This window comes from Streptomyces sp. NPDC030021 (genome assembly GCF_055574035.1).
Genome location: NZ_JBVIAH010000012.1, coordinates 110519 through 166424, shown reverse-complemented (window position 1 = coordinate 166424; position 55906 = coordinate 110519). Strand labels below are relative to the sequence as shown.

Here is a 55906-nt window from a genome sequence, read left to right as displayed (position 1 = left end):
GCCGCTGCGCAGTTCGACCTCGGTGAGGCTGCGCAGGACCTCGAAGACGTCCTCGGCGGAGCCGGTGCGCTGGACGGCGGGCAGCAGGACCATCAGCTGGCGGCGGGCGTCGTCGAGGCCGTCGTCGAAGAGGGCGTGCCGGACGGCGAGGTACTGGGGTGCGTTGCGCATGCCGAGGGGCACCTCGGGGGCGGGCAGGGCGAGGGCCTCGGCCAGGATCGCCTCGGCGCCCGGGTCGCCGAGGATGCGGCCCATGCGGGCCCGTACGGTCAGGGCCATGGCCTCGGCGACCTGGTCGCCGCCGAGTGCGGCGAGCGCGCCGGCGCGGGCCGCGGCGTCGCGGGAGCGGACCGGGTCGCCGTCGCTGAGGTTGTGCTTCCAGGCGATCCGCAGCTGGACGGCGGCCTGGAGCGAGGGGTCCCCGGCGGCCTCGTCCATGGCGTACGCGATGGTCTCGTCGAGGGCGCCCAGGGCCTGCCCGGCGGCGTCGATCACGGCGAGCCGGGCCCGTACCCGGTCGGCGGGCGAGGCGTCGCGGGCCAGGACGGCCCCGGTGGCGCGGCGGGCGAGGTCGGCGCGGCCGGACCAGCCGGCGTCCTCGGCGGCCGCGACCAGGCGGGCCAGTTCCTCGCCGGCCAGCCAGGACGGCGTCCGCTCGGCGGCGAGCAGGCCCAGTTCGGCGGCGAGGGCGCGCTGGCCCCGGCGGCGGCAGGCCGCGGCGGCCTCGGTGATCTCCTCGGCGAGCCACTGGTCGGGGGTGTCCACGGCCAGCGCGCGGTGGCGTACGGCCTGGACAGGATCGTCGACGGCGGCGGCCAGGGCCGCGTGTCCGGCGGCGCGTTCGGGCCAGCCGGCGTCGGCGGCGAGGGCGGTGGGCAGGGCACCGGCGGTGAACTCCACGGAGCCGTCCTCACCCACCCTGACCAGCGCGGCCCGTTCCGCCTCGGCCAGCTCGGCCTCGGCGTCGGGGCGGCCGGCGCGGCGCAGCAGGGAGATGGTGGGGCGGGTGGCGAGGGCAGCGAGCAGCAGGGTGCGGCGGGCCTGGGCGGGGGCGGCGGCGAGGAGGCGGCGGGCCACCTCGCGGGCCTGTCCGGAGACGGGCAGGGTGTCGGCGTGGTGGGCGCTGCTGTCGCGGGCTTCGGCGGCTTCGGCGAGGGAGTGGCCGAGGGCGAGGGCGAGGCGCGGGTTGCCGCCGCTGGCCTGGTGGATCCGGCCGGCGAGGCGGGCCGGGAGGCCGTGGCGGACGAGGAGTTCGGCGACCTCGTCGGCGCCCAGCGGGGGTACCCGGATGGCGGGGACGCCGGGGCCGCAGAGGGGTTCGCCCACCGGGACCCCGCCCTGGACGCATTCGGCGACCAGGACCCGTACGCGGGGCGGGGTGAGGCGCAGGGCGAAGCGGAGCAGGTCGGTGCTCTCGGCGTCGAGCCACTGGGCGTTGTCGAGGACGAGGAGGACGGGGTCGCGGCCGGCGAGCGTCCGCAGCACCTCGACCACGGCGAGGCGCAGGGCGATGTGGTCGCGGCCGGCCCGGGGGGCGTCGGCCTCGCGGCGCAGGAGGGCGATGGCGGTGCGCTGGGGGCCGGAGAGCTGTTCCAGGGCGCCGCCGGGTACGGAGGCGAGGAGGGCGGCGGCGGACGCCTCGGGTATCCATTGGTCGGCGGCCTCGGGGGCGAGGCGCAGCACGGTCTCGCGGCGCGCTTCGGCCGCGGCCGCGACGGCGCGCACCACCTCGGTCTTGCCCGCGCCGGCCGGTCCGGTCAGGAGCGCCCGGCCGTGCGTGGTCAGCGCGCGGTCGACCGCCTTGATCAGTTCTCCGTGTCCGACACTTGTGTCAGCGTGCCCCGTCGCCGCCACCACGCACAGCCACCAGCCTCTCGGTCCCAGCTCCGGTGCCCTTCCTGTGAGAGGCGACAATACGAGGTCGAGTGGCGGGCGGACACGGATTGTGACGCAGAAATCAGTCTCGTACCGGGAAAACCCGTCGGACCTGCCGATACGAGGTGTATCAGCAGGTCCGCGGGCGCGCTTTGGTCCGTACTATCTGACCGTCAGGCCGACTTGGCCCCTGATCAGAAGGTCAGGTTCCAGGAGTCGATCTTGCCGGTGTCGCCGCCGGCGTTGTCGTTGACCCGCAGCTTCCAGGTGCCGTTCGCGACCTCGGAGGAGGCGTTCACGGTGTAGACCTGGTTGATGTTGTCGGTGCTGCTGCCGGAACGGTTGTGCAGGGTGTAGACGCTGCCGTCGGGGGCGACGAGGTCGACCTTGAGGTCACCGATGTAGCTGTGCACGATGTTCACGCCCACCTTGAGGGTGGCCGGGGCGTTGCCGGTGACACCGCTGACGGTGATCGGGCTCTCCACCGTGGTGTTGTCGCCGATGGCGAAGTCCGTGGTGTTCTCGAAGCCCGAGGTGGGCGGGGTCGAGGTCACCGCGGCGACGGCCGCGGCCGCGTCGGCGAGGCCGGCGCCGCAGCCACCGGTGCAGGTACCGGCCAGCGGGCGGGCGTTGGTCTTGATCGCCGACTCGATCTGGGCCGGGGTCAGCGAGGTGTTCGCCGACTTCAGCAGGGCGGCCAGGCCCGCGATGTGCGGGGCGGCCATGCTGGTGCCCTGGTAGGGCTTGTAGGTCTCGGCACCGGGGGTGGTGGTGCCGGCGTTCAGGGTGGAGAGGATCGCGTTCTCGGGGGTGGTGACGGTGCCGGGCGTGTCGGTGGCGCGGCGGGTCTCACCGCCCGGGGCGGAGATGTCGATGATCGAGCCGAAGTTCGAGTAGTACGAGCGGTCGCCGGCGCGGTTGGTCGACGCCACGTTGATCACGTTGTTGCAGCTGGCGGGCGAGAAACCGGACGCGTTGGCGTTGCTGTTGCCGGCGGCGACGACGACGGTCGTACCACGGGCGACGGCGGCGTTGATGGCGTTCTGGTAGCTGGTGCCGCAGGTGCCCGAGCCGCCGAGGCTCATGTTGATGACCTTGGCCGGGGTGGCGTTGGCCGGGACGCCCGCGACGGAGCCGCCGGACGCCCAGGTGATGGCGTCGACGATGTCCGAGGTGGCGCCGCCGCACTTGCCGAGCACGCGGACGGGCTGGATCTTCGCGCCGTAGGCGATGCCGGCGACGCCCTTGGAGTTGTTGGTGGCCGCGGCGATGGTGCCCGCGACGTGGGTGCCGTGCCAGGAGGAGGTGCTGGCCTTGGAGCCGGTGCCGCACTCGCCGTCGGTGGCGTTCCAGTCGCCCTCGTCGGCCGGGTTGCTGTCACGGCCGTTGCCGTCGCGGGCCTCGGAGGCGGTGGAGATGAAGTCGTAGCCGGAGACGATGTTCGGGGCGACGTCCGAGTGGGCGACGTAGCCGGTGTCGATCACGGCGACGGTGACGCCGGAGCCCGTGGTCTTGTCCCAGGCACCGGGGACGTTCATGCCGGCGGTGGGCTCGAAGAGGTCCCACTGCTTGGCGTACTCGGTGTCGTTCGGGGTGACGGCCATGGCGTAGGCGCGGGTGTCCGGCTCCACGTAGGCGACGTCCGGGTCGGCACGGAACTGGGCGATCACGTCGGCCGCGGCGGCCGGGGCGACGGTTCCGCCGAGGTTGACGAGGGCGGCTCCGGTGCCGAGGCGGCGGTCGAACTTCGCCTTCTTGCCGGCCTTCTTGCCCTTGGCGGCGGCGTCGTCGGCCGCTGCGGTGTTCGAGCTGGCCTCGGTGGCCGAGGACTTGTATCCGACGATGAGGTTCTCGACCGGCGCGGTGGGGGCGACCGTGGCCGCCGGTGCCGCGCCGGGGTTCTCGACGGCTGCGGCCACCGAGGCGGTGGCGGTGGCGGAGCCGGCGAGCAGGGTGACGGACATGGCCACCACGGATATGAGCCGACGTCTGGAAGCGTGCACGTGTTCCCCTTCGAGGGCCGTTTCCGGGCATGCCGGAGCGGCCGGTCAGTGCAGTGTGGGAGGTTCCGGCGGCCGCGGGACCGGGAGCGAGTTGGTCGAGCTCGCCCCGGCCTCCGCCGCGCGCCACGTCGCCCGAGCCGCAACGGCGGGGCCGGGCAACGGCGGTCCCGGCTCTCCCCCCGACCGGTGCGGCCTTCACGCCATGTGGGGTTGGCGTGTGTGCCGTAGGGTCAGGGGAAGATCGCCGGTGGGCAGACAGTAGGCAACACGGGGATGAACTCGATACGGGGAAAACCCTTGTCCGCCCCCTGCGGCTCCCCCCGGGGGTCCCTCGGCAGGGGCGCTGACCAGGCATGTTCGACATCCGCTTGATCGCCGCGCGGAACCGGGGGCGGGAGCGGAACCGTCCCTACCGCGGCGGGAAGAGCCTGCGGAAGTACGTCCAGCTGGTCTCGTTCGGCTCGCTCCACTTCTCCGGCGCGTGGGCGAATTCGGGGTGGTGCCCGGCGATGTACGCGCGGGTGCGCTCCGGGACCTGCGCGTACGAGTCCAGCTTGCGGCCGCGGCAGTGGAAGGTGAGGCCGCCGGGGCGCTGCCCCTGTTCCATCCAGGGCAGCCACGGAGACATCCGGGTCCAGGACATCGTGGCGGGAACGCTCACCGCGTCCGTGGTCAGGGTGGTCGCGGGCGCGAAGAACTGGAACAGCTCCAGGGCGCGGTAGGTGTCGTCGGCCGAGTGGGCGGGGTACTGCGCGACCGGCAGGGGCGAGGGGTAGGCCAGCGGGATCTCCAGGCTGAAGCAGACCTGGTCGCCCAGTTCCGTCAGGGGGACCGGGAAGGGCCGCCACTTCTGGTTGGCCGGATCGTTCCATACGTGGACCACGGGCTTGTCCTGCCAGGTCTCCAGGATCTCCCGGGTCCCGGGGTCGAGGTAGAACGCGGCCTCCCTGGACAGGAGCTGGTAGCCGCCGAGCTCCTCGTCCGCCACGAGGCGCGCGACGTTGAGCCCTTCGAAGCCGAAGAGACGCCGGTAGGGCTCGCCGGGGGCCCAGGAGTGGACGTCCCCGGTCCACCAGTAGGTGACCTCGGCGCCGTCGAGCGAGGCGCGGGTCCGGGCGAATGCGTGCAGGAGCTCGGCGGGTGTCAGCTCTGATGTCATACGCCCCACTGTGCGCGGTCGCCGCACGGCCGGACAAGCAGCCCCACGGACAACCTCGGCCCCGTCAGTGACGTGTCAGGCAGCCGCGCGACGCACGTGCAGATGGCCGTCGAGGGGGTAGGCGGGGGGCGCGGACGCCAGCGTCCTGTCGTACGCGTAACCGCACTTGGCCGCGACGCGGCAGGATGCGGGGTTGTCCACCTGGTGGAGCAGTTCGAGGCGCTCCAGGCCGTCGGCCCGGAAGGCGTCCAGGGACCAGGCGGTGAGGGCCTCCAGGGCCCGCGGGGCCACACCCCGGCCCCGTGCCTCCGCCGCCGTCCAGTAGCCGACCTCGGCGGAGGCCTTGCCGGACGCGACCTCCTTGAGGACGACATTGCCCACCAACCGCGCCGGCGCCGCGCCCCGGGCCGCCTCCAGGACGGCGAAGCCGAACCGGACCCCCGCCGCCCAGCCCCGCTCCTGGGCCCGCACCCACCCCAGTCCGTCGTCCTCGCACTCCAGCCCGGGGTCCGGGGAGGCCTCGACCAGTGCGGCGACGTCCTCCACGCGCCAGGGGCGGAGAACGAGAGCGGAAGCGGTCGGTGTCGCGGCGGCCCCGAGCGTGACGGAAGTGATCATCGGCCGATCGTAGCCAGAGTGGCCGGACATGTGACCACATCCCCGTCAGGCATACCTCTCGAAGAGGGCGTGGATGTAGCCCTCCAGTCTCCGGGTCAGGACACGGGCCGTCAGGTCGGCGCGGCCCAGTTCACGCCAGGGCACGCCGACCTTCTCCGCGTCCGGAGCGAAGCCCAGCGCGTCCAGGAGACGCCAGTACAGGTGGGCGGTGCGGTCCTCGGTCAGGGTTCCTCCCGCGGCGGCATAGCGGTCCGCGAAGCTCATCCCCGCGGGAACCCCGTGCAGCAGGGCGAGCGCCGTCGAGCAGTGCGCCACGTCCAGGTCGGCGGGCCCCCAGGAGGTCTCCACCCAGTCGACGACGCCACTGATCCGAAGATCCCCGTCCGCACCGGTGAAGAGGACGTTCCCGGGATGGAAGTCCCGGTGCAGGAAGCGGCCTCGGTACTCCGGCGGATCCTGGCGGATGACGTCGACGGCGCGCTGCCAGAGCTCGGGCCGCTCGGTGGCCGCGGGCGGCGTCACGCGCTCGGGAGAGGCCCAGGCCTGATAGGTGCGGGGCCGCTGGTGCGCGGCTGTCGGCAGCCGATGGATACGCACCAGTTGGCGGGCCAGCAGTTCGGCGCGGTCGCCGGCGTTCCGGTCGTCCAGACGCACGGTTCCCGGCAGCAGGGACATCAGCAGGGAGGGGTGGTCGCAGTACTGCGCCGTCGCGTCCACCGCCACCAGCGTGGCCGCGGGTACGTCCGTGTCACCGAGCAGGCGCAGGATCTCCGCTTCACGGGTCAGCAGGCCCTCCGCGTGCCGGACGAAGAAGGGCTTGACGAAGGACCGCAGGACGAGCGAGCGCCGGCCGTCCGGGCCACCCAGGTCCAGGCGCCGCATCTCCGAGGTCCAGCCACCGCGCAGCCGCTCGACCTGCTCGATGCGTTCCGCCCCGGGCAGGCCCTTCTCCACCCAGGAGCGCGTGGCCCCCCAGGCCTCACCGTCGAGATCCGCACCCATGCCCTCAGCCCCCTCGCCCGAACTCATGGAGGCAGACTATCCGTCACGGTGACCTCTGGCCTCGCCTCCCCGGGCGAGCGGCCGGCCCACACCGGAACGTACGAATCACGGCGCCGTGCCCGTCATACGGATGACCAGTTGACGGCGGGGGCGCCACCGGCAACCGTGACCGGCATGGGGAACGAACACCGGCTGCTCACTCTCGCCGTCTGCCTGATCCTGGGCGGCGGGCTGATCGCAGCGGTACTGGGGGCGTCGCGGGCGGCCGGTCCGCACGCCGGGGCGGCGGACGGACGGCCGGTCGCGTCCGACTACGTGGACATCCGCGATGTCCCGCGCCTGCCGGCGGCCGCTCCCGCCTCCGGGTCCGAGGGATCCGCCGGGTCGATGGTGGTGGATTGCGGCCGCAACGAGCAGGGCCACTACAACGAGGACAACCTCGTGGTCTCGCCCGGGCTGCTGGGCGGCGCCCATCACACGCACGCCTACGTGGGGAACCTCTCCACCGACGCGCTGTCGACGGAGGCTTCGCTGGACGCGGCCGACACGAGCTGTGCGGGCGGCGACCGGTCCACGTACTACTGGCCCGTCCTGCGTCGCCCCGACCGCCCGGGCACGCGCCCGCACGAGGACTCTGCGGGGCACGGCAACGTCGGCGAGATCGTGCCGGAGACCTCGGTCCTGGTGGAGTTCCGCGGCAACCCCGTGAGCAAGGTGGTGCCGATGCCGCGGTTCCTGCGCGCGATGACCGGCGACGCCGTCGCGTACACCGCGGACAGCGAGGCCGACGTCCGGGCCCGCTGGGGGTGTTCGGGCTCCCCGGACCGGGCCACCACCCGTTACCCGCGCTGCCCCGCGGGCGAGCGCGTCACCCGCACCCTGGTCTTCCCGAGCTGCTGGAACGGCCTCGACACCGTCGGCGTCACGCACCGTTCGCATCTGCTCTTCACCGCCGCGAACGGTGTCTGCCCGAAGGACACCTTCCCGGTGCCGGAACTGCGCGTCTCCCTCGCCTACGAGATCCCCCCGGGGCTGAACGTGGCCCTCGACTCCTTCCCCGAGCAGCGGCACAGCCCGAAGACCGATCACGCGATGTTCGTGAACGCGATGACCGACCGGCAGATGGCGGCGGTCGTCGACTGCATCAACGAGGGCCGCGGCTGCCGGACCTGAGTGACGCAGGTCACGTGAACCGAATCCGCCCCGGTGGCGTGTTCCGACCGCACCACATATGCGAGGAAGACGGAGAGGGTGAGATGGCCGGACCACTGTGGCCCCGCACTCGGCGGGGCTCGACCGATGAGGCACTGATCAAGTCGGTGTACGAGGAGCACGGTCACGCCCTGCTCGCGTACGCCACCCGGCTGACCGGAGACCGGGCCGCCGCCGAGGATGTCGTACAGGAGACGCTGATCCGGGCCTGGCGCCACTCCGAGGTGCTGGTCAACGGAAAGGGCTCGGTGCGCGGCTGGCTGCTCACGGTGGCCCGCAACATCATCACCGACCGCTACCGGGCCAAGGCCGCCCGGCCGCCCGAGGTCTCGGGAGCCTCGTCCGCTCCCCCGGTGGAGGCGGACCACGCCGATTCCGTGGTGGACAGCATGACGGTCCTGGGGGCCCTCGATCAGCTGTCGCCGGAACACCGCGACGTCCTGAAGGAGTTGTACTACCGACAGCTCAGCGTCGCGGAGGCGGCCGACAGTCTCGGCATCCCGGCGGGTACGGTCAAATCTCGCTCGCACTACGCCCTCAAGGCGCTGCGCGACGTCTTCAAGAGCGACGGATTCAGGGACATCGGTTCCAGAGAAGGAAAGCGATCGGGCAGGCCGCCCCAGCAGCCCGCCGGACTGCGTGAGGTGGTGGCATGAACCGGCTGAGGCACGAGGAGGAACTGCTCGGCCCCTACGTACTCGGTGTCCTGGACGCCGAGGAGATCCGCCGGGTCGAGGAACACACGAGCGGATGCGTGCAGTGCCGGGAGGAGGTGGCCGCGTTGCGCGAGATGGAGGCGGCTCTGGGCGAGGTGCCCGACGAGGCGTTCCTCGACGGACCGCCGCATGGCGGTGACCTGCTGCTCCAGCGCACCCTGCGGCAGATGCGCGGTGAGCGGGCCGGTGATGCGCGCCGGCGGGCGGGGTTCGCGGGACTGGCGGTGGCGGCCTCGCTGGCCGCCGTGTTCTGGGCCGGTACCCAGCTGGGTACGGGCGATCCGGACGCCGTCGCGCTGCCTGTGCCGCCGTCCCCGACGGCCACGGCGAGCCCTTCCCCGCCGCCCGCCGGGACCAAGGTGCTCTCCGCGACCGACAAGGCCACGGGTGCGCGGATGACCGTACAGATGACGCCCGCCACCAAGTGGGTGCGGGTGCACGCGGCGGTCACGGGCGTGCCGCCGGGCGAGCGGTGCCGGCTGGTCGTGGTCTCCAAGAACGGGACGCGCACCACCGCCGCGGGCTGGGTCACGGGCAGCCAGGAGAACGGCGAGGCCAAGGGCGCGGCGCTGGACGGTTCGGCGGCCGTGGACCCGGCGGACGTCAAGGCGATCCTGGTCGAGAACGAGTCGGGCCGGACGTTCGTGTCCGTACCGGTCTGACCGGTACGGTCCGGTCCGACCGTACCGGTCGGACCGGACCGGGGGCGGACGGGACGGGAACGTGACGGAGCCCGGGAGCATATCCAGCTCCCGGGCTCCTGTGTGCCACCCAATTGCGCACACCGGCACGTTTAAGAGTCGCGGATCATTCTTAGATCGACGTGTTCTACCTTTGAACTACCGCGCCATGAGGAGAGGCACAGAGGGGACTTGAACCCCCATCCATCGATGATCGTCCACGCTCGGTCGATCCGGTGTTCGGCGGCGAATACTGAGACTGGAGCGATAATCTGAGATTGAAGGGCCGCCTCTACCAGCTTGGGCCACCCCGGCTCGTAATGCCGGGGGAGGGATTCGAACCCCCAACTGACACCCTCGTTCAGCTTCAACATCAGTTTCAGCTTGCGCTCTCGCGCACCCCCTGCAGACATACAGAGGGAGTCTTAGGGGCTACTTGAACAAGTAGCCGAACACCGCGTCGCCGACCCGCTGGTCGGTGACCTCGGCGCTGTTGGCCTCCTCGCGGGCGAACTTGACGGCCTGCTGGAGCTTCTCCACGCGGTCGAGCAGCTCGTTGACCCGGCGGGCGGGCAGCGCACCGGAGAACTTCACGGTCGTCCAGTACCCGACCGGAACGTCCTCGTAGTACACCTCGACCTGCGCCGGGTGCTTCTCGGTGGCTTCGGCCTTCACGTGGTTGCGCGGCACCTTCTTGGTACGGATGGTGCGCACCGCGTCCGTCTTCCAGGAGTCCGTGGACGGGTCCAGGTTCCAGGATTCGGAGGCGTCCAGCACCGGCAGCTTCCGCACGAAGGTGTGCATGTCGGTGAGCTGCTTCTCCAGGAAGAGCAGGTACGGCACGGGCACCTGCGCCAGCAGGACCGTCCCGTCCACGACGACATCGGCGGCCGCGGTGCGGTTGGCCCAGTCCTTGGTGGCCGTCACGTCGAACAGCCGCGTCAGGGTCCCCGCCGTCGCCCGCAGCACGTCCTCGGCCTTGACCTGCACCCGGGTGGACTCGGGCGGCAGCTGCTCGCCCTCCTCGTCCTTGGGCTGGTAGGTCCGGGAGATTCCGGCCAGCAGGGCGGGCTTCTGGACGTCGTGGTGAGCCTGGGTGAGCTCCTGGAGGGATTTGGACTTGACGCCCTTTTCCACTGCGATGATCTGATTCAGCTTCGGCACGTGATCAACCTAGCAGCCGATTGTCCGATCATTCACCAGGATTTCCGGCACGTGCGCCCGGTCCAGCAGCCGGCGCATGTCCTCCGGCGGAAGCGCGGGGTTGGCGGCCGCGGCGGCCGCGATGTCGGGGTCCGGATCGGCGAGCAGTTCGCGGATCCGGGCCACGGGGAGCCGGGGGTCCCGGGCGGCGGCCGCGCGCGTATCGGGGTCCCGGCTGAAGCGGTCGAGGAGTTCCGGTTCCAGGCCGGGGTCGCGCAGGGCCAGCCGCCGGCGTTGCGGGTCCGGTGAGTCGCCGAAGCGGGCGGCGAGCCCGGCGACGGGGAAGCGCGGCCGGGTGATGAGCATCTGCACGGCGCGGTGGGTGCCGTGCAGGTAGAGGTCGAGGAGCAGCTCGGGCGGCGGTTCCGGGTGGAACTCGGCGAGCAGCAGACGTACGGCGAAGTCCGGGTCCCCTGCCAGCAGTTCGACCGCGTCGGCCGGCAGGCCGGGGCAGACCGCGGCGCTGCGCCGCAGCCAGGTGTGCGCCGACCGGGCGCACCGCCGCAGGCACTCGGCGTCCTCGCGGCGCTCCCACACCCAGTCGAGGACGGGCAGCCGGTCCTCGGCGTCCACGGTGTGGTCGATGGCGGCGCGCTCGGACTCGCTCAGCTCGGGACGGGCGGAGATCCGGAGCCGGACCTGCGGATCGGGGTCGACGGCCAGGCGCGCCACCAGGTCGGGCGGCAGGGTGGGGTTGGCGGCGATCGCCGCGAGCCGTTGGCCCCCGGCGACCACGTGTTCGGCGAGCTCCCGGGTGAGCCGGCCGGTCTGCAGGATGTCGGTCACCTGCCACGAGTCGCCCAGTTCCCCGACCAGCCGGGTGGTCGCTTCCTCGTCCTCGTGGCAGATGCGCACGGCGGCTGCCCGCCGGACGCCGGGATCCTCGTCGTGCAGGAGCCGTTCGCGGGTCTGCCGCGCGAGCCGGTCCCAGGCGCGGCAGGACGCCCGGCGGAACAGAGGGTCCTCGTGGTCCGCGAGGGTCGCCAGGATGTGGTGGGGCGTCGCGCCCGACTCGACCAGTTCGTATCGCACCAGGGGGCCCGGGTAGGCCAGCAGCCGTTCGTACGCGTGGTCGGGCAGGGGTTCCGCCCGTCGTCGGTACGCGAGGGTACCCATGGCGAGCGCGAGGCTGATGCGCGGGTCGGGATCGTCGAGCAGCCGGGCGCGCTGGCCGGGGTCGGCGTCGGCGTTCTCCGCGAAGGCGCACCGCACCCGGCGGTCCGGGTGCGCGAGGATCGCGTCGACCACCTCCGGCGGCAGATCGCTCCGCCGCGGAACCACCCATCGCACCCACTCGTCTTCGAGGCCGAGCAGCCGTACCAGCACGTCCGGCGGTGCGGCTGTGTTCACCAGGAGCCCGTGCAGCAGCCCCGTCCACCGATCATCCATGCCCCGGCCCCTCCCCCGTTGATCCGAAGCGGGCAGCGTAACAAGGAAGCCCACAGCCGGACCGATCATCACATTGCGGTCCATGACATCCTGTGACGTCATGACTCGCCGGACGGTATCGGCGGACGTCCGGGGAATTTGGGGAAGGTCCATGAGGCTCTGCTTCCTGGTGGAGGAGCACTACCGCCACGACGGCATGCCGAACGAGGTGATCCGGCAGCTGACGGCGTGGGGGCACAGCGTGGACGTCGTACGGCCGGGCGGCTCGCTCCTGCGCATGACCGAGGTGGTGGACGCGGGCGCGCACGACGCCTGGGTCCTCAAGACGGTGTCCGGCGGCCCGGGTCTGACGCTGCTCGAAGCCGCCGCCGCGGCCGGGACGACCACTGTCAACGACGCCCGGTCGATCCGTGGCGTACGGGACAAGGCGCTGGCCGCCGCCCTCGGGCGCGGCCGGGGGCTCCCGCTGCCGCCGACGTACGCCGTGGCCCGCCCCGAGTTGCTCAGGGAGATCCCGGCGGCGGAGTACCCGCTCGTCGTCAAGCCCGCCGACGGCAGCTCCGGGCGGGCCGTGCACCTGGTGTCCTCGCCGGAGCGGCTGGAGTCGCTGCTGCCCGTGCTGGCGGGCGAGGGGCTGCTCATCGCCCAGCCGTACGTGCCCAACTCGGGGACGGACATCAAGGTGTACGCGGTCGGCGGGGAGCTGTTCGCGACCGAGCGGTGTTCGCCGCTGCACCCGGACCCCTCCGTACGGGAGCGCCGCGTGCCGCTGTCGGCCGAAGTGGCGGCGATCGCCACACAGGTGGGGGCGGTCTACGGGCTGGACCTGTACGGCGTGGACGTGCTGCTGGGCCCGGACGGGCCGGTGGTCGTCGACGTGAACGACTTCCCGAGCTTCCGTCAGGTGCCGGACGCGGCCGCGCGGGTGGCCCGGGCGGTCCTGGAGCTGGCGCGGGCGGGCGGTTCCGCGCAGCCGCCGGCGCCCGTGGCGCTGCCGTACCCGCTGCCCCTGTCGATCCCGGCGCAGGTCTCGGCCGTGGGGGGCGACGGCGCGTGAAGGTCGGCCTGATCACCCCGGATCCCGGGCATCCGCTGCTGGCGGACACGACGGCCCTGCTGGCCCCGGAACACGCGGTCGAGGCCCTCGATCCGCTCACCCTCGGGGACGTGCCGCTGCCGCTCGCCGAGGTGTACCTGCTGAAGTCGCGGACACCGCACGCGCTGGGTCTCGCGCGCCACCTGGAACGGCGGGGAGCGGCCGTGGTGAACTCCGCCTCGGCCACCGCGCTGTGCCAGGACCGTACGGAGATGGCCGAGCTCGCCCTGCGGGCCGGGCTGCCCTTCGCCGCGACCCGTACGCACGACTCCCTCGGGGCCTGGGCGGCCGGGGCCCGGCTCGACGCCCCCGTGGTGGTCAAGAGCCGGCGCAGCCGCCGGGGCGACCTCGTCGCCCGCGTCGACGACGTGGCACGCCTGCGGGAGTTGGCGCGGGAGTGGCCGCACGAGCCGGTCGTGGTGCAGGAGTACGCGCCCAACAGCGGCTGGGACCACAAGCTGTGGGCCATAGGGGACCAGGTCTTCTCGGCCCTGCGCCGGTCCGAGCTCTCCCCCGGGGGCCGTGGTCCCACCCGTCCCCTGCCCCTGGCGGAACTGCCGTCCGGCTGGGCCGGTCTGGTGCGCGAGGTGGGCGCGGTGTTCGCACTGGACGTCTACGGCGTGGACATCATCGACACCGGCGGCGGGACACCGCTGATCGTGGACATCAACGCCTTCCCCGGAGTCCGGGGCCAGGCCGGCGCCCCGGAGGCCCTCGCGGCACTGGCCCTGCGCCGGGCCGCGGGGCGGGGCTAGCGCCTGCCGGGCAGGTCCGGACGGGGGAATGCGCGGGGCATGACGGCCGTGGCCCGGTGTCGTGGCACGGCGGGGCGAAGGGCGCCCTGAGGATCGGGGCATGGGCGTCGTCCTGCCGGTCCTCTTCGCGCTGTTCGCGGCGTTCAGCAACGCGCTCGCCACCGTGCTCCAGCGGCGCGCCGCGCTCACCGTGCCGCAGAGCGACGGCTTCCGCCTCGGCCTGGTCCTCGATCTGCTGCGGCGCCCGCTGTGGATCGGCGGCATCCTGGCCGTGATCGCGGCGGGGGCCGGGCAGGCCCTCGCGCTGGCCACCGGCGCGCTGGCGCTCGTGCAGCCGCTGTTCGTGCTGGAGTTGCCGCTCGCGCTGCTGATCGCCTCGCTGATGACGCGGCAGCGGCTGCCGCGGGCGCTGTGGCTGGCCGTGGCGGGGGTGGTGGCGGGGCTCGGGGTCGCGCTCGTGGCCGCCTCGCCCATGGGCAACCGGACGGACGTGCCGGCCGAGCGCTGGGTGGTGGCCCTGGCGGCGAGCGCGGTCGTCGTGGCCGCCCTGGCCGTGGCCGGGCTGCGCCTCCCGCCCGGCCGCGCCCGGGCCGGCTGCCTCGGTGCCGCCACCGCCGTCTGTTACGCGCTCACCGCCGCACTGATGAAGTCCGCGGTGCACGTCCTCGACGACGACGGCTTCGTCGCCTTCCTGACCACCTGGGAGACGTACGCCTTCGGGGCGAGCGGCATCTGCGCCCTGCTCCTGCTGGAACACGCCATGCAGGGCGGAACGCTGGTCGCCTCGCAGCCCGCGCTGACCCTCGGCGACGCGAGCATCAGCATCGCGCTGGGGGTGGTGCTGTACGAGGAACACCTGCGGTCGGGCTGGTGGCTGCTCCCCCAGCTGCTGGGCATCGGCTTGATCTGCGCGGGCGTCCTGGCGCTGGCCCGGGCCGGGGAGGGCGCGCCCTGAGGCCGGGTAGCGTGCCGGTCAATCGAGCGGAGGGCGGGATCCATGCGAGCGGTGGTCTTCGAGCGGTACGGCGAGCAGGCCGAGGTACGGGAGGTGGCGGAGCCGGGTCCGCCGGCGGGCGGGGTGGTGGTGCGGGTGGAGGCCACCGGGCTGTGCCGCAGCGACTGGCACGGCTGGATGGGGCACGACCCGGACATCGTGCTGCCGCACGTCCCCGGGCACGAACTCGCGGGTGTGGTCGAGGCCGTGGGGACCGGCGTCGTGAACTGGCGGGCCGGCGACCGGGTCACGGCGCCGTTCGTGTGCGCCTGCGGCAGCTGCGCCGACTGCGCGGCCGGCGACCACCAGGTGTGCGCGCGGCAGACGCAGCCCGGGTTCACGCACTGGGGGTCCTTCGCCGAGTACGTGGCCCTGGACCACGCCGACGTGAATCTGGTGGCGGTGCCCGAGGAGCTCTCGTACGCGACGGCGGCCGGTCTCGGCTGCCGCTTCGCGACGGCGTTCCGGGCGGTGGTGGCGCGGGGCCGGGTGGCGGCGGGCGAATGGGTGTCCGTGTACGGCTGCGGCGGGGTGGGGCTCTCCGCCGTGATGATCGCGGCGGCGGCCGGGGCCCGGGTGATCGCCGTGGACACGGCGCCGGGGGCGCTGGATCTGGCGCGGACGTTCGGCGCCGTGCACTGCGTGGACGCCCGGGACGGCGCCGACACCGCGCAGGCCGTCCGGGAGGCGACCGGCGGCGGCGCACACCTGTCGCTCGACGCGCTGGGATCACCGCAGACGGCGGCGGCCTCGGTGGCCGGGCTGCGCCGCCGCGGGCGGCACGTGCAGGTGGGACTGCTGCCCGCGGCGGCCGGCGCGGCGGCCCTGCCGATGGACCGGGTGATCGGCTGGGAGCTGGAGATCCTCGGGAGCCACGGCATGGCGGCGCACGCCTACCCGCCGATGATGGAGATGGTCCGGGGCGGGGTGCTGCGGCCGGACCTGCTGGTCACCTCGACGATCCCGCTCGACGCGGCCCCGGCGGCGCTGGCCGCCATGGGCACGGCGGCCGGGCGCGGGGTCACGATCATCCTCCCTGGATCCGAGCCGCGGCCCCGGCCGGCGGCCTGACGCCGGCCGGGGCTTCGGCGGTGCGGCCGGTGCGGTCCCGGCGGACCCGGAGAAGTCGGGGCCGACGCCGCGAGCTCGGCTCCGGAAGCCGCCCCACCGTGCCCGACCCCGACCCCCGCTCCCCCCGCCGGGTCAGGCCGACGGCAGCGGGGTTCGCGCGTACTTGCCCGACAGCAGGTGGCCCGCGCCCGGGGCCACCGCGTCCAGGTCCAGGGACCGGAGCATCTGGTGGGCCGTGCAGACCGCCGCGGACACCACCGGCTTGCCCAGGAGCTGCTCGGCCTCCTCGATCGCGCCGAGAGAGGGCATCTGCACGCACGCCGAGAGCACGACCGCGTCGGCGTCGGCGTACTCCAGTGCCCGCGCGAGACCCGGCAGCCGGGCCGGGTCATGGGCGGCGACGTCGAGGTTGTCGGGGATTTCGAGGGCCTGGTGGTCGAGGACCTCGATGCCCTCGTGCGTCAGATAGTCCACGACGGTCCGCGTGAGCGGGCGCATGTAGGGGGCCAGCAGCACGATCTTCCGGGCGCCGATGGTGTGCAGCCCGTGGACGAGGGCTCCGGCGCTGGTGACGACCGGGGCGGGCGCGCCGTTCTCGGCGGTCCGCGTGTGCAGGCGCTGCTCCGAGGTGCGGTGGTAGCCGAGGCCCATGCTCATGATGGCCACCAGGCAGGCGTAGCCCAGTACGTCCACCCGGGCGTCGGAGAGTTCCACCGCGCAGCGGTCGGAGTCGGCGTCCATGGCCTTGAGCTGCTCCGGCGTCACATGGGTCATGCGCATCCGGCTGGAGTGGAAGGTGAACCGCTCGTCGGGCACGACGGCCTGGCGGGCCCGGAGGATGGCCGGGACCTCGGTCTCCATGGTGACGTTGGAGCTCGGCACGATCTGGCCGATGCGGTAGGTGCGGGGTGACACGGGTACTCCTTCTTGCCCGGGCGGGTCAGCGGGCGTCGACGACGGGGTTGGTCAGCGTGCCGATGCCTTCGACCGTGGCCTCGACGGTGTCACCGGGGCGCAGGAACTCGGGCGGGACCATGCCGGCGCCGACGCCGGACGGTGAGCCCGTGGCGATGACGTCGCCGGGCTCCAGGGTCATGCCGGAGCTGATGTCGGCGATGAGGCGGGCGATGGGGAAGAGCATGTGCCGGGTGTTCGACTTCTGCTTGGTGACGCCGTTGACGCGCAGCGAGAGGTCGAGGGCCATCGGGTCGGGGATCGCGTCGCGGGTGACGACCACCGGGCCGAAGGGGGCGTAGGAGTCCTGGCCCTTGGAGAAGAACCACTGGCCGGAGCGGCGCTGGTCGCGGGCGCTGATGTCGTTGACGATGCTGAAGCCGAAGATGTGGTCGTACGCCTCCTCCTCGCTCACCCGGAAGGCGGGGCGGCCGATGACGACGGCGAGTTCGCACTCCCAGTCCAGCTGGGTGGTCAGGTCGGCGTTGTGCAGGATCGGCGCTCCGGGGCCGGTGACGGCGGTGGCCGGCTTGCCGAAGAGGACCGGGCGCGGCGGCAGGTCCTTGTCGGTGTCGAGGCTGCGGCTGGACTCCTCGACGTGCTCGATGTAGTTGAGTCCGACACCGATGATCTTGCCGGGGCGCAGGGGTGCGCGCAGGCTCACGTCTTCGAGGCGGTGGACGGCATCGGCCGGCCGGCCGGCGGGGTCCGCGGCGAGCAGCTTCCGGGCCGCTTCCAGGGCGGCGGGCCCGCCCTCGACGAACGAGAGCAGGTCGTGCGGGAGACGGACGCCGGCGTGGTCGGCGAGGACCGCGAGGTCGAGGACGAGGCCGTCGGACTCGGCGCCCAGGCGTCCGGTGGAGTGGTCGGGGCCGGTGGTGAAGGTCAGCAAGCGCATGTGCGGGGGCTCCTCGTGGGTCAGGCGGCGGTGGTGGGCTGGTGGCCGCCGTTGTCGGCGTACGCCTCTTCCCGGTGGAAGCCGAGCGAGCGCATGACGGGGAAGTCGTTGAAGGAGAAGAGGCAGGCGTCCTCGGACCGGTCGAGGTTGTGGTGCTCGTGCCAGGCCCAGGAGGGGACGCAGAAGATGTCGCCCTGCTTCCACTCGAAGCGCCGGCCGGCGATCACCGAGACGCCGTGGCCCTTGGCCGCCGTGTAGATCACCGAGCCGGTGTGACGGTGGGCGAGGGTGGCCTGGCCGGGGCGCAGCAGCTGCATGTGGGCGCCCATGGTGGGCATGACCGGGCCGCCCGTCACCGGGTTGGTGTACTCGGCGATGACCCCGTCGTACGGGGAGCCCTCGGTCGCCTTCGCAAGGCCCCGCAGGGCCTCGTACGTGGGCTCCCAGGGGTAGGCGAGCAGGGGCGACCAGGGCCGGGTCCACTTCTCCACCCCGTACGGCAGCAGGTTCGCCGCGTAGGTCAGGACCGAGGAGTTGATGACCTTTCCGGGGGTCTGGTACAGCTCGGGGTGGACCTCGTAGAAACCGGCGTCCAGGGCGTTGACCAGGGGGATGTCGAGGCCGTCCTGCCAGATGACGGGGGCGTCGTCGGCGTCGTTGCCGTGCTCGTGCCACGTGCCGTTGGGGGTGATGGCGAAGTCGCGGGGGCCGACCTTCAGCTTCTGGCCGTCGACGATGGTCCAGGCCCCGGTGCCCTCGTGGACGAAACGCAGGGCCGCGGCCTGGTGGCGGTGGGCGGTCATGGCCTCGCCGGGGCCCATGATCTGGAGCCCGGTGTAGAGGAGTCCGGCGGCGGCGCTGACCTCCTTGCGGCCCGGGTTGACGAGCATGACGACCCGGCGGCCGGCATCGTCGCCCTTGACGAGGCCGAGGGCCTTGTGGACCAGGGGACGCAGGTCCGCGTAACGCCACAGCACGGGCACGGACCGGGGCTGCGGGTACCAGGGCTCGATGTCGTTGGCGACGGTCCACAGTGCGCCCGCGTCGAGGGTGCCGAGCTCCTCGTAGTACGCGGTGAGTTCGGGGGTGTCGGACACCCGGGCACGGCCGAGCATGGTGTCGTCCTGCTCGATGGTCATACGTCCTCCTCGGAAGCGGCGGGAGCAGTGAACGCCTCGGTGGGCGCGGCCGGCGCGGTGGGCGCGGTGGGCGCGGTGGGCGCGGTGGGCGCGGTGAAGGTGACCGGCGGCCTGGGGCGGTTGTCCACTTCGAGGCGGAAGACGTCGAAGCGGTTGTAGTGGCCGACGATGTCGTGCATCTGCTTGGGCTGGATGCACCGGGCGAGGTCGATCTCGCCGTAGACGATCCCCTCCTCGTCGACGAGGGGCTCGGTGACCGGGCGGCCGTCGGGGCCGAAGATCCCGGACAGGGCGCTGCGCGGGCGCGTGAACTGCCTCCGCAGCTCCTCGTCGTCCCCGGCGAGGGCGTCCACGATCTCCGGGGAGATGGTGGAACAGGCCACGACGGAGAAGACCTTGCCCTCGAAGCTGTGGGCGGCGGTGCGGACGGCGATCGCGTCGGCCATGTCGTAGTCGGCGGGGGCGACGGGCAGGGCGATGTAGCAGGAGGCGTGGACGAGTTCGCCCTGCGCGAGGAGGGCGAAGCGGGCCAGGGTGTTGGTGTTCTCGCCGCAGGCCAGCGCGCCGAGCGGGCCGACCGGGGTGTCGTGGACGACCAGCGAGCTGCCGTCGCCGCCGGTCCAGGTGAGCTTCTCGGCCCAGGTCGGCACCAGCTTGCGGTGCACACCGAGGAGTTCGCCGTCGGGTCCGATGGTGAGCAGGGTGTTGTAGAGGACGCCGAGGCTGTGCGCGGCCCGCTCGTTGACCCCGATGACGAGGACGATGCCGTGTCGGCGGGCCGCCGCGCGCAGGGTGTCGACGTGCAGGCCGGGGATGTCGACGGAGGCGCGCTGGAGCCGCTCGAACCAGGGCGAGCCCTGGACCGGGTTCATCGTCCAGTTCCAGTAGGGGTAGCCGGGGACGAACACCTCGGGGAAGACGACGAGTTCGGCGCCGCCCGCCGCGGCCTCGGCGATCAGGGCGACGGCCTTGTCGACGGTGGCGGCGGGATCGAGGTAGACGGGCGCGGCCTGGACGGCCGCCGCCGTGAAGCGGGGCAGGTGGTCCCTGTTCATGTGCGTGGGCACCTCCGGCTCATCGGTGGGCGGGTACGGCCGCGCGGGGCAGCCAGCGGCGGTGGACGGACTCGGCGGGCTGCCGCAGGAGTTCGAGGCGCGGCGGGATCCGGTCGGTGCGTGCCGACGGGGGCCGCCCGCTGCCCGCCCGCCAGGCGCGCGCCCAGGGCGCGGCCGGGCCCTGGTAGCCCTGGGCGGCCGCGGCGTGCAGGGTCCACAGCGGATCGTGGAGCTGGGCGCGGCCGACGCCGCACAGGTCCGCCCGGCCTGCCAGGATGATCGAGTTCACGTCGTCGTACGTGGAGATCGCGCCGACGGCGATGGTGGGGACCCCGGTGGCGTTGCGGATGAGGTCGGCGTACGGAGTCTGGTAGCTGCGGCCGTAGCGGGGCCGCTCGTGGGCGACGACCTCGCCGGTGGAGACGTCGATGGCGTCGGCGCCCGCCTCGGCGAGCGCGCCCGCGATCCTGACGGCGTCGGCCTCGGTGGTGCCGCCCTCGGCCCAGTCGGCGGCGGAGATCCGCACGAGGAGCGCCTTGCCGGCCGGCCACACCTCCCGTACGGCGCGCAGCACTTCGAGGGGGAGCCGCAGCCTGCCGTCCAGATCGCCGCCGTACTCGTCGGTGCGCAGGTTGGTCAGCGGGGACAGGAAGCCCGACAGCAGGTGCCCGTGCCCGTACTGGAGTTCCAGCGCGTCGAAGCCCGCCCGGTCGGCCCGCCGGGCCGCGGCCGCGAAGTCCCGTACGAGGGCGTCCATGTCGGCCCGGTCGGCCTCGCGCGGCACCGGGCCGCGCTCGTCCCAGGGCAGCGCCGAGGCGGCGACCGGCTGCCCGCCGCCGTGGGTGGCCGCGCGGCGTCCGGCGTGGGTGAGCTGGATGCCGAGGCAGGTGTCGGTCTGGCCGTGGACGAAGTCGGTGAGGCGCCGCCAGGCCGCCTCCTGTTCGTCGTTCCACAGTCCGGGGCAGCCGGGGGTGGCCCGGCCGTCGGCGCTGACGGCCGTCATTCCGGCGAGGACCAGCCCGGCGCCGCCGATGGCCTGCGTGCTGAGGTGGACGAGGTCGAAGTCGCCGGGGACCCCCTCGCGCGCGGTGTGCAGGGCGGTGGGCGGTACGACGACCCGGTTGCGCAGCAGCAGTCCGCCCAGCTGGTAGGGGCGGAACATCGGCGGCACGGCCGAGGAGCGGTTGACCGCGGTGGTGAAGCCCTCGTCGCGCACGCGCAGGTTGTCGTAGGTGACGCGCCGGCTGCGGGTGAGGAGGTTGAAGGCGAACTGGTGCGGGTCCTGGCCGGTGTACCGGTCGATGTGCTCGAACCACTCCAGGCTGGCCTGGGCCGCGCGCTGGGTGGATTCCACCACCGGCCTGCGCTCGTCCTCGTAGGCGGCGAGGGCGGTCGGCACGTCCGGGTGCTCGTGCAGGCTGGCCGCGAGCACGAGGGCGTCCTCCATGGCGAGCTTGGTGCCGGAGCCGATGGAGAAGTGCGCGGTGTGGGCGGCGTCGCCGAGCAGCACGACGTTCTCGTGCCGCCAGGTCTTGTTGCGGACCGTGGTGAAGCGCAGCCACTTGGAGTTGTTGGGGATCAGGCGGTGGCCGTCGAGGTGGTCCGCGAGGAGTTCCTCGCAGCGCCGGATGCTGTCCTCGTCGCTGGTGCCGGGCGGATGGTCGCGGTCGGCGAACTCCTCGAAGCCGGCGCGCCGCCACGCGTCCTCCGCCATCTCCACGATGAAGGTGGAGCGGGTGGCGTCGTAGGGGTAGGCGTGCACCTGGAGGGTGCCGAAGTCCTGCTCGTCGACGATGAAGGTGAAGGCCTCGAAGACCTTGTCCGTGCCGAGCCACATGTAGCGGCCGGAGCGCTCGTCGAGGTCGGGGGCGAAGGTGTCGGCGTAGGCGGCGCGGGTGGCCGACCGTACGCCGTCGCACGCCACCACCAGGTCGTACTCGGCAGCGAGTTCGGCCGCGGGCGGGGACTGGGTGCGGTAGCGGACGTCCACCGCCAGGTCGGCGCAGCGCTGCTGGAGGATCCGCAGGAGGTGCCGGCGGCCGAGGGCGGCGAAGCCGTGGCCGCCCGAGGTGAGGGTGCTCCCCCGGTGGCGGACGTCGATGTCGGCCCAGCGGGCGAACTCGGCCGACATCGCCTCGTAGATCTCGCGGTCGGCCTGGGCGATGCCGTCGAGCGTCTCGTCGGAGAAGACGACCCCGAAGCCGAAGGTGTCGTCGGGGGCGTTGCGTTCCCAGACGGTGACCTCCCAGTGCGGGGAGAGCTGCTTGGTGAGGGCCGCGAAGTACAGTCCGCCGGGCCCTCCTCCTATGACTGCGACGCGCACGGCGTGCCTCCTGCTGATGGTGCGGTGGTGAGTAGTTCCGGTTGTTGAAGTCCCGCCGTGCCGAGCAGGTCCCGTACCTCGGCGGGCCAGGGGGTCGACCCGGTGGCGTGGGCGGCGGAGTGGGCGATGACCATGCGGCCGGTGGCCGCCTCGCCGCCCTGCGCGCCCCGTACGGTGAAGGCGTAGTGCAGGGAGGCCGTGCCGACCTTGGTGACCTTGAGCTCGGTGCGCACGGCTTCCCCGAACCAGAGGCGGGCCCGGTAGTCGGCCTCGAAGTGGACCCGGGGCGTGCTGCCGAACAGGTGCGAGAGGCCCAGGCGGTCGAGCAGGACGGCCTCGGCCGCCTCGACCCAGCGCACGACGGTGGAGTGGTGGTAGTGGCCGGCGGCGTCGGTGTCGGTCCACTCGACGCGGCGTTCGACGACGACGCCGGCCGGCTCGGCGGGCGCCGGGGCGGGCGCTGCGTCAAGGGTGGGGCCGGGGGCGGCTTCGGTGCGGGCGCGTTCCCGCAGTTCACCGCGCCGGAGCTTGCCGGTGCCGGTGCGCGGGAGCGCCGTGACGAACTCGATGGCGCGCGGGTACTTGTACGGCGCGATGGTCTGCTTGACGTGGGTCTGGAGCTCGCGGACGGTCGCCCCGCCGGCCGGGACACCGGCGCCCAGGACGACGTACGCCTTCACGAGCATGCCGCGCCGGGCGTCGGGGGCCCCGACGACCGCGCACTCCTCGACGTGCGGGTGGGTGAGGAGGGCCTTCTCGACCTCGGGGCCCGCGATGTTGTAACCGGAGGAGACGATCATGTCGTCGCTGCGCGCGACGTACCAGAAGTAGCCCTCCGCGTCGCGGATGTAGGTGTCGCCGGTGATGTTCCAGCCGTTCCTGACGTACGAGGCCTGGCGCGGGTCCTCCAGGTAACGGCATCCGGTGGGACCGGTGACCGCGAGGAGGCCGGGCTGCCCGTCGGGGACGGGGTCGCCGTTCTCGTCGACCACGGCGGCGCGGTAGCCCGGAACGGGGCGGCCCGTGGAACCGGGCCGGATGTCCTCGTCGGCCGCGGAGATGAAGACGTGCAGCATCTCGGTGGCGCCGATGCCGTCGATGATGCGCAGGCCGGTGGCGGCGTGGAACTCGTGCCACACCGCGGCCGGGAGCGGTTCACCGGCGGACACGCAGCGGCGCAGCCCGGCCAGCCGGTCCACCGCCCCCGCCTCCATGATCGCGCGGTAGGCCGTGGGCGCGGTGAACAGCACGGTCACACCGTGCTCCGCGACGAGGTCGGCCAGCTGCAGCGGGGCGGCCTGTTCGATCAGCAGGGTCGCGGCCCCGGCGTGCAGGGGGAAGACCACCAGCCCGCCGAGCCCGAAGGTGAAGGCGAGGGGCGGTGTGCCGGTGAAGACGTCGTCCGGGCGGGGTTTGAGGACGTGCCGGGAGAACGTGTCGGCGTTGGCCAGGACGTCGCGGTGGAAGTGCAGGGTCGCCTTCGGGCGGCCGGTGGTGCCGGAGGTGAAGGCGATCAGCGCCACGTCGTCCGCGGCCGTGACCACGGTGGTGAACCGGCCGTCCTTGGCGGCGCAGCGCGCGGCCAGGTCCTCCGGCGCGGGGCCCCCGTAGGTGAGGACCGGCAGGTCGGGCAGACCGGGGCGGAGGCCCGGGTCGAGCTCGTCGGCGTAGCGGTGGTCGCACAGGGCGAGCGAAGGCCGGCTGATGTCGGTGAGCTCGGCGAGTTCTCCGGCGCGCAGCAGCGGCATGGTGGTGACGGCGACTCCGCCGGCCTTCAGGACGCCGAACCAGGCGGCGACGAGCCAGGGGTTGTTGGGGCCGCGCAGCAGGACGCGGTTGCCGGGCCGGAGGCCGAAGTCCTCGGTGAGGACCTGGGCGACCTGGTTGGCGCGGTGCTGCAGTTCGCCGTACGTCCAGCGCTCGGTCGGGGTGAGCAGACAGGGGCGGTCGGGGCCGTGCCGCTCGACGGCGTCGTCGAGCAGGCGCTGGGCGCAGTTGAGTCGGTCCGGGTACTCCAACTCCGGTAGTTCGAAGTGGAGTTCGGGCCAGAGCGGGAAGGGCGGAAGCCGATCACGACAGAAGGAATCGGCGTACGCGGAAGGGGAGAGCTCCATGGGGCGGCACCTCAATCAGGGAGCAGCGGGGAGATGAGTGCACGGTATGTCGAATATTTGGCGTCCGTCAATATCTCGCTATATCGAGCGGGGCGTGGGAGCCCTTCGGGACGCCTTCCGGGCGCCTTCCGGGCACCGTCCGAGCTCCGTCCGAGCTCCGTCCGAGCTCCGCCCGCGTGACCCTCGGGTGGCCTCCGGACACTCTCCGGGCGCCCCCCGACAGGACTCAGGAGACAGGGACGCGCACCCGGACCGCCTTGCCGAACTCATGCGCTACGACGGAGAGTTCACCGCCCAGTTCGGCCGTCAGCAGCTGCACCATGAGCAGCCCGCGCCCGCCCTCGGACCCGGGGTCGACCTCCGACCGGGGCGCCGGCAGCCGCGGCAGACCGGCACCCCGGTCGGCGACCTCCAGCCGGAGCCAGCCACCCCCCTCCGCGACGGCGACCCGCATCCGCCCGGCACCGCCCGCATGCCGGACGACGTTCCCGACGAGTTCACTGACGGCCAGCAGCAAGGCGTCCACCACGTCGGCGGGGACCCGCCAGGCATCGAGGGTGGCGCGCACCCGGGACCTGACCTGCGGAACGCTCGCGGAGACGGGGTCGCGGACCCAGTGGACGAAGCTGCGGACCGCGGGAACCGCAGAGGTGTCGGCGATGGTGAGCATGAGGTGCTCCCGGAGGGGGAAGGCGGCGCCGCCACTGCAGTAGCTCGTGTAACTGATCCCGAATCTGGATCGTTTCTTGGCTTGTGGTCAGCGGAAATGCGTCGCTAGAGTCCTTGATTACACGTGTAACAAACTACGACGCCCCCGGTGGCTCGCGCAAGCATTCCGGACAAACGACGCGAAGCCTGCGTCCGCCCCCACCGGCCACACAGCAGCCGCTCCACCGGGACACCGCCGACATTGGAAGGGCCGCAATGACGCAATCTCCTCCCGCCGAGATCGACATCGCCGACATGACCTGGCCACCCCCGCCGTACCGGTCCCCCGTACCGCCCGTGACGGGCGCGGACGGCGTCCGCCGCTTCGACGGGATCACCTACGCGACCACGCCCGGCTACCGCCCCCGGCTGCTCGACGTCCAGGTGCCCGCCGGCGAAGGCCCGTTCCCGGCGATCGTCTGGATCCACGGCGGCGGCTGGCTGGACGGCGACCGCCGCTACCCGCCGCCGACCGTCCCCGCCGGCCTGCTGCACGGGACGGTACTGGCGGCCGGGCTCGCACTCGTCTCCATCGACTACCGGCACAGCCTCGAAGCGCCCTTCCCGGCCCAGCTGCACGATGCGAAGGCCGCGATCCGCTACGTCCGCGCGTTCGCCGGCGACCTCGGCATCGACCCGGACCGGATCGGCGTCTGGGGCGAGTCCGCGGGCGGTCACCTGGCCGCCCTCATCGGCCTCGTCGGCCCCGACAGCCCGCAGGGCGCGGCGCTGGAGGGCGCGGAGGGCGTCGGCTCCGGCGAGAGCGGGGTCCGTGCCGTCGTCGACTGGTACGGCGTCTCCGACCTCGTCACCCTGGCCGATCACCCCATGCCGGTGATGCCCGGTACGGAGTTCCCCGATCCCTACGAGGCCCTGCTCGGCGCCAGCGTCGCCGAGCGGCCGGATCTGGCGCGGGCCGCGAGCCCGGTCACGTACGCGGAGGGCTCGAATCCGCCGCCGTTCCTGCTGGTGCACGGGACGCACGACGGCCTGGTCCCGTTCAGCCAGAGCGAGGCTCTCGCCGCGGCCCTGAAGAGCGCCGGGGGCGAGGTCACCTTGCAGCCCGTGGCGGGCGCCGACCACATCTTCCTCGGCTCCTCCGACATACCCGCCATCGTCGAGGGGGGCGTGGCCTTCCTGGCCCGGCACCTCGGCGCGGGAACCTGACGGCTCCGGTCCGCACGCCTGTTCCGCCGCGGGGGCGCGGCCGTGGCCGCGCCCCCGCGTTCCCTTCACAGCACACCCGGCCGCGGGCCCCCGCCGCGGTCACGAGAGGCAGCCATGTCCGGCAACCCGACCACCACCGCCCCGCACGGCAGACCCCGCGGACCCCACCGATCCGGTGGGACCGGCCGGCGCCCCGAGACCGGGGCGCCGCGCGGCCGCGGCGTCCTCGTCACAGGTCTCCTGCTTCTGGGCGCGGCCGTAGCACCCGCGTTCGTCGTCCGCGCCGACGTCGCGCATCCGCCCTTCCAGGGGCTGGACGACCGGTGGCTGATCTGGATGGGCGGACCCCACGAAGGGCTGTACCAGGCCGCCGCCACGGCCCTGGACCTGTTCGGCGGGCCGGTCGGGTCCCTCCTCCCGCTCTCCCTGCTGATCCTGCTGCTCGTCCGCAGGCGCTGGGTCTCGGCCGGCTTCCTGCTCGCGGCCAACCTCGGCGGCAACATGCTGGTCATCCAGGGCCTCAAGCACCTGGTGGACCGGCCGCGCCCGGCCGACCCGCTGGTCCGCGTCGACCACGGTTCCTTCCCGTCCGGCCACGCGGCCACGGCGGCGCTCCTGGTCGTCGTCCTCGGGGCCCTGCTGGTCCCGGCCGCCCGCCGGCGGGCGTGGTGGATCGGGGGTGCGGTCTTCACGCTGGCCATGATGTGGAGCCGTACCTGGCTGCACGCGCACTGGCTCAGCGACACGGTGGCCGGGGCGGCGGCGGGCGCGGGGGCGGGACTGCTGGCGTGGTGGCTGTTCGGTCCGGCGCTCGCCCGGGAACGTGCCCGCGCCCACGACCGCCGGGGGGCGGCCGCGGGCGCGGGTACCGACTGAGCGGGCGGCCGTCCGGCATGCGCGCCGGCCGGACCGCGCACGGGCCGGACCGGCTTCGGCCCCCGTGGCCAGGGCCCCGGCCGGGGGTGCGGAGGAGCCATGGCCGATGCCGTGACGGCCATACCCCGACGAGCAGCCCTGGACGACGATGACCGACCACCTGCAGGCCGTGTGAGACATGCTGGGCCCGGGGCCGGACCGGCCCGCCGATCCTGACGCCTGGCTTCGTCTGGAGCAGGAGACCGGACGGGGACTCCCCGCGTGATCTGCAACCGCCCGCAGATCCTCTTCGGCACCCCCGACGGCCTGATCCCCCACGCCGACTCCGGCCAAGGCGCCCGCATCTGCCTGGCCCCCGAGGTCCACGGATTCCCCGACGGCGTGGTGGTCCAGGGCCCGGACGGCGACGGGGCCGGCCGTCCCCATGACCTTCGCCGAGTGGCTGTACCGCTACCTGATCGGCGAGGAGACGGCCGGCTGGGACTGCGCGGCCCACTACCCCGGCCCCGTCCTCCTGGAGTACCCGGCCTCGGAACCGGGACAACCGGCCCGCGAGGTGTACGGCCCCGAACGCGGCATGTGAGACGTCGCGTTGCCCGACCGCGGCAACGGGTTCGACCGGGCGACCGGGCGACCGGGCGACCGTCACTGATACGGAATGTCGATCCCGGCTGCCCGCAGGTTCGTCTCGACCAGTGCGTTCAGCCGGGCGACGGCCGGCGCCCGGTCCTCGCGGTGGTGGTTGACCAGTCCGTACCGGGAGGCGGTGTCGGACCGGCCCCGGGACCCGGTCGGCATCGTCAGCAGTGCCCGGTCCGCCAGTAGCTTGTCGGTCAGCAGGGACGCCAGCTCCTCGATCCGCGGGTCGTCGGGATCCCAGGACGCCGCGTCCGCGCCACGCTTGGCCAGCTCGACGTACTCGGGATCGTCGAGCGAGTGCCGGAGCCGGGTCAGGAAGCTGTCGAAGACCTCCGGAATCAGTGCCCGGGCCAGCACCAGGGCTTCCCGTTGCGCGGCCACGTAGTCGGGACCGAAGCCGAGATCGGTGAGCCGGTCCAGGACCGCGCAGGCCCGGTCGGGCAGCAGGGCACGGTCGCCGCCGGTGAGTCGGTGCAGCGTGTCCCGGCGTGCGATCAGGCCCTCGATCCGTTCGGTGAGCCGGCGATGGACGTCGTCCAGGGCCTCGGCGAACCTCTCGGGATCGGCGTCGAGCAGGTCACCTGCCTCGGCCAGCGGCACGCCGGCCGAGGCCAGGGTCCGGACCTGGACCAGCCGGAGCAGGTCGGCCGATCGGTAACGCCGGTAGCCGGAGCCGTCGCGTTCCGGCTCGGCGACCAGGCCGAGCCGGTGATAGTGCCGCACGGTCTTGATCGTGACGCCGGCGAACGCGGCCGCCTGACCGATCGTGAGCCCGTCTGTCATCGGCTCAGCACACCTCCTGGTCGTGGGGGTTACGGGCGATCACCGGGGCGATCACCGGGGCGAGGGTAGCCCGCGTCCGTTCCCTCGCGTCATCCGGCCCATGACCGTGACGGGTGTTGACCTTGACCTTGGGTCAGGGTGCAAGGTCATCGCACGGCCGCCCCGACGGGGTGGCCGGAGATCCGGCACCGTGAACAAGGGGGACGCATGAGGGGAACGAGCGACAGCGGCTTGTCCGAAGCAGGGCTGCGCAGACTGCGCGACGTGCTGACACGGCACGTCGAGTCCAAGAGGATTCCCGGGCTCGTCGCCCTGGTCGGCCACGGCGGCCGGACACACGTCGAAGCGATCGGGACGATGCGCCACGACGGTGGCGCGCCGATGCGCCGGGACACGATCTTCCGGATGGCGTCCACGTCCAAGCCGGTCACGATGGCGGCGGCGATGATCCTGCTCGACGAGTGCCGGCTGCGGCTGGACGAACCGGTGGACCCGTGGTTGCCCGAACTCGCCGGCCGGCGGGTGCTGAAGCGGCCCGACGGCCCCTTGGAGGACACCGTTGCGGCACGGCGGCCGATCACCGTACGGGATCTGCTGACCTCCACGTTCGGGCTCGGCATGGATTTCGAGTTGATGGACTCCCCGATCAGGGCTGCGACCTTCGAGCGTCTCGACTACAGCGTGGCATCCGGGCCGGCGCCCGGGCCGGACGAGTGGATGCGCCGCCTCGGCGAGCTGCCGCTGTCGTACCAGCCCGGCGAGCGATGGCAGTACGACCTCAGCAACGAGGTGGTCGGCGTGCTGGTCGCCAGGGTCGCGGGCCGGTCCTTGGAGACGTTCCTGCGCGAACGCGTCCTCGATCCGCTGGGGATGAGGGACACGGCCTTCCACGTGCCCGCCGACAGGATCGACCGGCTGCCGCCCCTCTACGGGCCCGATCCTCAGACGGGAGAGTTCCTCGTGTGGGACGAGGCGGCCGGCGGAAGGTCCAGCAGGCCCCCGGCGTTCCAGGGTGCCGGCGGCGGGCTGGTCTCCACCGTCGACGACTACCACGCCTACTTCCGGATGCTACTGAACCACGGCATGCACGGTGGCGAACGGATCCTGTCCCGGGCCGCCGTCGAGCTGATGACCACCAACCGCCTCACGTCCGGGCAGCAGGCCGCCCGGGACACCATGTACCGGAGCATCGCCCATATGACGGTCGGACAGGGACTGCACGGCGGCTGGGGCTTCGGAATGGCGGTACGCACCCACCGCGGCGGCCACGCGCCCGTCGGCCAGTTCGGCTGGGACGGCGGTACCGGCACCACCGCCCACGCCGACCCGGAGCATGGGCTCACCGGAGTCCTGCTCACCCAGGTCGGGATGTCCACCCCGGATTCGCCACGGCTCCTCCACGACTTCTGGACCACCCTCTACCAGGCCGTCGAGGACTGACGGGGGCCGGCAGGTCAGGACGTCCGGCAGGTCAGGACGTCCGGCGGTGGACCAGGACCGGCCGCACGGCCGGCACCGGCGCCGCCGTGCCGGTCTCGATCAGCCCGTGCACCGCGTCCGCGATCTGCACGGCCGACGGCATGTCCAGCCGGACCGTGGTGAGCGCGGGCTGCTGGAGCGTGGAGAGGACGAGGTCGTCGCAGCCGACCAGGGCGACCTCGTCGGGCACGGTAATGCCCTCGGCCTGCAGCGCGTGCAGCAGCAGGGCGGCGTACTCGTCGTTGTAGGTGAAGGCGGCGTCCAGGTCGAGGCTGCGCCAGCGCCGGGCGAGCGCGCTCGCGGACTCCCGGGTGTAGGACAGTTCCAGCGGGGTGACGGTGGCCATGTGCCGGGCCGCCACCGACTCGGCGCCCGCGAGGCGGGGCTCGGCGAGGGTGCCGAGGCCGCGTTCCTGGGGCATGACCACCCCGATCCGGGTCCGGCCGCGCGCGATGAGGTGCTCGGCCGCGGTGACCCCGATCCGTGCGTGGTCGAAGCCGATGGTGTGCACCCCCTCGACGGGGTGGGACGCGAAGGCCAGCAGGCCGCGCACCCCCGCGCGGAGCAGTACCTCGGCCGCCTGGGCGGTGAAACGGTCGCCGTCCAGGGCGACGACGGCCGCGGGGCGCAGTTCCGCCCAGGCCCGGGCGGCGTCGAGCGGGTCGGCGAAGCGGCCCGCGTGCAGGACGGCCGTGTATCCGAAGCGGTCGAGCTCGCTGTGCAGATCGTCGACCCAGTCGCTGACGAGGCGGCCGACCGCGGAGATCGACGAGGGCATCAGGACGAGGTTGCTGCGGCCGGCGCGCAGGGACCGGGCGGCCGCGTGCGGTACGTAGCCGAGTTGCTTGGCCGCGTCGAGCACGCGGGCACGGGTGCCGGCGCTCACCCGATGCCCCTGGGTGTCGTTCAGGACGAAGGAGACCGTGGCACGCGACACCCCGGCGAGGCGGGCCACGTCGGCGCTGGTGATCGGTGCGGGGACGTGTGTGTCTCTGCTCATGACGTCCCTCGACGCTCCTTCTGCTCGGGCCGGGCATCCGATCGAGCCCCGGTGCGCGCACCGGCTTCGCTCGGGTGACTCCTTCCTTCTCAGGTTACACGAGTCAAATCAAGGGGGCGGGGGTGTGCAGGAGCCTGGAGGCTCCCGCGAGGTCGTCGAGGGCGGTCACGACCGAGTCGAAGCGCATCGTGGTGCGGGTGCGCGTGTCGTACGGCCGCCACTGCGGCAGGTCGGGGTGATTGGGGTCGCCGGTGCGGACGAAGGCGATCCAGGCCCGGTGCATGGCGTACGCGAGGCCGTCGCGGACGGCGGGGGCGAGGCCGGCCAGGAAGGGCGCGTGCGACCACTGGTCGAAGTTGTCGAAGACGAAGGGGAGTTCGAGGCAGTGCGCGGCGCCGAGCCGGCCCTCGTACGCCGGGGTGGGCAGGTCGAACTGGTAGGCCCATACGGGACTGCCCGTCTCGCCGCGCGCCTCGGCCAGCCGCACCGCCGGCACCCGGAAGAGCTCGTCCGTGATGAGGTCCATCAGGACGTCGGCGGGACGGGCTCCGGGCCGGGCCCGCTCGTACGCCGCGTACACACCCTCCGCGGCTTCGCTCCCGAAGGTCTCCGCGATCCGGTCGGTCACCTGCTCCCGGGTGGCGGCGGCGTACCCCTCGTCGAGGGCGAAGCCGAAGTTGGCCTCCTCCCGCGTCCAGCCGATCATGACGTCGACATCGGCCGCGGCCCCGCCCAGCAGGGCCTCGGCGGGGTGGCCGCAGAGGGTCACTCCGTCGATCACGGGCAGGAAGGGCGTCGGCCAGTACCCCCACCGCACGGTCTGCGCGAACAGCCCGGCGCCCGCCCCGATCAGCTCGGGCCACGGCAGCGTACGAAGCTCCGCCAGATCCTTGGCTCCGGCCAGCTCCAGGTAGGCGGCGGTGCGCTCCAGGTACGCCGCGGGGCCGGGGAGGTCCAGACCGAAGGGCGGGCTCTGCAGGATCACCCGCCGGATCAGGCCCTCGGCCTGCGGGTGGCCGGCGAGGGCGGCGGTGGACACCGCGCCGCCGGACTGCCCGGCGACCGTGATGCAGTCCGGATCACCGCCGAAGGAGGCGATGTTCTCCTTCACCCAGCGCAGGGCGGCGAGCTGGTCGGTGAGCCAGAAGTTGCCGCCCTCGCCGGCTTCACCGGCTTCACCGACCTCGTCGACCTCGCCGACCTCGCCACCTTCCCCGCCACCGGGGTAGAGGTAACCGAGTGGCCCGATGCGGTAGTTGATGCTCACGACGACGAGGTCGCCGTCGCGCGCGAAGGTCTCGCCCGAGTAGCCGGGCAGCGAGCCGGAGCCGGACACGAAGCCGCCGCCGTGGATCCAGACCAGGACCGGGCGCCGGGCGTCGTCGACGGCGGGCGTCCAGAGGTTCAGGGTCAGGCAGTCCTCGTCGAAGGGGGGCGACCCGTGCCCGCCGAGCACCGGGTCACCGCCCTCCATGTACATCTGCGGCGCGCTCGGACCGTCGGCGGTGGCGTCCCGTGTGCCGCTCCAGCCTGCGTGCGGCCGCGCGGGCCTCCAGCGCAGGTCACAGACCGGCGGGGCGGCGTAGGGCACGGCCCGGAAGACCGTGAGCCCGCCCTCGTTCGCGCCGCGCAGGCGGCCTGCGGGCAGGTCCACCACCGTCGGGTCCTGGCCTGGGGGGTGAGGCATGAGCCGTTCCTTCCTCGCTGCCGCGCGCGGGGTGCACGCCGCCGATCGAGAATATGGCGGGAATTTGTCGCACGTCAACGTCGCTCAATAATCCGAGCTGCGGGGTGACGCCTCACAGCCACAGGCTGTTCGAGGCCATCCGCTCCGACTCCGACTCCAGCAGCGGAGCGAAGGCCCGCCACAGGAGGAGGCAGGTTCCGACGCCGACGAGGGCGCCGGCGACGGTGTCGCTGAGCCACTGGGCATGGAGCCAGGTCCGGCTGCCCATCATGGCGAGGACGTACGAGGCTCCGAACGCCCACCACCAGCGTCGCGCACGCGGCGGGAACACCACCACCGCGACGGCGACCACCAGCGTCACCGCGCTGAACACCTGCCCGGACGGGTACGAGCCGTCGTTGACCAGCACCAGCGGGTGCGGCGGACGCGGCCGGTCGGCCAGCTGCTTGAGGGGCAGGAGCACGACGAGGTTGGCGACGACGGTGACCGCGAAGACGAACAGCCCCGAGCGCCAGCGTCCGTAGACGCACAGGCAGCCGATCACCAGCAGCGGCAGGACCATGCCGAGCGGGCCGCCGAGCCGGTCGAGGACGGCGATGAAGCCGCCGAGGCCGTCACCGCCGGGGGATCCCGCGGCGGCGGAGTCGTTCACCGAGGCCGCCCACCGGTCGTCGAGGCCCTGAAAGAAGGGCCGCCGGTCCAGCCGGAGCAGCAGCCCGGCCAGCAGCGCGAGGACCAGGAGGGCGATCCCGAGGCCGAGCGCAGGACGCGGCGGGGCCGCCGGAAGGTGATGCCGGGGCGGGCGGACCGGCAGGGGTGGCCGGGACGGCGGCACGAAGGAGGGCGAGGGGAACATGGCGGGCCTTTCACGGTCGTCTCCCCAAGCGGTGGGGGCACGCGGAGAGCAGGCACGGGACGGTGGAACGCAAGGGAGGGCGCTGGGGAACGCCCTTGGGGGATGTCATCGGAGGGACGTCATCGGAGGGACGTCATCGAGGGGACGCAATCGGGGGGACGCCATCGAGGGACGTCTTCGGGATACGGCATCGAGGTGCGGCCGGCAGCCACGGGAACGCGGCGGCCGGCGCACGGCACCCGGCGACGCCCCGGCGGGCGGGATGCCCGCCGGCGAGAGGATCGTCGCGGTGCGGCACGGAGTATTGCCGATGCGTCACGACCGCCACAAGGGCAAGAGGGTTTCTCGGCACATCTGCCGCGCCCGATGGCCGCGACAGGGTGGTTACACGTCATGCCATGCCGATTCCCCCCGACGGTCACGATCTGCACAACGACGCGCCGTAAGACCTGGCGGAGCCCGGAAATGGGTGCTACACAGTGTCCACCGCACCTGGTGACACGTGTAACAACATCACGTTACGAACGACGTCCGCCACCGCACGTCCCGACGGCGACGCCGTCCCGCGCCCGTTCATGGGCCGCCCCTCTCTCCCTCGCACGCCACCTCCCCGCTCCGTCCCCCGAGGAGTCGTCATGGCCACGCCCGAAGTCGTCGAACCGTCCGTACCCCCGACCGGGGAGCCCGCCCCCCGGCGAGGTCTCCTGCCCCTCTTGCTGGTCGCCAACTCGGCGATGATGGCGCTCTACATGGGCGTCGGCTCCGTCCTGCTGCCCACCCAGGTCGCCGCGATCGCCCCCGACGACAAGGTCGCCGTACTGGGCCTGATCGGCGGCGTCAGCGCGGTCTTCGCCACCGCCTTCAACCCCATCGCCGGCGCCCTCTCCGACCGCAGCGGGCGCCGCAACCCCTGGATCGTGGGCGGTGGTCTGGCCTCGCTCGTCCTCCTCGCCCTCCTCGGCAGCGTGAGCACGGCGCTGCTCGTCGGCATCGGCTGGTGCCTGATCCAGGCGACGATGAACGTCTACCAGGCGGCGGTCACCGCGATCGTGCCCGACCGGATCCCCGCGGCCCGCCGGGGCACCGCGTCCGCGCTGGTCGGGCTCGGCCTGCCCATCGGCGGTACGGCCGGCGTGCTCATCGCCTCCCAGACCGCGGACCAGCTGCGCACCGGCTACCTCGTCCTCGGCGCCGTCGTCGCCGGGTCCGCCCTGCTGCTCAGCGTCTTCTGCCGGGACGTCCCGCGCACCGAACCCGCCGCCGAGGCTCCCGCCAGGCCCAAAGGCGCCCAACTGGCCGCCTTCCTCTCGGCCCTGGCCAACCACGACTTCCGGTGGGCCTTCATCGGCCGGGCCCTGATGGTCCTCGGCTACTTCTCCGTCGTCGGCTACCAGCTCTACATCCTCGACGACCACATCACGCTGCCCGAGGGACTGACCCCGCCCGCCGCGATGGCCCTCCTCACCCCGGTGTCGATGGTCGCGATGGCCGTCTCCACCGTGGTGGGCGGCCTGCTGTCCGACCGCTGGAACCGCCGCAAGGTGTTCGTCGGCGTGTCGGCGGCCCTCGCCGGGCTCGTCATGGTGGTCCCCGTGATCAGCCCGACCTGGACCGGCATGCTCGTCTTCAGCGCGCTCAACGGGCTCGCCTTCGGCTGCTTCATGGCCGTCGACACCGCGCTCGTCACCCTGGTCCTCCCGCGGGCCGAGGACGCCGCCCGCGACATGGGCGTCCTCAACATCGCGAACGCCGGGCCGCAGATCATCGCCCCGTTCGTCGCCTCGGCCGTCGTCACCGGCCTGGGCGGCTACACCCCGCTCTTCCTCGTCGGCGGGGCCCTCTCGCTGGTCGGCGCGCTCGCCATCCTCCCGATCCGCAGCGTGCGCTGACCTCCTCCCCCGGGCCCGCCCGTCCGCAGCTCCGGCGGGCGCACGCCGAGGGTCGTGCGCCCGCCGGGCCCCACCCCTGCTCACCCTCGACTCCCTCCCCTCCCAAGGAGCACCCTGTGAGACGCAAGCGAGTTCTGCCGCTGGCCGCGCTGCTGCTGTGCACGCCGGCCCTGGCCGGTACGGCCCCGGCGGTCGCCGCGCCGCAGACCGCGCCCGCCGGCCCGTTGCGGATCCTGCTCACCAACGACGACGGCTACAACGCCCCGGGCATCCGCAAGGCCTTCGAGCGGCTGACCGCCGCCGGGCACGACGTCACGATCGTCGCCCCGCTCACCAACCAGAGCGGTGCCGGCACGAAGATGTCGAACGCCCCGGCGATCGCGGTGAAGCACCCCGAGCCGAAGGTCTGGGCCGTCGACGGCAGCCCGGGCGACTCCGTCTCCTTCGGGCTGGCCGAGGTCTTCGCCGGGGACGCCCCCGACCTGGTCGTCTCGGGCACCAACTTCGGCCCCAACGTGGCCGGTCTCGCCACCCACTCCGGTACGGTCGGCGGCGCCGTCGCGGGGCTGGAGCACGGCGTACCGTCCATCGCGCTGAGCACCGGGGGCGTCACCGCGCCCGACCCGGTCACCACGGTCAACGCCATGGATCCGACGCTCGACTTCGCGGTCAAGCTGATCGACCGGCTGCGGGCGCGGGCCCGGTCCGGGCCGCTGCTGCCCCAGGGCGTCGGCCTGAACGTCAACCACCCGGTGGTCGGCGCGGACGGCAAGGGAACGGCCGCGGGCGTGTCCTCGACCTTCCAGGATCCGCAGACCCTGCTCGAACCGGACTTCACCGACGCGGGCGACGGCACGTGGAAGGTGACCGTCAAGGTCGACCTGCGGGCCGCCGCCAAGGGCGGTGACGTCGAGGCCGTGACCGCCGGCCGGATCGCCGTCAGCCCGATGAATGCCAACTGGAACACCGGGCCGGCCGACCAGGCCGTGACCTCCGCACTGATCGCCGGGCTCCGGCCCTGACGGATCCCGGCCGGGGCGGAGCCCGCACCCCGCTCCGCCCCGGCCGGACAGGGCCGGAGCCACCCCCGCACGACACCGGATCCACCCCGGCACGACATCGGCACGCACCGGCGACATTCCAGGAGGACGGATGAAGAGGCCCGGGACACGGCTTCCCTCGGCAAGGTCCCTGCTCGGTACGGCACTTGCCCTGGTGGCACTGCTCGCCTCCGCGCCACCCGCGGCGACGGCGGCGTCGCCGTCCGGCGGATCACCGCACCCGGTGGTCACCGTCGCGCAGGGCGCCCTGCGCGGCCAGTCCCGCGACGGCGCGCAGGAGTTCCTCGGCGTCCCCTACGCCGCTCCCCCGGTCGGGGACGCGCGGCTGCGGGCCCCCGCTCCCGCGCCCCGGTGGCACGGGGTACGGGAGGCCACCCGGCAGTCCCCCGCCTGCCTGCAGTTCTCGCCCCTCGGCCTGAGCGATCCCGCGGCCGTCAGCGAGGACTGCCTGTACCTGGACGTGTACCGGCCCCGGACCGCCCGCCCCGGAGCCCGGCTCCCGGTGATCGTCTGGATGCACGGGGGTGCGTACAGCCAGGGAACGGGCACCCAGTTCGGCGGGCGGACCACGGCCGACCTCACGCAGAGCGTGGTGGTCAGCATCAACTACCGGCTGGGGCAGCTCGGCTATCTCGCGCTGCCCGAGCTCGGCCGGGAGAACGCCCTGCGCTCCGGGTCCTTCGGGCTGATGGACCAGCTCGCGGCGCTGCGCTGGACCCGGGAGAACATCGGCGCGTTCGGCGGGAATCCGGGCAGCGTCACGATCTCCGGGCAGTCGGCGGGCAGCGGTTCCGTCTGCGCGCTGCTGGCCTCCCCGCCGGCCGCCGGCCTGTTCCACCGGGCCGTGCTGCAGAGCGGTCCGTGCACGCTGCTGGGTACGCCGGACGGCGCGGACGCCGAGGGAGAGGCGCGGTCCTTCGCCGCGCGGGCGGGCTGCACCGCTTCCGCCGAGGTGGCCGCGTGCCTGCGCGCGGCCTCCGGGGCGGCGCTGGTCGAGGCGGCCCGTACGCTGCCCACGCGCGGTCCGGCCTCCGGTGACGGGCTGCTGCCGGCCGCTCCCGCGCAGGCCATCGGGAGCGGTGCGTGGAACAAGGTCCCGGTGCTGATCGGGAGCACCCGCTCCGAGGCCCGCTTCTTCGTGGCCCTGACGCAGCCGTACCTGACCGCCGAGCAGTACACGGCGCAGATCCTGGCCGGTCACGGGGCGGCCGGGCCCGAGGTGCTCGCGCGCTATCCGGTGGCGAAGTACGGCTCGCCGTATCTGGCGCTGTCCGCGGTCATGACGGACTCGACCTTCGCGTGCCACACCGCGTGGACGGCGCAGTTGTTCGCGGCCCAGGTGCCGACGTACGTGTACGAGTTCGACGACCCGCGGTCTCCGACGCTGGCGGGCGCGCAGGTGCCGGGCCTGGACGAGTCGAACGCGCACAGTGCGGAGCTGGCCTATCTGCACGACTTCACGATGGGAGAGCGCCCGCTGACGCCGGTGCAGGTCGCGTTCGGGAACCGGATGAAGCGCTACTGGGCGGCGTTCGCCCGCTTCGGCACCCCTGTGGTGGCGGGCCAGACGCCGTGGCCGCCGACCGGTGCCGGAGCCGCCACGGTGCTCACCCTGGACCCGGCGGCGACGCGGGCGACCACGTCGTTCGAGGCGGACCACAGTTGCGCGTTCTGGCGGACGCAGCCTCCCCGGCCGCTCTGACGCCCCGCTCCGACCCGGCCCGCCCCCGCCCCTTCAGGCGGACGGCGGCCGGGGGCGTCGCTGCGCCCACGGCCGGACCTCCTCCAGTTGCGCCGCGACCCGCAGGAGGGTCACCTCGTCGTCCCGGCGGCCCACCAGTTGCACGGCGAGCGGCAGACCGTCCTCGCCGAGGCCCGCCGGGACGGAGGCGGCCGGGTGTCCTGTGACGTTCCACAGTGCGGTGTAGGCGACCATCGGGCGCGAGCGCGCCAGCGCCGTCAGCAGCCCGGCACCGTCCAGCGCGCCCACCGGGCGCGGGCGCTCGGCGACGACCGGAGTCAGCAGCAGGTCCATGGTGGTGAACATGCGGTCGGCGCGCTCCGCCAGCCGCTCCCCCGCCCGGATCCCGCGCTCCACGGCGGACTCGGGGACCAGCCGGGCGAGCGCGAGGGTCTGCCGGGTGCGCCGTTCCAGCAGGTCGGGACGCTCGACGGCGTCGGCCTCCGCCCGCACCCCTCCGCAGAACTGCGCGGCGAACGGCGCCGTCGCGTCGGGGTAGCGGGGGTCGACCTCCCGTACGTCGTGGCCCAGTTCGCGCAGCGCCCGTACGGACTCCAGGACGGCCCCGACGTGTTCCGGATGCGGGCGCACCGCGGGCACGGCCGGCTTGACCGCATAGCCGATGCGCAGCCGGCCGGGCGGGGTCTCCAGGGCCTGCACCCAGTTGGTGGTCGCGGGGCGGGCGCTCCAGCGGTCGGTGGGGGTGGTGCCGGCGAGCACGTCGTAGAGCAGCGCGGCGTCGCCCACGCTGCGGGTCAGCGGCCCGAGGGTGCCGAGGGCGTACCAGAGGTGCGGGTTGGGGGCGGTGGAGACCCGGCCGCGCTGGGGTTTGAGGCCGAACAGACCGCAGCAGGCGGCCGGGATGCGGATGGATCCGCCGCCGTCGCCGCCGAGGGCGGCCCCGACCAGCCCGGCCGCGACGGCGGCGGCGCTGCCGCCGCTGGAGCCGCCGGGGGTGCGGGTGGTGTCCCAGGGGTTGCGGGTGTGACCGTGGGCGGCGGATTCGGTGAAGGGCCACTGGCCGAACTCGGGCATCGTCGTCTTGCCGATGACGACGGCTCCGGCGGCGCGCAGGCGGCGTACCGCTTCGGAATCGGCGGTGACGGGGGTCCGGTTGGCGGAGCCGCCGAAGGTGGTGACCTGACCCGCGACGTCCAGTTCGTCCTTGACGGCGATGGGCACGCCGTGGAGCGGACCGGTCGGCTCCGCCGCGTCACGGGCATCGGCCTCGGCGAGGGCCTGTTCGGCGAGGACGACGCGGAAGGCTCCGAGGACGGTATCGGTCCGCCCGATGCGGCGCAGCGCGGCCTCGACGAGGGCGCGTGAGGTGGTCTTGCCGGTGCGCACCAGCTCGGCCTGGCGTGCGACCCCCTGGAACATCAACTCCGCGTCGTCCCGGTCCTGTTCGTTCCGTCGTACGCCGTCTGCTGCCACGGACACCACCCTTTTCCCCTTACCTCTCGGTAACTCCGGTGCAAGGCTGGTGTCCCGGCGCTCGCGCGTCAACCCCGGGAGGGGTGGTGGCGGGTGCGCGGATCGGGAGTGTCGGGGCGTGCGCCTACAGGTCGTAGCCGTCGGGGATCTTCCCGCACGGAGTGTGGATGCTGACGGCGAGCGTCCCGGTGGGTGCGTACCAGTTCACATCGACCTGGTCGCCGGTGGTCCGGTCCTCGTACCGGAAGCCCATGTCGGACATGTTCTCGCTGATGAGCTTCCAACCCTGTTGCGACAGCCGGGCACGGACGCGCTCCTGGCCGGTCCGGGCGGTGTCCTTCGGGACGCCGGTGGTCCGCCAATCGAGGATGAAGGTGCGGACGTCCGCGCGGGCCTGGTCGATGTGGGCGACGGACCGCAGTCCCCGGTAGTAGCAGGCGCCCGTCTCCATCCGGTCGGGCGGCGATTCCGCCCCCGCGGGCAGGGCGAGATCGTCCTGGACGCGTTCGGCCTCCGCGCCGAGTCGGGTGGCGACGATCGCGGGATCGACCTCGGGGTACGGTGCGCCGTTCCACAGGCGGTACGCGCCCCAGCAGGTGGCCAGGAGGAGTGCGGCGACGCCGAGTACCAGCGCCGCGTACACGGGGCGAGGACGCGGGCGCGGCTGCGGACGCAGCGGCGCCGCCGGAGCGGGGGGCTGTGCGGAAGGCATGGTCCAGACCGTACGGGGTGGGGTGGTACGGCACATCGGGGCGGGTACTCACCTCGGCGTGAGTACCCGCCCGGTCCGACGGGACCCCGTGCGGGTCAGGCCGCCGCCCCGGCGGGGTGCGGCCTGCGGCCGCGGATGCGGAGCACCGCGACGGACGAAGCGGTCAGTGCCGCCACGACGGCCGCCAGCGTCAGGAGCCAGAGCGGGACGCCGCCCACCGTGAGCAGTTCGTCGTGGTAGATCGCCCTGCGGTACGGGGTGTCCTTGGCCGTGGCGCGCAGTTCGTGGTCGGCGTCGATGCGGCTCGGCACGGGGAACCGCTGGTCGATGGCGGTGAGGAAGACGGGCTCGGCTCCCGCCAGTTCGGCGAGCGGGCCGGTCTCGGGGTGGATGGTCCCCGCGAAGGTCACCTCGGGTGCGGAGCCGCCGATCGGGGAGGCGGGCTCCATGCGGTGGTCGGCGAGGACGTACAGGCCGAGGGACTGTGGTGTCTTCGCCATCCGGGAGAGCCGCATCGGGTAGACCAGCCGGTCGCTGTCGAAGCGGATCCTCAGCGGGTCCAGGTCGCCGCGCAGCGGCTTGTCCCCCGCGCGCGGGGCGAGCCGTACCGCCACGTACTCCCAGTGCTGGTCCACGTACGGCTTGACCTCGGTGGCGAGGCGGTCGGGGAGCTTGAAGCCGTTGCTCTCCAGCCAGTTCTTCAGGGCGTCCGGGTCGGTGGCGGTGAGCCGTGCGACGTCGAAGTCACCGAGCTGTTCACGGCCGACGACACCGACCGGCGGGGCCGCGGCGCCGGGCATCGGGGCTCCGGCGCTGTCCCGCATGCCCGTGGAGAAGGGCCAGTCGCGGTCGCGCGGCCAGAAGTAGCCACGGGTTTTGTGCTCGGGCCGGGTGAGCCGGCCCAGTTCGTCGAACATCTCGCCGTCGCCCAGCTCCACCGTGGCCCGGCTCGGTACCGGCATGATCCAGGCGGCCCGGCGGGCGTCCCCGCCGACGGTGAACCGCATGACGATCTGCTCCGTGCGGCCGTCGAAGCGCACGACGGAGGTCTCCCGGTCGACGCCGATCCGCGACTGGCCGTCGGGAATCATGGCCCCGCACCCGCACGCGTAGGCGGGGTTGACGAGGGTGCCCAGCTGGGTCAGGAGCAGGGCGAACAGCAGGGCCGGAATTCTTCGTTTCATCCACACGGGGTCTCAGACGACGGACCCTGTGATCCGGTTCCGACCCCCCTCGCCGACGACTCCGACCTGGCCTCATACTGTGCCCCATGACGGGGAGCGAGAAGCGGCAGCAGGCTCTGCTGCGCCGGTCCGCGGTGCTGCGCAGCCCGCTGGTTCCGGATGCCGTGGTGGCGGAGATCGCGCGGCACGACTGGGAGTCCATCGAGTGCGGCTGCGGCCGCTCGGCGGGCCATTTGGTGGACGCGGTGCGGGATGCCGCCGAGGGGCATCCCTCCGCGTTCCACGCGCTGGAGGGGCATGTCTTCTTCGCGGAGCACCTGAAGCCGCCCGCCCCGGCGGTGTGCGGTGTCCTGATGGCCGTGTGGGCCGCGTACCCGCCCCGGCGGGCGACCCGCGAGGCCCTGCTGTGGACCCTGCTGGCCCTGTTGTGCACGGTGGACGACGGCGGCACCCACGAGGCCGGACTGCACGGGCAGTGCGCCGCCTTCATCCGTACGGGTGTGGACGGCCTCCGCCGTGAGATCGCCGCCGACCCGGGCTCGGGGACGGCTGCCTACGCGGAGGGCATCCTGGACATCCTCGGCCTGCCGGCCTGAGGCCGGGTGTCAGCCGGCCGCCGTCAGGCAGCGCCGCAGCCGGGCCACGGTGACGTCCTCCAGGGACTCGGCGAAGGTCCGTGGCGGTGACGCCGGGACCGCCAGCAGGGACGGGACCACCAGGACCGCGCAGCCGGCGGCCTCCGCGGAGGCGGCGCCGTCCGGCGAGTCCTCCACCGCGACGCAGGCCCGCGGTGCGAGGCCGAGGCGCCCGGCGGCCTCCCGGTAGGGGTCCGGGTGCGGCTTCGTGCGGGCGGTGTCGTCGGCGGAGAGGGTGAAGGCGAAGGGGACATGGGCCAGGGAGCCTCCGACCACCGAGTCGACGACGACCCGCGGTGACGCGCTGACCAGGGCGAAGGGCACGCCCTCCGCCTCCAGTGCGGTCAGCAGCCGCTGGGCGCCGGGCCGCATCGGCGCCCCGGCCTCCACCCCGCGGAAGAAGCTCTCGGTGAGCGCCGCCGCCACCTCGTACGGGTCTCCCCCTCCCGAGACCCGTACGAGGTGGGCGGCGGTGTCCTCCACCGCGCGGCCGACGACTTCCGGCGCGTCCGCGTCGGTGAGCCGGTGGCCGAGACCGCCCGCTATCTCCTCGGTGGTGCGCCACCACAGCACCTCGGTGTCGACGAGGGTGCCGTCCATGTCGAACAGGACCGCGGCGAGGGCGCTCACGCGGACCCTGCCACGACGAGCACGGGCCGTTCGGCCAGTCCCACGGCGGCGCGCGCTCCCGGCACCAGGGCTCCGGCGTCCCGCGAGGGCAGGTCGGCCTTGACGGCCACCCCGCCCGGAAGTTCCAGGTGGAGCCGGGTCACGGAGCCGAAGAAGGAGGCGGAGACCACGGTGGCCGTGCCCTCGGCGCCGGCGGTGACGGTGACGTTCTCGGGACGTACGAGGACCTGCACCTGCGGCGTCGTGGGCACCGGGCCGTCGACGGGCAGGCGGGCTCCCGCCACCTCCACCAGGCCGGCGTCGGTGAGCCGGCCGGGCAGCCGGTTCATGGTGCCGACGAACTCGGCGACGAAGGGGGTGGCCGGGCGGTCGTACAGCTCGGCCGGGGCGGCGCACTGCTCCAGCCTCCCGGCGTTCAGGACGGCGACCCGGTCGGCCATCGACAGGGCTTCCTCCTGGTCGTGGGTGACGAAGACGGTGGTGATGCCGAGGGAGAGCTGCAGGCGCCGGATCTCCTCGCGCAGGTTCGCCCGTACCTTGGCGTCGAGTGCGGAGAGCGGCTCGTCGAGCAGGAGTACGCGCGGGCGCAGGGCGAGGGCGCGGGCGAGTGCGACGCGCTGCTGCTGGCCGCCGGACATCTGGTGCGGGTAGCGGTCGCCGTGGTCGGGCAGGCCCACCAGGTCGAGGAGTTCGGCGGCGCGTTCGCGGCGCTCGGCCGCGCCGACCTTGCGTACCCGCAGGCCCAAGGCCACGTTGTCGCGGGCGCTCAGGTTCGGGAAGAGGCTGTAGGACTGGAAGACCATGCCGGCGTCTCGGCGGTTGGCCGGGACCCGGGTGATGTCCTGTCCGTCGACGAGGACCTCGCCGGAGTCGGGCTGTTCGAAACCGGCGACGACGCGCAGGGCGGTGGTCTTCCCGCAGCCGGACGGGCCGAGCAGGGCGAGGAGTTCACCGGGTTCGACGGTGAGGTCGAGCCCGTCGAGGGCGACGGTGGACCCGAACGCCCTGCGCAGGCCCCGGAATTCGACGCGCGCGCCCGCGGGCCGGTCGGGATCCGCCGGCTTCCTGGCCGCGGGAAGGGTGGTGGGCGTGGTGGACATGGGCTCAGGACTCCTTGCGGGAGGTGGTGGCGGGTGCGGCCGCGGCCGTGGAGGGGGTGGTCCCGGCCCGGGAGAGGGCGATCAGCAGCAGCCAGGTGATCAGGAGGCTGAGGATGGAGACGGCCACCGACATCCGGGCCTGTGCTCCGGAGATCGAGACGATCCACACGGCGAAGGGCCGGAACCCGAGGAGGGAGGCGATGGTGAACTCGCCGAGCACCAGGGCCAGGGTGAGGAAGGCGGCGCCGGCGAGCGAGGCCCGCAGGTTCGGCAGCAGCACGCGCAGGACGACGTACGGCCAGCTCGCGCCGCAGCTGCGGGCGGCCTCGACCAGGGTCGGAACGTCGACGGCGCGCAGGCCCGCGTCGAGCGAGCGGTAGACGAAGGGGAGCGCGAGGACCGTGTACGCGAGGACCAGGACGACGGGGAACTTCTCGTTCTGGACGGCGATGAAGGTCTGGTACAGCGGGGTCCGTGACAGGTGTTCCGGTCCCCAGCGCAGCACGGTGGTGATGCCGGTGACCAGCGCGATCGGCGGCACCACCAGTGGCAGCATGCACATCACCTCGACGACCGGACGCAGCCGCGGGGAGCCGATGCGTACGGCCACCAGCGCGGGTACGGCGAGCAGCAGCGACAGGGCGATGGTCGCGGCGGCGAGGCCGAGGGAGAGCAGCAGGCTCTCGGTGAAGCCGTCGGCGGAGAGCAGCTCGGTGTACGCCTCGAAGGTGATGCCCTGGCCGGGCACGTGCACGGTGAAGACGAAGGAGGCGACGAGCGGGATCAGGAAGTAGGCGCCGGCGAGGGCGAGGACGGCTCCGCGCCAGATCCTGGGGCGGGGCCGGCGGGCCGGGGTCCGTGCCGGGGCTCCGGCCTCCGGTTCTCCCGTGTCCCGGGCGCTGTCGGAGTACCGGGTGGTCGGGGTCAGCGCAGCCATCGGGCGCTCCGTCGCTGGAGGGGCAGGTAGACCGCCATGACCAGGCCGGCGATCAGGATCATGTCGAGGCCGAGGGCGAGCGCCACGTTCTCCTGGCCGGTGAGCACGTTCCCGGACAGTGCGTCCGCGATTTTGAGCGTGACCAGGGGGACGGAGCCGCCGACGAGGGCCGCGGCCGTGGCGTGGGCGGCGAAGGCGGTCCCGAAGAGCAGCACGAACCCGCCGAGCAGGGAGGGCGCGAGCACGGGCAGGCCGACATGGCGCCAGAACTGCCATCCGGTGGCCCCGCTGCTCTGGGCGGCCTCGCGCCACTGCGGGCGCAGTCCGTCCAGCGCCGGGGCGATCACCAGCACCATCAGGGGGATCAGGAAGTACAGGTAGACCACCGTGAGGCCGGTGAAGGAGTACAGGTTCCAGCCGAGGTCGGTGAGGTCGGCGAGCTGGGTGACGACGCCGGAGATCCCGACGGTGGCGATGAAGGCGAACGCGAGGGGTACGCCGCCGAAGTTGGCGAGCACCCCGGAGGCGGTCAGCGCGGCGCTGCGCAGCCCCGCCGAGCGGGAGGTGACCACGGCCTGCGCGATCACCACGCCCAGGACGCCGCCGACGAGTGCGGTGAGGGCGGAGAGCTGGACGCTGCCGATGAGGGAGCCGAGATAGGGGCCCTGGAGGGAGCGCGCCAGGTGCTCACCGGTCACCTGGGTGGCGCCGCTCGCCGGGTCGGTGCGGGTGACCGCGCCGTAGGCCATGGCGCCGAGCGGGATGCCGAAGCAGAGCGCGGTGAAGGTGAGCAGTGGGAGGGTCGCGAGCCAGGTGCGCGGGCCGCGCCGCCGGCGGCGGGTGCCGCCGGCGACGCGGGGGTCGGTGGTGGAGGACATCAGGAGAGGGCCTTGTCCCACTTCTCGGCGAGGGTGGCCTTGGCCTTGTCGAGCTCCTCCGAGGCGGGGAAGGCGGGGGTGCCCTGGACCTGCGGGAGCTTGGCGACGGCGGCCTTGTCGGCGGTGCCGTCCTGGGTCATGCCGGGGAGCAGGACCGGGCGGGCGTATCCCTTGAGCCAGAGGTTCTGGCCCTCGGCGCTGTAGAGGAACTCCAGCCACAGGCGGGCGGCCGCCGGGTTCGGGGCCTCCTTGTTGATGGCCTGCGAGTAGTACTGGGCGTAGACGCCGTCGGTGGGGACGGCGACCTTCCAGTCGACGCCCTTGCCCTTGAACTGGTCGGCGTAGCCGGCGTTCAGGTAGTCCCAGTCGATGGAGATGGGCGTCTCGCCCTTCTCGACGGTGGCCGGCGTGGACTCGACCGGGATGAAGTTCCCGCTCTTCTTCAGCTCCCCGAAGAAGTCGATGCCGGGCTGGATGTCGGCGAAGGAGCCCTTGTTGGCGAGGGCGGCCGCGTAGACGCCGCCGAAGGCCGAGCCGGACTTGGTGGGGTTGCCGTTGAGGGCGACCTTGCCCTTGTACTCGGGCTTGAGGAGATCGGCGAAGGTCTGCGGGCAGGTGGGGATGCGGGCGGCGTCGCAGCCGATGGAGACGTAGCCGCCGTAGTCGTTGGTCCAGCGGCCGTCCGCGTCCTTCTGGGCGGCGGGGATCTTGTCCCAGGCGGTGACCTTGTACGGGGCGAAGAGGTTCTCGGCCGCGCCGCTGCGGGCGAAGGCGATCCCGAGGTCCAGGACGTCGGGGGCGCGCTTCTGGCCCTTGCGGGACTTGACGGCGGCGATCTCGTCGGAGCTGGAGGCGTCCGGGTTCTCGCTGTTCACCTTGATCTTGTACTTGGCCTCGAAGGCCTTGATGATCTCGCCGTAGTTCGCCCAGTCCGGCGGCAGCGCGATCACGTTGAGCTCGCCCTCCTTCTGCGCGGCGGCGGCGAGGGCCTCCAAGGAGCCGAAGTCGGCGACCGAGGTCGCGGCGCCCGGCTGCACGCCGTTCTTGGCGCCGTCGGCGCCGCCGGACTTCTGGTCGGGGGCGGCACCACACGCGCTGAGCGTGGTGAGTACGGCGGCGCTGAGCAGAACGGCCGCACCGCGACGGGCGGAGGAACTGAGCACGGTCTCTCCCGGAGACGAAGGTGGGTTCACTTGTCTGAACAAGTTGGCTCCAGTTCGCCCGGGCCGGCTGTACGGACGGTGAACGGCGCCTGTCTCCGGGAGCACAGCTCGAAGAAGAGAGAAGAATGACCGGAAGGAGCCGTGACAGAACCTGTTGCAATGATCATGGGAGACCGGTGCACAGCGATTCCGGCACGGCACCGCCGGCACACGGCGATCAGGGGGCGAAGGGCATGAGTACGAGCGCGGGAACGGCCAGGTACCTGGAGATCGCCGAGGCGCTGCGGCGGGAGATCCTCTCGGGCGAGCTCCCGGTGGGGGCGCACCTGCCCTCGGAGAGCGACCTGGCGGCGCGCTGGTCCGCATCGCGCGGGACGGTCCGCCAGGCGGTCGCCACCCTCGCCGCGGAGGGGCTGATCGGCTCCCGCCAGGGCGCGCGGCGCATCGTCCTGCGCCGGGAGCGCCGGCACAGCTTCGGCGAGCTGAACAGCTTCGCCCAGTGGGCCGAGGGGCTCGGGCACCGGGCCGCCAGCCGCTTCCTGTCCCGCACCCGCAGGCCCGCCACGGCCGAGGAGGCGGACCGGCTCGCGCTGGCCCCCGGTACGGAGATCCTGGCCGTACTGCGGCTGCGGCTGCTCGACGGGGAACCCACCATGGTGGAGCGGACCGCCTACGCCGACTGGGTCGCGGCGGCCGTCGAGGCGCTGCCGGTGGACTGCCGCTCCGTCATGGACAGCCTGGACGAGGGCTCGGGGGTCACGGCCCACTACGGCGAGCACCTCATCGACGCACTTCCGGCCGGCAGCGAGGACGCCCGGCTGCTGGAGATCCGGCGCGGCAGCCCGCTGCTGCGCCAGCGGCATGTCTCCGCAACGGCCACCGGCCGCCCGATCGAGTGGTCCGACGACCGTTACCGGGCCGGCAGCGTGACCTTCAGTGTGAGCAACTCGTCGGTAGCAACTCCCTTGGAGCGGCGCGTCGGAGACCAGTGACGGCGTCAGCCGGCGGCGCGCGGGGTCTCGGCGATCGCCCCGGGCAGCCAGTCGGCGACGTGCCCGAAGCCGAAGCCCAGGGCCGAGGCCCGGCCGTTGTCCATGGCGTAGGCGCGGTCGAAGGAGAAGGGCGAGGCGGCGGCGCCCGCCCCGACCATCCGGTACCGAGGCCGTTGCCCGACCTCCGCCGCGACCGCCTCGCAGAGCGCGATCACATCGGGCGCGCCGTGCGAGGCCGCGTTAACGGGTCCGGTGAAGGTCTGTTCCGCCGTCCAGCGCAGGAATTCGGCCATCTCGTGGTGATGGATGAACGAGGTGGCGTACGGGGCTTCGTGGACGTCGACGGGGGTCCCGGCGCCGATCCGCCCGACGTAGTGCGCGAGCCGCCCGGTGAACTCCGCCGGGCCGCCGCCGAGGACGTGCGCGGCGCGCACGCTGACGTACGGGAAGGCCGGGTCCCGCAGGAAGACGGCCTCGGCCTGCCGCTTCCCCTCGGCGTAGACGTACGCGGGCCAGGGCCCGGGCGCACGGCCCGCCGCGCCCGCGAGCGGCAGCCGCACGGGGTCGAGCGACGCCTCGGTGACCAGGCCGGGGGCAGGGACGGGGCCGAAGGGGTCGACGGGGCCGACGGGGCCGGGTCCGACCGGACCGGCGGGGAGCGTGGCCGGGTCGTAGACCTCCATCGTCGAGGTCATGACGTAGCGCCCGGTCCGCCCGGCGAACACCCGCCGGGCGACGGCGGCCTGGAGCGGCGTGTAGCAGACCTGGTCCACGACCACGTCGAAGTCGCGCGGGCCCAGCGCCACCCGCAGCGCTTCCTCGTCGTCGCGGTCGGCGACCAGGCGTTCCACGCCGCGAGGTGGTGCGCCGGAGCCCCGGTTGAGGACGGTCACCTCGTCTCCCGCCTCGCGCGCCCGGGTGACCAGGGTCTTTCCGAAGTACCGGCTGCCGCCGATGACAAGAATCCGCTTCATGCGTTCGACTGTGCCGCTGTATCGTCCCCAGCGGAACCGACCAGCTGCTGAACGCATCGTAAGGAAAACTGGTGATCGATGTGCACCGGCTGCGCGTCCTTCGGGCGGTGGCCGAGCACGGCAGCTTCAACCGGGCCGCCGGCGCCCTGCTGTTGACCCCGTCGGCCGTCTCGCAGCACATCGCGGCGCTGGAGCGCGCGGTCGGCCACCCGGTGGCGGTGCGCAGCACGCGCGGGGTCACCCTCACCGAGCCCGGCCGACTGCTGGTGGAGGCCGCCGAGTCGATCTCCGCCGAGCTGGATCAGGTCCGCCACGCGATCGACCGGCTCACGGCGGAGCGGCCGCGCCTCACCGTCGCCACCTTCACCAGCGGGGGCCGGCACCTGCTGCCCGCGGCGCTGCCGCGGTTCGTGGAGGCGCATCCGGAGGTGGAGCTGACGGTGCTGGAGAGCGAGCCGGAGGGCGCGGCGGCGATGGTGCGCGGCGGAGCGGCCGATCTCGCCCTGGCCTACCACTTCGACGGGCCGCCGCCCGTCCGCCCGGGTGAGCGCCCGGGGCTCGACTGGGTTCCGCTGATGGAGGATCCGCTGTGGCTGGTGCTGCCGCCCGGCCACCGCCTCGCGGACCGGCCGTCGGTGGACCTGGCAGAACTGGGGGCCGACCGCTGGGTGCTGGGCTGCCTCAGGACGGAGGCCTTCCTGCGCCGGTACGCGGAGCTCGCCGGCTTCGACCTCCGGGTGGCGGCCTCCACCACCGACTACTTCTTCGCGCAGACCCTGGTCGCGGCCGGGGTCGGGGTCTCCCTGGTCCCGCACGTCTCGCTCGCCACGACAGGGAAGTTGACCGCAGTCCGCGTCGAACCCCCTCGTCCCGCACGGCACATCGGGCTGGTCCTCCCCCGGCGGCGACGCCCGCACCCCCACACGCAGGCATTGGCCGCCGCCCTGACCGCTGCCGCCGCCTCGCCCCACACGCCGACCGGAGAGCGCCCTTGAACCATCTCCTGTGCGGACTGGCCGCCAATCCGGCGCTGCCGCCCGAGCTCGTCGACCGACCGGGTCATCACCGGGCTGCTCGCCGACGAGGACCGATGGGTGGCGCAGGAGGCGGCGGGCAACCCCTCGCTGCCGCGCGCCGTGATGCTGGAGCTGGTGCCCTGACGACCCGCCGGCCGGGTCACGCCGCAGGACCCGGAGGGCGTCCTTGACGCGGAGCGGTGACCGAGCCCGGGGTCACCAGGCCCGTCTCGTAGGCGAGGACCACGGCCTGGGCCCGGTCGCGCAGCGACAACTTCGCGAAGATGCGGGCCACATGGGTCTTCACCGTGGCCTCGCTCAGCGTGAACTCGCGTGCCAGCTCGGCGTTGGAGAGCCCGTGCCCCATCAGGGTCAGCACCTCGCGTTCGCGCGGGGTCAGCGCGGCCAGCTCCTGGTGGACGGCGGCCGCCGCGGCCGGGTCCGCGGCGGCCGCGCCCGGGCCACAGCGCTCCACCAGGCGGCGGGTGATCGACGGGGCGAGCAGCGCGTCGCCGGTGCCGACCAGGCGGACGGCGGCGGCGAGGTGCTCGGGGGTCACGTCCTTGAGCAGGAAGCCGCTGGCCCCGGCGGCGAGGGCGGCGTACACGTACTGGTCGAGGTCGAAGGTGGTCAGCATGATCACCCGGCAGTACGGGGCTTCGGCGAGGATGCGCCGGGCGGCCTCCAGGCCGTCCATGTTCGGCATCCGGATGTCCAGCAGCACGACGTCGGGGCGTAGTCGGCGCACCGCCGCGACGGCCTCCGCGCCGTCCGCGGCCACGCCGACCACGTCGATCCCGCGGGCCGTCAGGATCAGCCGGAAGCCGGTGCGGACCAGGTCCTGGTCGTCGGCGATCACCACGCGGGGCGCGGCCGCGGCAGCCTCGTCCGGCACGGCGGTCGCGTCCGGCGTGGTCACGGCCGCTCCAGCGGAAGCCGGGCGCGCACCCGGTAGCCGCCGCCGAGACGGCGGCGGGCGTCGAGGTCGCCGCCGTAGACGGCGACGCGCTCGCGCAGGCCGAGCAGTCCGCGCCCGGTGCCCTCGGTCTTCGGCCGGTCCCGGCCTCCGGCGGGCGCCGGTGCGGGTGCGCCCCCCGTCAGCACGCTGGGTCCGCGGCCCAGCACCTCCACCCGCAGCGCGTGCTCCTGGTACCGCACCGTCACCTCGGTCCTGCCTCCGTCCCCGTGTTTGAGCGCATTCGTGAGCGCCTCCTGGATGATCCGGTACGCCGTGACGTCGATCCCGGCCGGGAGCGGGCGCGGTTCCCCGGATATCCGTACGTCCACCTGCAGCCCGGCGAAGGCGAACCGGTCGATCAGCGGGCTCAGCCGGGCGAGCGTCGGCTGCGGCGCCAGCCGGGTGGCTGCCGAGGCCTCGTACGGTGCGTCCGCGCCGTCCTGGGCGGGGGCGAGCAGGCCCAGCAGGTGCCGCAGTTCGGTCATCGTGTTCCGCCCGGCCGTCTCCACTGCGCCCATCGCCGCCGCGGCCTCCTCGGGCAGGGTGGCGAGCACCTCGCGGGCGGCTCCGGCCTGCACCACCATCAGGCTCACGTTGTGGCTGACGATGTCGTGGAGCTCCGCCGCGATCCTGGCCCGTTCGGCGTCGACGGCGCTGCGGGCCGCGCCCTCGCGCTCCCGCTCCAGCAGCCAGCCGCGCTCCTCCAGCGCCACGCGGTGGCCGCGCCGGGCGCGCAGCAGGGCCACGCCGAGCGCGCCGGCCACGGCCGTCGACACACAGGCCGCGACCACGGCGATGACCAACCCCACCCCGAACTCCCCCGCCCCGTAGGCCTGGACGCCATTGTGCCGGACGGTCGGCATACATCCCCAGGATGACCTGCCCCTACGGTTACATCCGGGGGCCGACGCCCCGCCCGCGGGCTCCGCCTTAGGTTCGGGCCATGACAACTGATCACGACACTGCGCGGCAGGTCGTCGTACGGCTGGACCGTGTGCACAAGGAGTACGGCGACGCGAAGGCTCTGGACGGTCTGTCGCTGGAGATCCGGGCCGGGGACGCGGTCGCCGTGATGGGCCCGTCCGGCTGTGGCAAGTCCACGCTGCTCAACATGGTGGCCGGGCTCGACCGGCCGACCTCGGGCACCGTCGAGGTGCAGGGCCAGGACCTGGGCGGGCTGAACGAGACCGGGCTGGCGCTCTTCCGGCGCCGGCACATCGGCATGATCTTCCAGTTCTTCAACCTGATCGACGACCTGCCGGTCCTGGACAACGTGGCGCTGGCCGCCCAGCTGACGGGCGCCCCGCCCCGGCAGGCGCGCCGCCGGGCCCTCGAACTCCTCGACGAACTCGGCGTCGCCGACCGCCGCAACAACTATCCGGCGACGCTCAGTGGCGGAGAACGCCAACGGGTCGCCGTGGCAAGGGCCCTGATGAACCGTCCGGCGCTGCTCCTGGCCGACGAGCCGACCGGCGCCCTCGACAGCCGGGCGGGCGAGCAGGTGATGGACCTGCTGATCGACCTCAACCAGATCGGCCAGACCCTGCTGATCGTCACGCACGACCCGCAGTTGGCCACCCGGTGCGCGAGCCGGCTGGTCGAGGTCGCCGACGGCCGGGTCGCCCGGCAGAGCGCACTGGAGGCGACCGCGTGAGCGCCGTGTGGCGGGCCTCGCGCGCGGCCGTCAAGCGTCGCAGGCTCCAGACCTTCGTCATCGGACTGGTCGTGCTCTGCTCGACCACGACCGTCTTCCTCGCGCTGGGGCTGCTCGACGCCGCCTCCAGCCCCTTCGACACGGCGTACACCGCCCAGCGCGGCCCGCACACCGTCGCGACCTTCGACACGGCGAAGGCATCGCCGGAGCAACTCGCGCGGACCGCCCGACGGCCCGGGGTGGAGGCCGCGGCCGGGCCGTTCGAGCAGAGCGTCCTGGACGTTCCCGCAGGCTGGTTGTGGATGGCGGGCGGCTCCCTCACGGTGGTGGGACGGGCCGACCCGGGCGGCCCGGTGGACCGGATCGAGCTCCTGGAGGGCCACTGGGCGACGGCGCCCGGCGAGATCGTCGTCAGCTGGAACTCGGACGGCTCCCCCGGACCCCGGGTACTGGGAACCCGGCTGGAAGTCCCCGGATCCGCCCCGCTGACCGTCGTCGGGGTCGCGGCCGGCGTGAGCAGGTCGGCGGGCGCCTGGGTCTCGCCCGAGCAGATGACCGCGCTGCGTCCGTCCGCCGCGCAGATGCTCTACCGCTTCACGCACTCCTCGACGGACTCCGAGCTGGCCACCGCGCTGGCCGGTGCGACCGCCGGACTGCCCGAGGGGGCGTTGACCGGCGCACAGACCCATCTCGCCCTGCAGCAGGCCTTCTCGGCCCTGGCCGATGCCTATCTCCCCTTCATGACGCTGTTCGGTGTCCTCGGCCTCCTGGTCTCCGCCCTGATCGTCGGGAACGTCGTCAGCGGGGCGGTGGTGTCCGGGTACCGGCACATCGGCGTGCTCAAGGCCCTGGGCTTCACCCCGAACCAGGTCGTCACCGTGTACCTGACGATGACGGCCGTGCCCGCGGTCGCCGGCGCCGTCCTCGGCACCCTGCTCGGCAACGCACTGGCCGAGCCCGTCCTCAGGGTCGCGTTCTCCGGCGTCGAGACGGGCCGGGCCGCCGTCGGCGACGTCGGTGCGTGGGTGTCCGCCGTCTGCCTGCTGGGGATGCCCGCCCTCGTCCTGGTCACCGCCCTGGTTCCCGCGCTGCGGGCGCACCGGCTCCCGGCCGCCCGGGCGATCAGCGCCGGTGGCGTCCTGCGGACCGGGCGCGGGCTGCGCGTGCAGCGCCTGCTCGGCGGCACCCGGCTTCCGCGCCCGGTCAGCCTGGGCCTGGGCCAGCCGTTCGCCCGGCCCGGCCGCACCCTGCTGACCATGGCGGCCATCGTCCTCGGGGTCACCACGGTGACCCTGGCGACCGGGCTGACCAGCACGATGCTCGCGTTCGGCGAGGCCGGCCGGGGCGGCGACGGTGCCCGGATCCATGTGGAGGCGGGCGGGCCGCTCAACGGCCGGCCCGCTCCCGTGCTCGGTGACGGCCCGACCGAGGAACGGTTGAGGTCCCTGCCCGGTGCGACGGGGGTACGGGCCCGCGGGCTGGCCCAGGTGAGCCTGATCGGGCAGATCCGGCCCGTCTTCGCCAACTTCTACCGCGGGGACGACCCCGCGGCCGCGGGCCGGATCACCCGGGGCCGGGAGGCGCGGGCGGCCGGCGAGATCACGGCCGGGCCCGCCTTCCTGACCCAGAACGGGCTGAAGGTCGGCGACCGAGTCACCCTGGCGATGAACGGCAGGCAGGTGGCCGCGACCGTCGTGGGTGAGCTCGTGGAGGGCAACGCGCGGGCCCTGGACACCACCTGGCAGACCTTCCTCCGACTGTCGCCGGAGGCCGGCGCCGCCGAGTACGAGGTGCGCCTCGCGGCCGGGGCCGACGTACGGGCGTACGTGGCGGCGGCCGAGGCGATCGACCCCGGCCTGCGCGTGTCGGTGCTGGACGGCCGGAACGCCGGCACCATCACCGTCGTCGCCTTCTCGTCGGTGTTCACCGTCCTGCTGAGCATCGTGGCGGCGCTCGGCGTCTTCAACACCGTCCTCCTGAGCGTCCGGGAGCGCCGCCGGGACCTCGGCATGCTCAAGTCGATCGGGATGACTCCGCGGCAGGTCACGGCGATGACCGTGACCTCGGTGGCGGGCCTGGGCGCGGTCGGCGGGGTGCTCGGCGTCCCGCTCGGGCTGGCCGCGCACCGGCTGGTCGTCGACAACGTCGGGGTGGTCAGCTTCCCTGAGTCGATGAAGGACGTCTGGGACGCCCCGCTGCTGGCCGGCCTGCTGCTGGCGGGGGTCGCGATCGCCGTCCTCGGCGCGCTGGTCCCGGCCCGGTCGGCGGCCCGGATGACGATCGCGTCGGCCCTGCACACCGAATAGGGCCGTGCTCCGGGTGGGCTGTCCGTTTGTCCGTTCGCGTCCTCGGTGACCGGGCGGGTGGTTTCCGAAGTCATGCGAACACGTCCGGTCGGCGCGCCGCCCCACACGCTTCCCCCGGTGGTGTCCTGATGCCCCGTCCTCCGGACAAGGCCCGGCGTCTCGTGGTGGACGGGGACACGTACACGTGGTCGGTGCGGCACGCCCACCACCGGCCGGTCACCGGCCCGGCCGAGGACTGCCGCGAGACCGTCACCGTCCACCTGGCCGGAGCCCCGGGGTGCCTGCGCGTCGTCTTCCGGAAGAGGGAGCCCGGACGGTTCTCGCCGGGCGGCTATCTGGGGCAGTCCGGCGAGGTCGCCCGGATGCACGGCGGCAGCCTGAACCTGTACGAACCCGGGACCGCCCTGGCTCTGATGGAAGCGGCCCGGGCCCAGGGGTGGCAGCCCGCCGGCGCCTCGAAGGAGTTCGACGGCTGGACCCTCTGACCGCGCGGTCGCGGCACGGCCGTCCGCCTGGGACGGCGATGGCCGGCGCCGTCCGCCTGAACTCCCTGTGAACTCCCGCTGACGCCCCGTCCCCGGCCCGTCCCGGGCGAATTCGTCACTTCCCCGGGCCGGGGGTCGTTAGGGCCTGGGGGTTGACTCGGGGGCGAAGGGATGACGGAATGCGGCAGTTTCCTCTGGAGATGCACCACATGGCACCCGGCCGGGTGGTCGAGTGGCGGCTCAGGTCCACGGCGGCGGAGGCTGCCGGCACGGGTGACCCGGTGGGCAGGAAGGCGTCCTTCAACCAGGACAAGCACTTCACCGTCGCCGAGGAGAGCAGGGCCGCCGACGACCCGGTCGCGTCCTGGGTCGCGGTGACGTTCGAAGTGACCGGGCCGCTGGACGAGCAGGCGCTGGCGCAGTCCCTGCTCTCCTTCGTGCAGCGGCACGAGGTCCTGCGGTGTGCGTTCCGCCGTCTGGCGGGCGAGGTGGCCTGTGAGCCGTTCGACCCCGCCGGACTGTCCCTCGAACCCCGGCAGGTGGGCACCTTCGAGACCTCCGACCTGCTGCGCGACTTCCTCGTCGAGCGGTTCAAGCGGAGCATCGACACCCTCTCCTGGCCGCTGTTCATCATGGGTGCGGTGGAGCGCGAGGACTCCGCGACGGTCTACCTCGCGTTCGACCACATCGTCTGCGACGGCATGTC

The 55906-nt window shown here is 73.3% G+C and carries 49 protein-coding genes and 2 pseudogenes (2 of these 51 cut by a window edge); 21 read left to right on the top strand and 30 right to left on the bottom strand.

The window, feature by feature from the left end:
- The 5 genes from ACZ4YL_RS23985 to ACZ4YL_RS23965 all read right to left on the bottom strand — a co-directional run.
- A protein-coding gene (locus ACZ4YL_RS23985; protein WP_468119190.1) for a helix-turn-helix transcriptional regulator crosses the window boundary here: on the bottom strand, positions 1-1857 show its 5' portion. Its footprint begins 912 nt before the window's first position; only the first 1857 of its 2769 coding nucleotides appear in the window; its start codon is at positions 1855-1857; the stop codon falls past the left edge of the window.
- 212 nt (positions 1858-2069) lie between these two features.
- The gene (locus ACZ4YL_RS23980) at positions 2070-3839 is read right to left on the bottom strand and encodes a S8 family peptidase (protein WP_468119324.1); all 1770 of its coding nucleotides are present in this window, start codon (positions 3837-3839) and stop codon (positions 2070-2072) included.
- A 448-nt stretch (positions 3840-4287) separates the two neighbouring features.
- Complete coding sequence (locus ACZ4YL_RS23975) at positions 4288-5037, bottom strand: DUF1838 family protein (protein ID WP_468119189.1); 750 nt, start codon at positions 5035-5037, stop codon at positions 4288-4290.
- 75 nt (positions 5038-5112) lie between these two features.
- A complete protein-coding gene (locus ACZ4YL_RS23970) occupies positions 5113-5655 on the bottom strand; it encodes a GNAT family N-acetyltransferase (protein WP_468119187.1) in 543 nt (180 codons plus the stop codon).
- A 45-nt stretch (positions 5656-5700) separates the two neighbouring features.
- The gene (locus ACZ4YL_RS23965; protein WP_468119185.1) at positions 5701-6684 is read right to left on the bottom strand and encodes a phosphotransferase family protein; all 984 of its coding nucleotides are present in this window, start codon (positions 6682-6684) and stop codon (positions 5701-5703) included.
- A 147-nt stretch (positions 6685-6831) separates the two neighbouring features.
- On the opposite strand from ACZ4YL_RS23965, the gene ACZ4YL_RS23960 reads away from it, so the two are divergent.
- The 3 genes from ACZ4YL_RS23960 to ACZ4YL_RS23950 all read left to right on the top strand — a co-directional run bounded on the left by ACZ4YL_RS23960 (position 6832) and on the right by ACZ4YL_RS23950 (position 9247).
- Positions 6832-7830 (top strand): DUF1996 domain-containing protein, encoded by a 999-nt coding sequence (locus ACZ4YL_RS23960; protein ID WP_468119183.1) that lies wholly within the window; start codon positions 6832-6834, stop codon positions 7828-7830.
- An 83-nt stretch (positions 7831-7913) separates the two neighbouring features.
- The gene (locus ACZ4YL_RS23955; RefSeq protein ID WP_030725819.1) at positions 7914-8525 is read left to right on the top strand and encodes a sigma-70 family RNA polymerase sigma factor; all 612 of its coding nucleotides are present in this window, start codon (positions 7914-7916) and stop codon (positions 8523-8525) included.
- Entirely contained in the window at positions 8522-9247 is a 726-nt protein-coding gene (locus tag ACZ4YL_RS23950) for an anti-sigma factor family protein (RefSeq protein ID WP_468119181.1), read from the top strand. Before ACZ4YL_RS23955 ends, ACZ4YL_RS23950 begins: the two co-directional genes overlap by 4 nt.
- Positions 9248-9697: 450 nt before the next feature.
- Here ACZ4YL_RS23950 and ACZ4YL_RS23945 read toward each other — a convergent pair whose 3' ends face one another.
- Complete coding sequence (locus ACZ4YL_RS23945; RefSeq protein ID WP_351153106.1) at positions 9698-10429, bottom strand: DUF7873 family protein; 732 nt, start codon at positions 10427-10429, stop codon at positions 9698-9700.
- A 9-nt stretch (positions 10430-10438) separates the two neighbouring features.
- Positions 10439-11857: a hypothetical protein gene (locus ACZ4YL_RS23940; protein WP_468119179.1), complete on the bottom strand. Its 1419-nt coding sequence runs from the start codon at positions 11855-11857 to the stop codon at positions 10439-10441.
- A gap of 151 nt (positions 11858-12008) precedes the next feature.
- Between ACZ4YL_RS23940 and ACZ4YL_RS23935 the strand changes: the two genes are divergently transcribed.
- The 4 genes from ACZ4YL_RS23935 to ACZ4YL_RS23920 all read left to right on the top strand — a co-directional run bounded on the left by ACZ4YL_RS23935 (position 12009) and on the right by ACZ4YL_RS23920 (position 15773).
- Positions 12009-12914 carry an ATP-grasp domain-containing protein gene (locus ACZ4YL_RS23935; RefSeq protein ID WP_468119177.1) on the top strand — a complete coding sequence of 302 codons (906 nt, stop codon included), beginning with the start codon at positions 12009-12011 and terminating at the stop codon, positions 12912-12914.
- Entirely contained in the window at positions 12911-13708 is a 798-nt protein-coding gene (locus tag ACZ4YL_RS23930) for an ATP-grasp domain-containing protein (RefSeq protein ID WP_468119176.1), read from the top strand. Before ACZ4YL_RS23935 ends, ACZ4YL_RS23930 begins: the two co-directional genes overlap by 4 nt.
- A 100-nt stretch (positions 13709-13808) precedes the next feature.
- Positions 13809-14663 carry a DMT family transporter gene (locus ACZ4YL_RS23925; protein WP_468119174.1) on the top strand — a complete coding sequence of 285 codons (855 nt, stop codon included), beginning with the start codon at positions 13809-13811 and terminating at the stop codon, positions 14661-14663.
- A gap of 42 nt (positions 14664-14705) precedes the next feature.
- Positions 14706-15773, top strand: coding sequence for a zinc-binding dehydrogenase (locus tag ACZ4YL_RS23920; protein WP_468119172.1), 1068 nt, complete (start codon positions 14706-14708; stop codon positions 15771-15773).
- 132 nt (positions 15774-15905) lie between these two features.
- On the opposite strand, the gene ACZ4YL_RS23915 is transcribed toward ACZ4YL_RS23920, so the two are convergent.
- The 8 genes and pseudogenes from ACZ4YL_RS23915 to ACZ4YL_RS23880 all read right to left on the bottom strand — a co-directional run bounded on the left by ACZ4YL_RS23915 (position 15906) and on the right by ACZ4YL_RS23880 (position 24926).
- A complete protein-coding gene (locus ACZ4YL_RS23915) occupies positions 15906-16634 on the bottom strand; it encodes a maleate cis-trans isomerase family protein (RefSeq protein ID WP_468119323.1) in 729 nt (242 codons plus the stop codon).
- Between the two features lie 79 nt (positions 16635-16713).
- Positions 16714-17625, bottom strand: a complete 912-nt coding sequence (locus ACZ4YL_RS23910; RefSeq protein ID WP_468119170.1) for a fumarylacetoacetate hydrolase family protein — start codon at positions 17623-17625, stop codon at positions 16714-16716.
- Between the two features lie 20 nt (positions 17626-17645).
- Complete coding sequence (locus ACZ4YL_RS23905; protein WP_468119168.1) at positions 17646-18764, bottom strand: cupin domain-containing protein; 1119 nt, start codon at positions 18762-18764, stop codon at positions 17646-17648.
- On the bottom strand, positions 18761-19819 hold the full coding sequence (locus ACZ4YL_RS23900; RefSeq protein WP_468119166.1) for a carbon-nitrogen hydrolase family protein: 1059 nt from the start codon (positions 19817-19819) through the stop codon (positions 18761-18763). The genes ACZ4YL_RS23905 and ACZ4YL_RS23900 overlap by 4 nt, the downstream gene beginning before the upstream one ends.
- Before the next feature lie 19 nt (positions 19820-19838).
- Positions 19839-22142: an oxidoreductase gene (locus ACZ4YL_RS23895; RefSeq protein ID WP_468119164.1), complete on the bottom strand. Its 2304-nt coding sequence runs from the start codon at positions 22140-22142 to the stop codon at positions 19839-19841.
- Positions 22124-22513 (bottom strand): annotated as a pseudogene (locus tag ACZ4YL_RS23890) (acyl-CoA thioesterase); the annotation flags it as partial. The gene ACZ4YL_RS23895 and the pseudogene ACZ4YL_RS23890, both read right to left, overlap by 19 nt.
- A 105-nt stretch (positions 22514-22618) precedes the next feature.
- Positions 22619-24256, bottom strand: a pseudogene (locus ACZ4YL_RS23885) (AMP-binding protein); the annotation flags it as partial.
- Between the two features lie 226 nt (positions 24257-24482).
- The gene (locus tag ACZ4YL_RS23880; RefSeq protein WP_468119162.1) at positions 24483-24926 is read right to left on the bottom strand and encodes an ATP-binding protein; all 444 of its coding nucleotides are present in this window, start codon (positions 24924-24926) and stop codon (positions 24483-24485) included.
- 254 nt (positions 24927-25180) lie between these two features.
- Between ACZ4YL_RS23880 and ACZ4YL_RS23875 the strand changes: the two genes are divergently transcribed.
- The 3 genes from ACZ4YL_RS23875 to ACZ4YL_RS23865 all read left to right on the top strand — a co-directional run bounded on the left by ACZ4YL_RS23875 (position 25181) and on the right by ACZ4YL_RS23865 (position 27590).
- The gene (locus ACZ4YL_RS23875; RefSeq protein WP_468119160.1) at positions 25181-26131 is read left to right on the top strand and encodes an alpha/beta hydrolase fold domain-containing protein; all 951 of its coding nucleotides are present in this window, start codon (positions 25181-25183) and stop codon (positions 26129-26131) included.
- A 114-nt stretch (positions 26132-26245) separates the two neighbouring features.
- Entirely contained in the window at positions 26246-27007 is a 762-nt protein-coding gene (locus ACZ4YL_RS23870; protein ID WP_468119159.1) for a phosphatase PAP2 family protein, read from the top strand.
- A gap of 424 nt (positions 27008-27431) precedes the next feature.
- A complete protein-coding gene (locus tag ACZ4YL_RS23865) occupies positions 27432-27590 on the top strand; it encodes a hypothetical protein (protein ID WP_468119158.1) in 159 nt (52 codons plus the stop codon).
- Between the two features lie 62 nt (positions 27591-27652).
- On the opposite strand, the gene ACZ4YL_RS23860 is transcribed toward ACZ4YL_RS23865, so the two are convergent.
- Positions 27653-28429, bottom strand: a complete 777-nt coding sequence (locus ACZ4YL_RS23860) for a MerR family transcriptional regulator (protein WP_468119156.1) — start codon at positions 28427-28429, stop codon at positions 27653-27655.
- 207 nt (positions 28430-28636) lie between these two features.
- On the opposite strand from ACZ4YL_RS23860, the gene ACZ4YL_RS23855 reads away from it, so the two are divergent.
- Positions 28637-29869 (top strand): serine hydrolase domain-containing protein, encoded by a 1233-nt coding sequence (locus ACZ4YL_RS23855; RefSeq protein ID WP_468119155.1) that lies wholly within the window; start codon positions 28637-28639, stop codon positions 29867-29869.
- Between the two features lie 31 nt (positions 29870-29900).
- On the opposite strand, the gene ACZ4YL_RS23850 is transcribed toward ACZ4YL_RS23855, so the two are convergent.
- The 3 genes from ACZ4YL_RS23850 to ACZ4YL_RS23840 form a co-directional block, all read right to left on the bottom strand.
- Positions 29901-30908 (bottom strand): LacI family DNA-binding transcriptional regulator, encoded by a 1008-nt coding sequence (locus ACZ4YL_RS23850; protein WP_468119153.1) that lies wholly within the window; start codon positions 30906-30908, stop codon positions 29901-29903.
- Between the two features lie 103 nt (positions 30909-31011).
- A complete protein-coding gene (locus tag ACZ4YL_RS23845; RefSeq protein WP_468119152.1) occupies positions 31012-32595 on the bottom strand; it encodes a carboxylesterase/lipase family protein in 1584 nt (527 codons plus the stop codon).
- Positions 32596-32707: 112 nt separating this feature from the next.
- Positions 32708-33451 (bottom strand): phosphatase PAP2 family protein, encoded by a 744-nt coding sequence (locus ACZ4YL_RS23840; RefSeq protein ID WP_468119151.1) that lies wholly within the window; start codon positions 33449-33451, stop codon positions 32708-32710.
- Between the two features lie 635 nt (positions 33452-34086).
- Here ACZ4YL_RS23840 and ACZ4YL_RS23835 point away from each other — a divergent pair.
- From ACZ4YL_RS23835 to ACZ4YL_RS23825, 3 genes are all read left to right on the top strand, one after another.
- Positions 34087-35340 carry an MFS transporter gene (locus ACZ4YL_RS23835; protein ID WP_468119149.1) on the top strand — a complete coding sequence of 418 codons (1254 nt, stop codon included), beginning with the start codon at positions 34087-34089 and terminating at the stop codon, positions 35338-35340.
- Between the two features lie 116 nt (positions 35341-35456).
- Entirely contained in the window at positions 35457-36362 is a 906-nt protein-coding gene (gene surE, locus ACZ4YL_RS23830) for a 5'/3'-nucleotidase SurE (RefSeq protein WP_468119147.1), read from the top strand.
- A 130-nt stretch (positions 36363-36492) separates the two neighbouring features.
- Positions 36493-38103: a carboxylesterase/lipase family protein gene (locus ACZ4YL_RS23825; protein ID WP_468119145.1), complete on the top strand. Its 1611-nt coding sequence runs from the start codon at positions 36493-36495 to the stop codon at positions 38101-38103.
- A gap of 33 nt (positions 38104-38136) precedes the next feature.
- Here ACZ4YL_RS23825 and ACZ4YL_RS23820 read toward each other — a convergent pair whose 3' ends face one another.
- The 3 genes from ACZ4YL_RS23820 to ACZ4YL_RS23810 form a co-directional block, all read right to left on the bottom strand.
- Positions 38137-39576 (bottom strand): amidase, encoded by a 1440-nt coding sequence (locus ACZ4YL_RS23820; RefSeq protein ID WP_468119143.1) that lies wholly within the window; start codon positions 39574-39576, stop codon positions 38137-38139.
- Between the two features lie 124 nt (positions 39577-39700).
- The gene (locus ACZ4YL_RS23815; protein WP_468119141.1) at positions 39701-40288 is read right to left on the bottom strand and encodes a hypothetical protein; all 588 of its coding nucleotides are present in this window, start codon (positions 40286-40288) and stop codon (positions 39701-39703) included.
- Positions 40289-40383: 95 nt separating this feature from the next.
- Entirely contained in the window at positions 40384-41472 is a 1089-nt protein-coding gene (locus ACZ4YL_RS23810; RefSeq protein WP_468119140.1) for a DUF2330 domain-containing protein, read from the bottom strand.
- A gap of 86 nt (positions 41473-41558) precedes the next feature.
- Between ACZ4YL_RS23810 and ACZ4YL_RS23805 the strand changes: the two genes are divergently transcribed.
- Complete coding sequence (locus ACZ4YL_RS23805) at positions 41559-42068, top strand: hypothetical protein (protein WP_468119138.1); 510 nt, start codon at positions 41559-41561, stop codon at positions 42066-42068.
- Between the two features lie 9 nt (positions 42069-42077).
- Here ACZ4YL_RS23805 and ACZ4YL_RS23800 read toward each other — a convergent pair whose 3' ends face one another.
- From ACZ4YL_RS23800 to ACZ4YL_RS23780, 5 genes are read right to left on the bottom strand one after another with little or no spacing between them, the layout of a single operon-like run.
- On the bottom strand, positions 42078-42737 hold the full coding sequence (locus ACZ4YL_RS23800) for an HAD family hydrolase (RefSeq protein ID WP_468119137.1): 660 nt from the start codon (positions 42735-42737) through the stop codon (positions 42078-42080).
- The gene (locus ACZ4YL_RS23795; protein ID WP_468119135.1) at positions 42734-43837 is read right to left on the bottom strand and encodes an ABC transporter ATP-binding protein; all 1104 of its coding nucleotides are present in this window, start codon (positions 43835-43837) and stop codon (positions 42734-42736) included. Before ACZ4YL_RS23795 ends, ACZ4YL_RS23800 begins: the two co-directional genes overlap by 4 nt.
- Positions 43838-43841: 4 nt before the next feature.
- Positions 43842-44774 carry an ABC transporter permease gene (locus ACZ4YL_RS23790; protein WP_468119133.1) on the bottom strand — a complete coding sequence of 311 codons (933 nt, stop codon included), beginning with the start codon at positions 44772-44774 and terminating at the stop codon, positions 43842-43844.
- The gene (locus ACZ4YL_RS23785) at positions 44762-45652 is read right to left on the bottom strand and encodes an ABC transporter permease (RefSeq protein ID WP_468119132.1); all 891 of its coding nucleotides are present in this window, start codon (positions 45650-45652) and stop codon (positions 44762-44764) included. The genes ACZ4YL_RS23790 and ACZ4YL_RS23785 overlap by 13 nt, the downstream gene beginning before the upstream one ends.
- Positions 45652-46815, bottom strand: coding sequence for an ABC transporter substrate-binding protein (locus ACZ4YL_RS23780; protein WP_468119130.1), 1164 nt, complete (start codon positions 46813-46815; stop codon positions 45652-45654). The genes ACZ4YL_RS23785 and ACZ4YL_RS23780 overlap by 1 nt, the downstream gene beginning before the upstream one ends.
- A gap of 233 nt (positions 46816-47048) precedes the next feature.
- Here ACZ4YL_RS23780 and ACZ4YL_RS23775 point away from each other — a divergent pair, with 233 nt between their 5' ends.
- On the top strand, positions 47049-47807 hold the full coding sequence (locus ACZ4YL_RS23775; protein ID WP_468119128.1) for a GntR family transcriptional regulator: 759 nt from the start codon (positions 47049-47051) through the stop codon (positions 47805-47807).
- Between the two features lie 5 nt (positions 47808-47812).
- On the opposite strand, the gene ACZ4YL_RS23770 is transcribed toward ACZ4YL_RS23775, so the two are convergent.
- Positions 47813-48781: a Rossmann-fold NAD(P)-binding domain-containing protein gene (locus ACZ4YL_RS23770; RefSeq protein ID WP_468119126.1), complete on the bottom strand. Its 969-nt coding sequence runs from the start codon at positions 48779-48781 to the stop codon at positions 47813-47815.
- Positions 48782-48852: 71 nt separating this feature from the next.
- Here ACZ4YL_RS23770 and ACZ4YL_RS23765 point away from each other — a divergent pair, with 71 nt between their 5' ends.
- The gene (locus tag ACZ4YL_RS23765; protein WP_468119124.1) at positions 48853-49776 is read left to right on the top strand and encodes a LysR family transcriptional regulator; all 924 of its coding nucleotides are present in this window, start codon (positions 48853-48855) and stop codon (positions 49774-49776) included.
- Positions 49777-49957: 181 nt separating this feature from the next.
- Here the strand turns inward: ACZ4YL_RS23765 and ACZ4YL_RS23760 are convergent, their stop codons facing one another.
- Complete coding sequence (locus tag ACZ4YL_RS23760) at positions 49958-50716, bottom strand: response regulator (protein WP_468119122.1); 759 nt, start codon at positions 50714-50716, stop codon at positions 49958-49960.
- The gene (locus tag ACZ4YL_RS23755) at positions 50713-51618 is read right to left on the bottom strand and encodes a sensor histidine kinase (protein WP_468119120.1); all 906 of its coding nucleotides are present in this window, start codon (positions 51616-51618) and stop codon (positions 50713-50715) included. Before ACZ4YL_RS23755 ends, ACZ4YL_RS23760 begins: the two co-directional genes overlap by 4 nt.
- Positions 51619-51698: 80 nt before the next feature.
- On the opposite strand from ACZ4YL_RS23755, the gene ACZ4YL_RS23750 reads away from it, so the two are divergent.
- The 4 genes from ACZ4YL_RS23750 to ACZ4YL_RS23735 form a co-directional block, all read left to right on the top strand.
- On the top strand, positions 51699-52409 hold the full coding sequence (locus ACZ4YL_RS23750) for an ABC transporter ATP-binding protein (RefSeq protein WP_468119118.1): 711 nt from the start codon (positions 51699-51701) through the stop codon (positions 52407-52409).
- The gene (locus tag ACZ4YL_RS23745; protein WP_468119116.1) at positions 52406-54715 is read left to right on the top strand and encodes an ABC transporter permease; all 2310 of its coding nucleotides are present in this window, start codon (positions 52406-52408) and stop codon (positions 54713-54715) included. Before ACZ4YL_RS23750 ends, ACZ4YL_RS23745 begins: the two co-directional genes overlap by 4 nt.
- A 128-nt stretch (positions 54716-54843) precedes the next feature.
- Positions 54844-55200 carry a hypothetical protein gene (locus tag ACZ4YL_RS23740; protein ID WP_468119115.1) on the top strand — a complete coding sequence of 119 codons (357 nt, stop codon included), beginning with the start codon at positions 54844-54846 and terminating at the stop codon, positions 55198-55200.
- Positions 55201-55379: 179 nt separating this feature from the next.
- Positions 55380-55906 carry the 5' portion of a condensation domain-containing protein gene (locus ACZ4YL_RS23735; protein ID WP_468119113.1) on the top strand. 952 nt of this gene lie beyond the right edge of the window, so only the first 527 of its 1479 coding nucleotides appear in the window; the start codon lies at positions 55380-55382; its stop codon lies off the right edge, out of view.

Excerpts from the sequence above, each read along its gene's own strand:
- ACZ4YL_RS23980 (WP_468119324.1), bottom strand. The coding sequence starts at position 3,839 with ATGTCCGTCACCCTGCTCGCCGGCTCCGCCACCGCCACCGCCTCGGTG.
- ACZ4YL_RS23975 (WP_468119189.1), bottom strand. The coding sequence starts at position 5,037 with ATGACATCAGAGCTGACACCCGCCGAGCTCCTGCACGCATTCGCCCGG.
- ACZ4YL_RS23970 (WP_468119187.1), bottom strand. The coding sequence starts at position 5,655 with ATGATCACTTCCGTCACGCTCGGGGCCGCCGCGACACCGACCGCTTCC.
- ACZ4YL_RS23965 (WP_468119185.1), bottom strand. The coding sequence starts at position 6,684 with ATGAGTTCGGGCGAGGGGGCTGAGGGCATGGGTGCGGATCTCGACGGT.
- ACZ4YL_RS23960 (WP_468119183.1), top strand. The coding sequence starts at position 6,832 with ATGGGGAACGAACACCGGCTGCTCACTCTCGCCGTCTGCCTGATCCTG.
- ACZ4YL_RS23955 (WP_030725819.1), top strand. The coding sequence starts at position 7,914 with ATGGCCGGACCACTGTGGCCCCGCACTCGGCGGGGCTCGACCGATGAG.
- ACZ4YL_RS23950 (WP_468119181.1), top strand. The coding sequence starts at position 8,522 with ATGAACCGGCTGAGGCACGAGGAGGAACTGCTCGGCCCCTACGTACTC.
- ACZ4YL_RS23940 (WP_468119179.1), bottom strand. The coding sequence starts at position 11,857 with ATGGATGATCGGTGGACGGGGCTGCTGCACGGGCTCCTGGTGAACACA.
- ACZ4YL_RS23935 (WP_468119177.1), top strand. The coding sequence starts at position 12,009 with ATGAGGCTCTGCTTCCTGGTGGAGGAGCACTACCGCCACGACGGCATG.
- ACZ4YL_RS23925 (WP_468119174.1), top strand. The coding sequence starts at position 13,809 with ATGGGCGTCGTCCTGCCGGTCCTCTTCGCGCTGTTCGCGGCGTTCAGC.
- ACZ4YL_RS23920 (WP_468119172.1), top strand. The coding sequence starts at position 14,706 with ATGCGAGCGGTGGTCTTCGAGCGGTACGGCGAGCAGGCCGAGGTACGG.
- ACZ4YL_RS23915 (WP_468119323.1), bottom strand. The coding sequence starts at position 16,634 with ATGGAGACCGAGGTCCCGGCCATCCTCCGGGCCCGCCAGGCCGTCGTG.
- ACZ4YL_RS23910 (WP_468119170.1), bottom strand. The coding sequence starts at position 17,625 with ATGCGCTTGCTGACCTTCACCACCGGCCCCGACCACTCCACCGGACGC.
- ACZ4YL_RS23905 (WP_468119168.1), bottom strand. The coding sequence starts at position 18,764 with ATGACCATCGAGCAGGACGACACCATGCTCGGCCGTGCCCGGGTGTCC.
- ACZ4YL_RS23900 (WP_468119166.1), bottom strand. The coding sequence starts at position 19,819 with ATGAACAGGGACCACCTGCCCCGCTTCACGGCGGCGGCCGTCCAGGCC.
- ACZ4YL_RS23880 (WP_468119162.1), bottom strand. The coding sequence starts at position 24,926 with ATGCTCACCATCGCCGACACCTCTGCGGTTCCCGCGGTCCGCAGCTTC.
- ACZ4YL_RS23875 (WP_468119160.1), top strand. The coding sequence starts at position 25,181 with ATGACGCAATCTCCTCCCGCCGAGATCGACATCGCCGACATGACCTGG.
- ACZ4YL_RS23870 (WP_468119159.1), top strand. The coding sequence starts at position 26,246 with ATGTCCGGCAACCCGACCACCACCGCCCCGCACGGCAGACCCCGCGGA.
- ACZ4YL_RS23865 (WP_468119158.1), top strand. The coding sequence starts at position 27,432 with ATGACCTTCGCCGAGTGGCTGTACCGCTACCTGATCGGCGAGGAGACG.
- ACZ4YL_RS23860 (WP_468119156.1), bottom strand. The coding sequence starts at position 28,429 with ATGACAGACGGGCTCACGATCGGTCAGGCGGCCGCGTTCGCCGGCGTC.
- ACZ4YL_RS23855 (WP_468119155.1), top strand. The coding sequence starts at position 28,637 with ATGAGGGGAACGAGCGACAGCGGCTTGTCCGAAGCAGGGCTGCGCAGA.
- ACZ4YL_RS23850 (WP_468119153.1), bottom strand. The coding sequence starts at position 30,908 with ATGAGCAGAGACACACACGTCCCCGCACCGATCACCAGCGCCGACGTG.
- ACZ4YL_RS23845 (WP_468119152.1), bottom strand. The coding sequence starts at position 32,595 with ATGCCTCACCCCCCAGGCCAGGACCCGACGGTGGTGGACCTGCCCGCA.
- ACZ4YL_RS23840 (WP_468119151.1), bottom strand. The coding sequence starts at position 33,451 with ATGTTCCCCTCGCCCTCCTTCGTGCCGCCGTCCCGGCCACCCCTGCCG.
- ACZ4YL_RS23835 (WP_468119149.1), top strand. The coding sequence starts at position 34,087 with ATGGCCACGCCCGAAGTCGTCGAACCGTCCGTACCCCCGACCGGGGAG.
- ACZ4YL_RS23825 (WP_468119145.1), top strand. The coding sequence starts at position 36,493 with ATGAAGAGGCCCGGGACACGGCTTCCCTCGGCAAGGTCCCTGCTCGGT.
- ACZ4YL_RS23815 (WP_468119141.1), bottom strand. The coding sequence starts at position 40,288 with ATGCCTTCCGCACAGCCCCCCGCTCCGGCGGCGCCGCTGCGTCCGCAG.
- ACZ4YL_RS23810 (WP_468119140.1), bottom strand. The coding sequence starts at position 41,472 with ATGAAACGAAGAATTCCGGCCCTGCTGTTCGCCCTGCTCCTGACCCAG.
- ACZ4YL_RS23805 (WP_468119138.1), top strand. The coding sequence starts at position 41,559 with ATGACGGGGAGCGAGAAGCGGCAGCAGGCTCTGCTGCGCCGGTCCGCG.
- ACZ4YL_RS23795 (WP_468119135.1), bottom strand. The coding sequence starts at position 43,837 with ATGTCCACCACGCCCACCACCCTTCCCGCGGCCAGGAAGCCGGCGGAT.
- ACZ4YL_RS23790 (WP_468119133.1), bottom strand. The coding sequence starts at position 44,774 with ATGGCTGCGCTGACCCCGACCACCCGGTACTCCGACAGCGCCCGGGAC.
- ACZ4YL_RS23785 (WP_468119132.1), bottom strand. The coding sequence starts at position 45,652 with ATGTCCTCCACCACCGACCCCCGCGTCGCCGGCGGCACCCGCCGCCGG.
- ACZ4YL_RS23775 (WP_468119128.1), top strand. The coding sequence starts at position 47,049 with ATGAGTACGAGCGCGGGAACGGCCAGGTACCTGGAGATCGCCGAGGCG.
- ACZ4YL_RS23770 (WP_468119126.1), bottom strand. The coding sequence starts at position 48,781 with ATGAAGCGGATTCTTGTCATCGGCGGCAGCCGGTACTTCGGAAAGACC.
- ACZ4YL_RS23755 (WP_468119120.1), bottom strand. The coding sequence starts at position 51,618 with ATGCCGACCGTCCGGCACAATGGCGTCCAGGCCTACGGGGCGGGGGAG.
- ACZ4YL_RS23750 (WP_468119118.1), top strand. The coding sequence starts at position 51,699 with ATGACAACTGATCACGACACTGCGCGGCAGGTCGTCGTACGGCTGGAC.
- ACZ4YL_RS23740 (WP_468119115.1), top strand. The coding sequence starts at position 54,844 with ATGCCCCGTCCTCCGGACAAGGCCCGGCGTCTCGTGGTGGACGGGGAC.